We start from the raw sequence: 56,904 nt of genomic DNA, 5'->3' as shown, positions 1-56,904 counted from the left end.
CACCCGTAGCAGCAAGTTCACCCTCATGATCAGCGACCTCGACCAGGCGCAGTTGCGCGACTTGTTGCCGAGCGGCGTCAACTTTGGCCGCTTGCGCGCACTGATCGACTTCCTTCTGCGAGACGGCCTGGCCTACGACCTGGAGCTGCGCCTGAAGCACAACGCGCTCTCGCCCTTCTGTCTGCACCGCAGCCAAGGCGCCCACCTGGGCTGGACCAGCTTCATCGACGACAGGCATGGCACCAAAAGCCCCGTCGTCCGTATCCGAGGGCGCTCATGAGCACATTGACCCTGAGCATCGGCAACCTCGAACAGCTGGAGCACGGCGTCACCGCCCGTCATCGGTTCGACTGCAACGGCGGCACCATCGGCAGCCAAGGTGCCGACTGGCTGCTCTGGGACCGTGCCCGAGGCATCCAGCCGATCCACTGTGAAATTCGCTGGATCGAGGGCAGCTTCTGCGTCATCGACCATTGCAACCAGACCTTTCTCAATGACAGCCCGCTGAGCCTGGGACAACGCCCGCCTGTGCGCCTGCCGGAAGGGAGCTGCCTACGGATCGGGGCCTACCGGGTGCAGGTTCACCTGCAACACGACCCGGACAGCCGACGCTCCCTGGAGGCGTTGTTCACCCCTGGGCAGCAGGTGCTCGACGCCTTGCTGGCCGATGCGGCCAGTACCTGGCATGACGAACCCGACCTGGCGGGCTCACCTGTAGCCGATATCCGCGAGGCGTTCGAGCCAGGCATCGGACACGACCCTTTAGCGGCACTGGATGCGCTGCATCGAACAGCGACCGCCGACGAGAACGCCGTGCAACGCCTCATCACCGGAGAGCCGTCATGAAGCGTCGGCCATTGATGACCGTCGCACTGTCGCTTGCACTCGTTGGCGCTTCTGGCTGCACGGCCTTGGGCAAGGTGGGCAAGGTGCTCATGGACCCTTCCGTGCCTGTCGGAGCCCCGAACGATCAGCCAACCGAAGTCGCCTTCAGCATGAACGCCAGCCCTACGCTCAACGGCAACCCCAACAGCCTCGATACCACGGTTGAAAAAGCCGGCACCCTGGAGCCCAGCCCCTACGCGGTGAGTCTCGCCGCAGGCGATCCCTACGCGCTGACCGAGAAGGTCGGGACCTTGCTCGAATACCTGCAAGCGCAGTTTCCGGCCATGTCTCCCCTGCAGGACCTGCCGGAGGACGAGGATGCAGCGCAGGCCTTGGCTCGCTCGCCCATGGAGGAACGCGCGCCCGGTAGCTACGACGACCCCACGGTCATACTCGACCTGCCGAATCCTGCCCCGGTAGCGGCAGAGCAGATCGCCACGCCCATCGCCATCAAGATTTTGCAGCTGCGCGATGACTCCCTGCTGCGCAACAGCGTGTATCAACTGCTCGCGCAAGACCCGGCCAAGACACTGCGCAGCACCTATATCCGCGACGACGACTACCTGCTGTTCCCTGGCCAGTTCAAGTTCGTGCCCTTCGAGCCTCTCCACGCCGACACCCGTTTCATCGCGGTGATCGGCGACTACGCAAGCCAGGAGAACGCCACCTGGCAGCAGGTGCTGCGCATCGCACCGCGCGGCCGCCAGATCGTCCTCTCGGTGCTGGTCAACGACACGCAGATCGTACTCAAGGAGCAAGACTGATGCGCTCTCCTTGCACCCGCCCCTCCCCCCTTTCCTCTGCAAACCCGGAGCGCCCATGAGTTCACGCAACCCCGTCATCTGGCCTGAAGGCCTGTTCGTCAAGCCGCAGCATTTCCAACAAGCGGCGCGGGCCAGCGAAGCGGCGTTCCACCAGCGCCTGAGCAGCCTCAATGCCGCCTTCTACGGCTTCAGCGAACTGCAGTTGAACGACGAGTACCTGAGCCTGGGCAGGATCGCGATCACACGGGCACGGGGCATCATGCCGGATGGCACGGTGTTCGACATTCCTGGTGATCTGCCACCACCTGCGCCGCTGGAAATCGACGACGACGCGACACAGGACAGCGAGGTGTACCTGTGCCTGCCGTTGCGTACCGAAGGTGGCCGCGAGGTGAGCTGGCCAGACAATGCCGCCAACTTTCGCTATGTCGCCCAGGCGCAGGAAATCAAGGACACCCACACCGCCGACGGTGACTTGGTACACGTGGACCTGGCCGTGCCCAACCTGCAACTCAAGCGCAAGGCCGAGGACAGCAGCGCCTATACCCGCCTGGCCCTGGCTCGTATCCGGGAAAAGCGCCCAGACGGCAGCCTGCAACTGGACGAAGCCTTCTACCCCACCAGTGTTTCGCTCCAGGCGGTGCCGGCACTCAAGCGCTTTCTCGACGAGATCACCCACACCCTGCGCGAACGCGCCCGCAACCTCGCGGCGCGCATGGGAGCGTCAGGCCAGTCCGGTGTCGCCGACATTCGCGACTTCAATCTGCTGCAAGCCATGAATCGCTGGTGGCCGTGCTTTCAACACCTGGCACGCCAGCCCCATACCCACCCCGAGCAGCTCTACCTCAGCCTGAGCCAGGCCTGCGGCGAACTGGTGACCTTCACCGATGAAAACCGGCTGCCGCAGGACTATCCGGCGTACCACCACAGCGCCCTGCACACCTCTTTCAAACCGTTGGAGCAGACCCTGCGCCGCGCCCTGAGCACGGTGTTGCAGCCTCGCGCGATCTCACTGGCGCTGGAGTCACTCGAGTTCGGCGTCATGACCAGCACATTGGAAGACCGGCGCTTGATCGATGAAGCGGACTTCATCCTCGCCGTGCGCGCCAGCCTGCCACCGGACACCTTGCGCCAGCAGTTCGTGCAAAAGGCCAAGGTCACCTCGCTGCAAGCGCTGAACGACCTCGTGCCGCTGCAACTGCCTGGTATCCCGCTGCTGCCATTGCCGGTGGCACCACGGGAGCTGCCCTTCCATGCCGGCTTCAGCTACTTCGAGCTGGACCGGCGCAACCCCGCCTGGCAGGCCATGCAGGGCAGCAACGGGTTTGGCTTCCATATTGCCGGCGACTTCCCAGGCCTTGAACTGCAGTTCTGGGCGATCAGGAGCGAATGAAATGGAAAACACGCGGAACACTATCGAGGGCGCGACCGAGGGTCCCTTGCTGACGCGACTTCAAGGGACGCAGGGCAGCGAACAGCCTTCCACGGATCAAGCAGAGCCCAAAATCGATCCCCTGTTCAAAAAAGGCTACCCCGCCGACCCGGAGTTCCGATTGCGCGGCGGCTATGCCAACCCGATGGTCGATGCCGCGATGCCGCTGTTCGGCTTGGTGATGCGCCTGCGCACGCTCGATGCGCTGCCCAATATCGATGACGTGCACAAGCAAGTGCGCAACCAGATCACCAACATCCTGGAAGAAATGCGCCAGCACGCCTATGAGCCCGCGCATCTGCTGGCCTATTCCTATGCCCTGTGCCTGTACCTGGACGAAGCGGTGATGCACCGCCCCTGGGGCAAGAACTCCTGTTGGAGCCATGAACCGCTGCTCAGTATCTTCCATCACGAGACCTGGGGTGGAGAGAAGTTCTTCACGGTGCTCTCGCGATTGATGCAGGAGCCACAGCGTTACCAGGACGTTCTGGAGTTCATGTACTTGTGCCTTTGCCTTGGCCTGAAAGGCAAGTACGCCATCGCGCCCAAGGGCGACGAAGCGCTGCAGGCCCTTATCAACAAACTGTATGGGGTCATCCGCGAACTTCGCGGCCCGGTGCCGGAGCAGCTCTGCGACCCACTCAGCAATGTCGCCCCACGCAACTACCGCATGCACCGGCAATGGCCGTGGTGGAGCCCATTGGTGATTTCCGCGGTGGTCATGGCGGTGATCTACGGGGTGTACAGCTATCGCCTGCACCTGATCACCACCGAGGTGCTGGAGTCGCTGAACGGCATTTTGCAGCAGTAGCGCGCACGTGGCCTGACATCACTGAACCCAAAGAATCCGCGAGGTTCACGCCTCGCCAGAAAGCCCATCGTTTCCGATGGCCGCGCCGCCGATGGTGTGCGTGTTTAACCACCTGGACGCAGGAGTATCTGCCATGCCAACACCCGCTTATATCGTAATAGAGGGCACGACTCAGGGGCTCATTACCGCAGGCGCCTTTACGCCTGATTCGGTCGGCAATGTTTATGTCGAAGGCCATGAGAACGAGATCCTCGCACAGGAAATCAAGCATCAGGTGACCGTGCCTACCGACCCGCAAAGCGGTCAGCCCGCCGGGCAACGCGTGCATAAGCCCTTCATCTTCACCTGTGCCCTGAACAAGGCCATCCCACTCATGTATCAAGCCTTGGTCACGGGGGAGGTTTTACCTATGACAACCATCAGGTGGTACAGGACCTCGGCGGAGGGCAAGCAGGAACACTTCTTCACCACAGAGCTCGTGGACGCAATCATCGTCAACATCAATACCGTATTGCCGCACGCCCAAGACAAGGAAAACGAGCACTTCACGCAACTGGTCGAAGTATCGATGAGTTACCGCGCGATCAGTTGGGAACACAAGGCATCTGGAACCGCCGCCAGCGACGATTGGCGCAAGCCCATAGCGGCGTCTGCAGCATGATCTAGCCGCGCTGTCACCGGGCAGGACTTTCTGCCCGGTCTTCCCACACTCCCAGACGGCGGACAAGGACTTCCCATGCCTAGCCAATCCGATCTGCGTTACAGCTTCCAACCCCTTGTTGGCAACGCCTTGTTCGAGGTGGTGTCGTTCAAGCTCCACGAAGCCCTCAGCACACCCTTCACGTTGCACCTGGAGCTGGTCAGCTTCGACGACGATGTCGCCTTCGGCGAACTGCTCGACAAACCCGTCCTGTTCACCCTCTGGCGCGGTGAACGCCCGTTGCGCTACGTGCACGGCCTGGTCAGCAGCTTCAGCCAGGGCGAGAGCGGTTTCCACCGCACCCACTACCACGCCCTCGTCGAACCCCAGCTGGCCCGCGCCAGCCTGCGCTCGAACTGGCGCATCTTCCAGCACAAGAGCGTCCCACAGATCCTCGAACTGATGCTCAAGCGCCAGGGCATCACCCAGTTCGAGCTGGGCACCAGCTTCGAGCACCAGGTTCGCGAGTTCTGCGTCCAGGCCGGCGAGACCGACCTCGAGTTCATCACCCGCCTGGCCGCCGAGGAAGGCTTCGTCTACCGCTTCGAGCACAGTGCCAAGCAGCACAAGCTGCTCATCACCGACCGGCTGCTGTCGCTGGGGCTGATCAGCCGAGGGGCCCGCGAGCACGACGACGAGGATGACGGCTTCTTCGAGGACGATGAGCCCACCGCTCCCCACACCGTGCTGTACCTGGCCAACAGCGGCGGCGACCAACCCAGGCCCTGCCTGCGACGCCTGCGCTACAGCGAACAGGTGCGCAGCACACGCCAGGTGCAGCGCGACTATACCTTCACCAACCCTGGCTACCGCCAGGAACATGCCGCGAACGCCCCTGAGGTCGTTCACCCGGCGCTGGCGTATGAACGCTTCGACTATCCCGGCCGCTACAAACGCGATGCGGTCGGCAAGCCCTTCACCGAAACCCGCCTCACGGCCCTGCGCCATGACGCCCGTATCGCCGACGTCAAAGGCGACGACGCGCGCCTGCAACCGGGCCTGAGCTTCAACCTCGTCGGCCACCCGCGCGAAGACCTCAACGCGCACTGGCGGGTGATCCGCGTCACCCATGAGGGTTCCCAACTCACCAGCCTCGAGGAAGAAGCGGCCGGTGCCCATCAGGGCACACGCTACGAGCAGAGCGCGGTGCTGGTTCCCGGCATGGCCGAGTGGCGCCCCGAGCCCCAGCCCAAGCCGCGCATCGACGGCCCGCACATGGCCACCGTGGTCGGCCCGCCCGGTGAAGAGATCTATTGCGATGAGTGGGGCCGGGTCAAGGTCAGCTTCCCCTGGGACCGGGAAAGCAAGGACAACGAGTTCAGCTCCTGCTGGGTGCGGGTGTCGCAAGCCTGGGCCGGGGGTAGCTGGGGCTCGATGGCCATCCCGCGCATCGGGCAAGAGGTGATCGTCCAGTACGTCAACGCCGACCCCGACCAACCGATGATCATCGGGCGCACCTATTGCGGCAACCAGCTACCGCCCTACGAACTGCCCAAGCACAAGACGCGCATGACGATCAAGAGCCAGACCCACAAGGGCAAGGGGTTCAATGAACTGCGCTTCGAGGATGAGCTGGGGCAGGAGGAAGTGTTCATCCATGCGCAGAAGGACCAGAACAATGTGGTCAAGCATGATGAGACCACGCAGATCGGCCATGACCGCAACGAACAGGTCGATCACGACGAGACGATCAGCATTGGGCATGACCGTAGAGAGACCGTGGGTAATGACGAGCGAATCCGAATTGGCCAGGACGCATTCTTCGATGTTGGTCGCAACCAGACAATCACCGTTGGCAAAGATCAGACGTTGGAGGTAGGCAACAATCGTTTTGACAAAACAGCTGTGAATCACACCATCGAGATAGGTGGGCATCTGGAGCAAGTGGTTGAGGGGCACGCCCACCTGACCACAGGGGAAGAAATACACCAGCGTGCCAGGAAATTCATCCTGCAGGTTCAGGACGAGATTGTCCTGGAGGGTGTGGGCGGCACCCTTCTGATCGATGCCAATGGGATAACACTCAAAGGCGTCGGAGTACATATCCAGGCCCCGGTGTATGCCGAGCCGACGGGCGCAGGAAACAACCATGCGTTGTCCGGTACGCCCGCCCAAGGAAGCGGCCTGGACCGTGTGTGCGGCATGCGAAGCGACGGGCGCTGCACACGCTCTCCCTGCCCGTGCAGCAAGGAGAGCGCCTGATGAACGACCCGTATGTCGATGCAGGTTGGCCTCGTCAAAACGTCTCTACGGTACCTCAACCTGCCTGGCCACTGACCGATGCCGAGCCAGCTTGGCTTTTGATCAATGGCGATCTCGAGCCACGTTTGCCAGAAGACATCCGTAGCCTGTCGGGTCCCTGTGGCTATCACTGGGTGTGGCGTGGCACAGCAGCGGAATATGCCCCTCCTGGATATCAGACGGGCCCGCTGCTGACACGTCTCAATGAGCCATTACTGGAAAGGTTCATCCACGATTGGGGGCCGCGCCAAGCGGGCCTGATGCTGTTCGGCCCTGCTCAAATTTCTCCCCTGCTTCAGCAACTCAGAAGCATCACCCACCTCAGCTCTGCGGACGACAACTCGCTAGCCTTCCACTGGAGCCGCCCGCGCACGCTAGAGGAACTCTGCGAAGCGCTGCCATCACACTACCTGAGCAGGCTATTCAGCCCCATCCGGAGCATGCTCTGGCATAGCGGTCTGGAGCCGGATTCGTGGCTACGAGCCGATATACCCGCCAACCCATCCTCCTCCACGCTCGAAAGCCCGCCCCTGACATTGACGGTCAACGATGAGGCCGCTTTGAACAGGGCCTCCCACGCCTGGTTCATGCGCCGGACCTGTCATTTGATGAGCCAGGCACTTTCGATGCTCGGCGAGCAGCTCGCCCCCCTGAATCTCCGTCGCCAGCTCGCCAAATTCGATAAAGAGAGCGACCTCTGCGGCTTCCACCTGGAACGTGACCGTCGCTACTACATGGAGCTACGCCTGCTCTTTCCAGAGCATCCATTCGTAAATGACCAGCCTCTCTTCGACCTGCTGGTCCAATCGGAAATCCAGGGCCTGCAACGCCTGCACGAGATCAACGATCGACTCAACCAGATCTCTGCGCCGATACGACCGAGGAACACCCCATGACCATCACCTACAAACGCGCGTTGCAACCTGACCATCCCAGTGCCAAACGAGTCGGCGAGGCCATCTCGCCACCGCCATGCGAGCGCGGCATCCCTGTCTACCCCATGCGCTATGGCATCGCCGATCACCCCCTGGACCGCGACGCCTTCCCAACCCTGAGCGTGGACCACTACCCCGCCCTGCAAGGTAGCAAGTCCTATGGACTGAGGCTGCTGCGCCCAGGCAGCTACCTTTACCTGTTCTATTTTCAGCACGGGCGGATGAAGACCCGCCATTACCTGGTCACCGAAGACATCCGCTTCGCCCATCTGTGGTGGACACCAACGGACTACAGCAGCCAGGCCCCCGGCAGCCATGCTCGCCCGGACATGGCGCGCGCTACCCACTATGTGCTGGCACCGGACCCCAGCGTTGCCGATACCCTGTACCTGATGGTCAGCGAGACCCTGCTCAGCCATGCCACCTTGTGGCAGATCGAGCAGGACGAAGGTGGTCTGCGCAGCCAGCTCGCGACCACTCTCCTGCCCTCGCAGGCCCCGACGCACCCCCATGTGTTCGATTCCGCCCACGTGATCAGCGCCATGGCCGAACTCAAGATCTCCAGCCTCACCGGTGTATTCCCCACTTTCCCCGGGGCATCACAGCGGCCTGAGTTCATGCCGGTATACCGCCAGGCACTGAGCAACCTGGCCCGGCACCTGGGCCCCGGTACACGGCCCCTGGCCGTCGCGCTCCATGACCCACTCGGGGTGGTCAGTGAACTTCATCACCTGCTTACCCTGTCGGTCGAGAAGAAGACCCGTTATACCGGCCAGCATGCCCATCGGCTGCAGAGTGCCAACTTCATCGCGGGCTATTTCAATACCGCCAGCAAGGAAGCGCCACCAGGCTCCGACACGGCCAGCAGCCTCGACCGGCAACGCAAGCTGGTGGACTACCAAGGCGCCATGGACTTCCCTGGCCTCTATGCCAAGGAGGTGGCCAGGCTGGATGCAACCATTGAGGTATTGGTCCAAGACATCATCGCCTGGACCCGACTCATCGGGTCAGACCACTTGCTGGGCAAGGCGCTCGGTTGCTTTGACCTTGAGGTGACGGCAATCGCCAATGCCTACGAAGACGCAGTGTTCGACTGCATCGGCGGGTTGGTGCATTCGAAGGCGGGCCAGCAGCAGCTGGAGCAGGTGGTCATGTTGCCGCCCGGGCAGAGCCCATTCTGGCGGGCGCTGAGCAATGGCAACAAAACCCTGGCCACGCGGCTGAAAGACGCGACCGGCGATATAGCCAAGAACCTGTTCTCGGTCGTGGACAACTACCTCGAAGAGCATGTCGCGACACCTGCGACCAATGCACTGATCGGCCTGCTGCAGGCCCTGCCAGCCACTCACCAAGCCGACGTATTGGTACGCAGGCTACGCCATGTGATGGAAATCCGCTTCAACGCCACCATCGTCATGTACGACATCAGCCTGGCAGACCTGATGCGTTATTCACGGGAGTTCCAAGGGCATCAAGCGCCTAGGGGCGAGTACCTCAAGACCTGGAAGCTGCCTGAGCCCAAAGTCAGCCACATGCAATTGACTACACGGGTGCGGATCTATGATTGGGTCAAGATTGGGGAAACGACTTACCAGAAGATGGACGGTGCATCAACTGGGCAGTCCTCATTGCCGCCGAGTCGTTCTATTCAGGTAGAGGGTAACCTCTTCATCAAAATGCTAAATAAGTTGCGCTCCGCAGGAGGCTATTTATTCACCGGAGTTGGAGGATACTTAGCTATCAGCGGATTTACTAATGCGCTTCGACAGTTCCAGCGGCAGGATGAAAAGATGTTTCATCTGGGTTACCTTGCTGGAGCAACACTTTCACTTGCCAGTGCAATCATTGAAACAGGAGCGCTAGGAACTACAGCCTTCGCCACATTGCATAATAACGCAAACCTTAAAATCACTGCAAAAATACTCTCCGCAAAATTTGGAATGGCAAGATTGGCAACTGCAGGAGCAGGAGTAATTAGCTTTCTGGATGCTCTACGGGCTGCCGACTCACTTTATAATAAAAATCCCACTCAAGCGGCGATGTACTTAGGCGCAGCATTTTCTAGCGGGTTAATGGCTCTTGCCTCTTGGGGTGGGGGAACAGCGTTAGCTATAGGCCTGACCAGCGCTGCAGTTCCTGTAACAGTGCTAGGTCTCACCCCAGTGGCATGGGCAATAGTAGCTCTTGCCGCTTTTGGCCTTGGCATTGCTTTTATGGTAGGTGTAGACACAACAAAGCATGGCGCTATAGATATCTGGTTAAAACACAGCGCATGGGGAATACATCATCGCCAGTATACAAACTTACAAGAACTGGAAGCAGTTCATAGCCTATATTACCGCCCACGACTGTCAGCACAATGGAACCAAACGTTCGGATCTACAATAGGAACACTACACATTCAATGCCACCTCCCTGAAACTCAAGGAACTTTACAGGATCAATTTCAAATTCGACTCAAAGTAAAACTAGACAGTAGAAACCTCAGACAAATTAATGGCCCCATCGCCTATGCGCCAGAGGTTAGATTCATAGATTATCGATTCGAATGTATAGTCTCTAGCATCGTTCACTCTGAAAGCTTACGAAGCTGGTCGATCCAAATGCATCAAGATAGCCAGGTATCCCTTGAGTTTATGTTTATGCCGAACATAGATCAGCCTGATCTATTAATATTTCAACACGACGCCCCTACACCACTAACATTCACGTCATCCGGTTTGCTATCAGAAATCATTGACCCGGCACGCTTAGAACCAGTGAGGCCGCCCAAATGAGAGCTAAACGACTTCCTAACAAATTGAGATTGGGCGGAACGCCGCTAAGCCGACATCGAACTGACACCATCGCACCAGAGCCCGACGGTGTCAGACGTATCAACAACAAATGTATTGAACTTGAAACCTATTCAAACTTCATCTTGGGCAACAGTGCAGGATTCATCGGAATCACAATAGTGATAACGGCGTTGACAATGATTTTAGCAGCCAGCGTAAGCGACTTAAACGACCCGCAAATTATCTTAGCCATACTGGTCATAAGTCCAATAGCGCCGTGCATAGCTTGCATTCTATATTTTGCCAATGGCGCCCACCGTTGCCGTGGCACATACATCCGCATCCATCGTGGCACTCGCAAACTCTATTTCATCCCCCCCAACGATCGAAAGCGTCTTCATATAATCGACTGGGACCAGATTGAAGCAGTGGCAGGCTACATCCCTATCGTTTCGACGAGCGGCTCCGCCTCACGCCATCCGCTCTATTTGTTCGGTATTGATTACACCATGAACCCACCGATAGAAATATGCGCAGCCTGCGGCAATCTTGGTTTATACGATGGTGACCGCTCGGCTCGCTCGCTTTGGGCATACCTTCAAGCCTTCATGGCCCACGGGCCGGAAGGCTTGCCCACTCCACCTCCACTCCCTCCCCGCCTTTCCCGACGCGACGCCACTCTTCAGCCCTACCGTGACTGGTATGCGAGCCTGTGCCGCCAACTTCATAAACCTTATGGTTGGTTATGGGCCCCTATCACCATCCCCGCGTGGATCATCTGGCTGCTTATCAATGCTTACCCCGACAGCGTCGAAGCCTGGCTGCAATACAACGTTCCCTACGCCACCTTTCCTGCTGAAATCGACGTGCTATGCGGCTTCGCAGAAAAGCGCAAACCAGTGATCCGGGTGAATGGCAAACGAATTGAGCCGTGAACGAGCTCAAACTTCACGTCCGTCTCGCTGCCACTCTTACACGGCTCTTAAAATATTAATCAATCCAGCTCTCCTTGAACCTGCGAGGTCACCAGAGTGACTGAACATATTAAGCGCCTTCCTCATCGCCTAAGATTTGGAAGCACACAACTACACCACGGCCAGATTGACTCCCTCCCACAACCCGACGGTGTACGACGTATCAGCAAAAACTGTGTAGAGCTCGAAACATACACAAATTTCGGTCAAAGCGGTGCCGCTGGGTTCATTGGAATATCATTTCTAATCAGCATCATCGCAATTATCTTTGCAGCGTACATTATTGGTCCTAAAAACCTACAAGCCGAATCAATTTTTAAACTAATATTGTGGCTACCCGCACTACCGACAATAGCTTGCGTCTTTTATTTAGCAAGTGGCGCTCACCGCTGCCGTGGAGCATTTATTCGTATCCATCGCGGCATCCGTAAGCTCTATTTCATTTATCCTAACGACCGAAAACGCTTACACATCCTCGATTGGGACCGGATTGAAGCGGTCGCAGGCTACATCCCCATTGTCTCGACGGGTGTCTACACCTCACGCCATCCGCTCTATCTGTTCGGCATCGATTACGCAATGAACCCACCGACAGAAATATGCGCGGCTTGCGGTAATCTTGGCCTGCACGATGGCGATCGCTCGGCTCGCTCGCTTTGGGCATACCTTCAAGCCTTCATGGCCCACGGGCCGGAAGGCTTGCCCACCCCACCTCCACTCCCTCCCCGCCTTTCCCGACGCGACGCCACTCTTCAGCCCTACCGCGACTGGTATGCGAGCCTGCGCCGCCAACTTCATAAACCTTATGGTTGGTTATGGGCCCCTATCACCATCCCCGCGTGGATCATCTGGCTGCTTATCAATGCTTACCCCGACAGCGTCGAAGCCTGGCTGCAATACAACGTTCCCTACGCCACCTTTCCCGCTGAAATCGACATGCTCTGCGGCTTCGCCGAAAAGCGCAAACCAGTGATCCGGGTGAATGGTGAGCGTATCGAGCCGTAAATGAGTTCAAGTCTTGGAGCCGCTGGATACAACGATGCTCTGGTCTAACGTCATTGCGCTTAAAAACCTACAACATCTTGCAGAGAAGCGATGCGTCGGAATGCACGTCGGGGCTTGCCGCGCCGACCTTCGGTGTTACAGCCTTTAATCTAAAAAATTAAAAATAGTTACAAAAGCCGGGAAATCACTCGCCCCCTAACCCAGACCGGCATAACAATCTCGAACCGGAACACAATTAAAACCAGGAAGACAAACCATGTCAGTGATCTGGCTATTCGCCCCTAACCCGGATTTCTCATGAGGCCGGCAGGCGTGGCCGGTGAAGCCTCGGCGTATCAACAACCTGCCTTCCACCGCTAAAAATTGATCGTTTTTTATTCAATTCCCGCGTATGGGGCGCACTGCCCCCTTTCCCCCATTGAGCCGGGCCGGGGGCGCCCGCCTGTTCAGGTCGGCTTGAGGCGGGCAACCAGCCCCGCAAAGAGTTCCTGATGCGGATAGGCCTCGCTGATCAGCACGCGGATGCGCCGGCTGTTGCGAATGATCACCGCACCGATCTTGAGCAGTTTCAAGCGCAGGTTATGGATGCTCATGCGCGCCAATGCGGTGCCCTGGAGATGATCGCGTAGCCGTTCGAACAGCACATAGGCAAAGGCCGACAGCATCAGCCGCCACTGGTTGGTCCACCAGCGTGGGCTGGAGGTGCGGTCGGCGAACAGATCCAACTGTTGGTCCTTGATCCGATTCTCCATGTCGCCACGGCCGCAGTAGTCTTCGTAGTACTGCTGGGCAGCATCCTCGGCAAAGCGGGACACGACGATGAAGCGTGGATTGGCACCCTGCTCGCCATGTTCCAGGCGCGACACGACCAGGCGGCGCCTACGCCAACTACCGGCCTGATAGAGGAAGCGATACACGCCGGACATCTTCTGCCCGGTTTCTTGGTAGGCCTCGGCGACCGCTTGCATGGCCGGCGCCGCCATCCGCTGCAGGCGGGTGTTGCGGGCCAGACCCACCACATAATCCACCTGCTTGCGGTCACACCAGTCGAGCATGCGATGTCGGCAAAAACCGCCGTCACCGCGGAACACGATGCGGGTCTCTGGCCAGAAGCGGCGAATGAACTTGACCAGCAGTGCCAGGATGGCCCAACTGTGTCGGGCGCCATCGATGTTGCTCGGGCGCAAATAGCTCACCAGCAGATGGCGACCACAGAACACATAGAGCGGCAGGAAGCAGTAATGGTCGTAATAGCCATGGAAGAAGCGCCCTTCCTGATCTCCATGCACCGGCACATCGGTCGCATCGAAGTCGAGCACGATCTCAGCCGGCGCCTGGTCATGCTGGGCGATGAAGTGCTCCCACAGCAGGCGATGGGCTTGCACCACCGTTTCGCGATCGGCTTGCTGTTCCAGGCGCCCCAGAGTGGATTTGCCGGCCAGCGGTTGCAGGCGGTTGACCGCAGTCTGCAGCGCGTAGTCATGGCGCAGGCCGTCATGATCGTTGAGATCCTCGTAGCCGGCGGCCAGTGCATAGATACGCTGGGCGAGCAGTGTCTGCAGTCCATGCTGGACACGCCCAGGATCACGCCGATCGGGAACGATTTTGGCCAGGCGGCGGGTCAAGCCATGTTGCCGGTCGACCTCGCGCAGCAGCAACAAGCCCGCATCCGAGGTGATGTGACCACCGGTGAAAGAGGCCTCGACGAGGCGGCGAGAGAGGGGTGAAAAGTGGAGTTTTTCTGGTAGCATTTTGTGCGCGGCTGAAGACTTATGGGGCTTTGTTTGGCGACAAGAATCATAAGGCTTTCAGCCGTTTTTGTTTATGCGGTCATGAGAAATCCGGGCTAAATGCAAAACAGAAACCAAACCTAGAATCTCTAGCCAAATATCCAGCACAACCAACGAAACATTAACCTTGCGCAACCCATGGGTAACCGACTCTGTATTCATGGGAAAGCTCTACACCGCAATGACAGTAGGATTAGCCCGGATTTCTCATGACCGCATAAACAAAAACGGCTGAAAGCCTTATGATTCTTGTCGCCAAACAAAGCCCCATAAGTCTTCAGCCGCGCACAAAATGCTACCAGAAAAACTCCACTTTTCACCCCTCTCTCGCCGCCTCGTCGAGGCCTCTTTCACCGGTGGTCACATCACCTCGGATGCGGGCTTGTTGCTGCTGCGCGAGGTCGACCGGCAACATGGCTTGACCCGCCGCCTGGCCAAAATCGTTCCCGATCGGCGTGATCCTGGGCGTGTCCAGCATGGACTGCAGACACTGCTCGCCCAGCGTATCTATGCACTGGCCGCCGGCTACGAGGATCTCAACGATCATGACGGCCTGCGCCATGACTACGCGCTGCAGACTGCGGTCAACCGCCTGCAACCGCTGGCCGGCAAATCCACTCTGGGGCGCCTGGAACAGCAAGCCGATCGCGAAACGGTGGTGCAAGCCCATCGCCTGCTGTGGGAGCACTTCATCGCCCAGCATGACCAGGCGCCGGCTGAGATCGTGCTCGACTTCGATGCGACCGATGTGCCGGTGCATGGAGATCAGGAAGGGCGCTTCTTCCATGGCTATTACGACCATTACTGCTTCCTGCCGCTCTATGTGTTCTGTGGTCGCCATCTGCTGGTGAGCTATTTGCGCCCGAGCAACATCGATGGCGCCCGACACAGTTGGGCCATCCTGGCACTGCTGGTCAAGTTCATTCGCCGCTTCTGGCCAGAGACCCGCATCGTGTTCCGCGGTGACGGCGGTTTTTGCCGACATCGCATGCTCGACTGGTGTGACCGCAAGCAGGTGGATTATGTGGTGGGTCTGGCCCGCAACACCCGCCTGCAGCGGATGGCGGCGCCGGCCATGCAAGCGGTCGCCGAGGCCTACCAAGAAACCGGGCAGAAGATGTCCGGCGTGTATCGCTTCCTCTATCAGGCCGGTAGTTGGCGTAGGCGCCGCCTGGTCGTGTCGCGCCTGGAACATGGCGAGCAGGGTGCCAATCCACGCTTCATCGTCGTGTCCCGCTTTGCCGAGGATGCTGCCCAGCAGTACTACGAAGACTACTGCGGCCGTGGCGACATGGAGAATCGGATCAAGGACCAACAGTTGGATCTGTTCGCCGACCGCACCTCCAGCCCACGCTGGTGGACCAACCAGTGGCGGCTGATGCTGTCGGCCTTTGCCTATGTGCTGTTCGAACGGCTACGCGATCATCTCCAGGGCACCGCATTGGCGCGCATGAGCATCCATAACCTGCGCTTGAAACTGCTCAAGATCGGTGCGGTGATCATTCGCAACAGCCGGCGCATCCGCGTGCTGATCAGCGAGGCCTATCCGCATCAGGAACTCTTTGCGGGGCTGGTTGCCCGCCTCAAGCCGACCTGAACAGGCGGGCGCCCCCGGCCCGGCTCAATGGGGGAAAGGGGGCAGTGCGCCCCATACGCGGGAATTGAATAAAAAACGATCAATTTTTAGCGGTGGAAGGCAGGTTGTTGATACGCCGAGGCTTCACCGGCCACGCCTGCCGGCCTCATGAGAAATCCGGGCTAGTCATACCAACTAACGCGTGCTTGCTGGCGGTGTATACAGAACCACCTGTCACACTGGCATTCAACCCCGCTAGCGAGGCGACATCGTGGGGCTGCTGCACAGCCCCGAACAGCAGTTGAGCGGCCTTGCCTGACCCGCATTGGAGAACACCTGCTACAAGTGCAACGCACGGATCGACATCTATGTCTATGCTTGAAGCAGCACTGTCACTTGGGCTGCCTCCCAAACCGACAGGCCGTTCTGGCCCTGGCCACTACCTCTTCTATATATGCTCTCTGCTGGCCAACGGAAGCTCAATCGATAAAGCATTGATCCAGAGCGGTGCAGGTGACGCGCGCAACTGCTAGAACGAGAGCCTTTCGCATTTGCAATGCAGCGAGGACGCGCAGTGAACTTTGCAAGATTCGGCCCTCTTAGAATGTCGAACGCCAAGTTAAATGAAATTAATTATCATTACGATGATGCCCAGTCATTACGCCACGCAAGAAACATAATTAACAAAAGCATGCGCAATGCCCGAAACTCAAGGCTTTCAGCCATTTACGAAAGATTTTTGTTCTTAATCCTACGAATAAATTTGCCACAGAAATTTTACTTGCTGTGGGTTTACCCATAAAATCAGCGCGATTGATTCAGCTGCGACATTTGGTCACTGCATCCGCGACACCGAGTCGCCGCTCTACTTATTTCAGACTGCAGAGCTGGGTCTCTGTATAAGGATTTCCAACATGTCCGATTCGGCAGGACTCATCGCCCACAACTGGGGCTTTGCCATCTTCCTCCTGGGTGTCGTCGGCCTGTGCGCCTTCATGCTCGGCCTCTCCAGCCTGCTCGGCAGCAAGGCTTGGGGTCGCGCCAAGAACGAACCCTTCGAATCGGGCATGCTGCCCGTCGGCAGCGCCCGCCTGCGCCTGTCCGCCAAATTCTATCTGGTCGCGATGCTGTTCGTGATCTTCGATATCGAAGCCCTCTTTCTCTTTGCATGGTCCGTGTCGGTGCGCGAAAGCGGCTGGACCGGATTCGTCGAAGCACTCGTTTTCATAGCAATTCTGTTGGCAGGTCTTGTCTACCTTTGGCGGGTCGGGGCGCTCGATTGGGCGCCCGAGGGTCGCCGCAAGCGGCAAGCGAAGCTGAAACAATGAGGCTTTGGCATGCAATACAATCTCACCAGAATCGATCCGGATGCGCCCAACGAGCAGTATCCTGTCGGTGATCGGGAAACCGTCACCGATCAGCTGCTAGAGGACCAGGTCCACAAGAACATCTTCATGGGCAAGCTCGAAGATGTGCTGCGTGGCGCGGTCAACTGGGGTCGCAAGAACTCCCTCTGGCCGTACAACTTCGGCCTGTCCTGCTGCTACGTGGAAATGACCACGGCCTTCACGGCGCCCCACGACATCGCCCGCTTCGGCGCCGAAGTCATCCGGGCCTCGCCGCGCCAGGCCGACTTCATGGTCATCGCCGGTACCTGCTTCATCAAGATGGCGCCGATCATCCAGCGCCTGTACGAGCAGATGCTCGAGCCGAAGTGGGTGATTTCCATGGGCTCGTGTGCCAACTCCGGTGGCATGTACGACATTTACTCGGTCGTTCAGGGGGTCGACAAGTTCCTCCCCGTGGATGTCTACGTGCCTGGCTGCCCGCCTCGCCCCGAAGCTTTCCTGCAAGGCCTGATGCTGCTGCAGGAGTCGATCGGCCAGGAGCGACGCCCGCTTTCCTGGGTCGTCGGCGATCAAGGCATTTATCGTGCCGAGATGCCCGCCCAGAAAGACCTGCGTCGTGAACAGCGCATCCAGGTCACCAACCTGCGCAGCCCCGACGAAGTCTGATCCAGCGACATGCCGCCCGCTCCCGAAGGAGCCGGCGGCCTGGCTTCATTCTCTACGTTGACTCAAAGCGACCGAGACCATGACAGCGGACACCGCTATTTATATTCCGCCTTACAAGGCTGACGACCAGGATGTGGTCGTCGAACTGCACAATCGTTTTGGCGCCGAGGCATTCGTCGCCCAGGAAACCCGCACCGGCATGCCGGTCCTGTGGGTGAACCGCGCCCAGCTCAAAGACGTCCTCAGCTTCCTGCGCAACGTCGCCAAGCCGTACAGCATGCTGTACGACCTGCATGGCGTCGACGAACGCCTGCGCACCCAGCGCCGTGGCCTGCCGGCCGCCGACTTCAGCGTGTTCTACCACCTGCTGTCGGTCGAGCGTAACAGCGACGTGATGATCAAGGTTTCGCTCAGCGAGGGCGACCTGAACCTGCCGTCGGTCACCAGCATCTGGCCCAACGCCAACTGGTACGAGCGCGAAGTCTGGGACATGTTCGGCATCGACTTCGCCGGCCACCCGCACCTGTCGCGCATCCTCATGCCGCCGACCTGGGAAGGCCACCCGCTGCGCAAGGACTTCCCGGCGCGCGCCACCGAGTTCGACCCGTACAGCCTGAACCTGGCCAAGCAGCAGCTCGAAGAGGAATCGGCACGCTTCAACCCCGAAGCCTGGGGCATGAAGCGCCACGGTACCCACGAGGACTACATGTTCCTCAACCTCGGCCCCAACCACCCATCCGCCCACGGTGCCTTCCGTATCGTCCTGCAGCTGGACGGCGAAGAGATCGTCGACTGCGTCCCGGACATCGGCTACCACCACCGTGGCGCCGAGAAGATGGCCGAACGCCAGTCCTGGCACAGCTTCATCCCCTACACCGACCGTATCGACTACCTCGGCGGGGTGATGAACAACCTGCCGTACGTACTGGCCGTCGAGAAGCTGGCCGGCATCAAGGTGCCGGAGAAGGTCGACACCATCCGCGTGATGCTGGCCGAGTTCTTCCGGATCACCAGCCACCTGCTGTTCCTGGGTACCTACATCCAGGACGTCGGCGCCATGACCCCGGTGTTCTTCACCTTCACCGACCGCCAGCGCGCCTACACCGTGATCGAGGCGATCACCGGTTTCCGCCTGCACCCGGCCTGGTACCGCATCGGCGGTGTCGCCCACGACCTGCCACGCGGCTGGGACAAGCTGGTCAAGGACTTCGTCGACTGGCTGCCCAAGCGCCTGGACGAATACGAAAAGGCCGCCCTGCAGAACAGCATCCTGCGCGGCCGGACCATCGGCGTTGCCGCCTACAACACCAAGGAAGCCCTGGAGTGGGGCACCACCGGCGCCGGCCTGCGGTCCACCGGTTGCGACTTCGACCTGCGCAAGGCGCGCCCCTACTCCGGCTACGAGAATTTCGAGTTCGAAGTCCCGCTGGCCCACAACGGCGATGCCTACGATCGCTGCATGGTCCGCGTCGAGGAGATGCGCCAGAGCATCCGCATCATCGACCAGTGCCTGCGCAACATGCCGGAAGGCCCGTACAAGGCGGATCACCCGCTGACCACGCCGCCACCGAAAGAGCGCACCCTGCAGCACATCGAGACCCTGATCACGCACTTCCTGCAAGTCTCGTGGGGCCCGGTCATGCCGGCCAACGAGTCGTTCCAGATGATCGAGGCGACCAAGGGCATCAACAGTTACTACCTGACGAGCGATGGCGGCACCATGAGCTACCGCACCCGGATCCGTACCCCGAGCTACGCGCACCTGCAGCAGATCCCTTCGGTGATCCGCGGCAGCATGGTCGCCGACCTCATCGCGTACCTGGGCAGTATCGACTTCGTTATGGCTGACGTGGACCGCTAAGCATGAACAGCACGCTTATCCAAACCGACCGTTTCGTCCTGAGCGAAACCGAGCGCTCGGCCATCGAGCACGAGATGCACCACTACGAGGACCCGCGCGCGGCGTCCATCGAAGCCCTGAAGATCGTCCAGAAGGAACGCGGCTGGGTGCCGGACGGCGCCATCTACGCCATCGGCGAAGTCCTCGGCATCCCCGCCAGCGACGTCGAGGGCGTGGCCACCTTCTACAGCCAGATCTTCCGCCAGCCGGTCGGCCGTCACATCATCCGCGTCTGCGACAGCATGGTCTGCTACATCGGCGGCCATGAGTCGGTGGTCAGCCAGATCCAGAGCGAACTGGGCATCGGCCTCGGCCAGACCACCCCGGACGGCCGCTTCACCCTGCTGCCGGTCTGCTGCCTGGGCAACTGCGACAAGGCCCCGGCCCTGATGATCGACGACGACACCTTTGGCGACGTGCAACCTGCCGGCGTTGCCAAGCTGCTGGAGGGCTACGCATGACCATCACTTCCTTCGGCCCGGCCAACCGCATCGCGCGTTCGGCCGAAACCCATCCGCTGACCTGGCGCCTGCGCGACGACGGCGAGCCGGTGTGGCTCGACGAGTACCAGGCCAAGAACGGCTATGCCGCCGCCCGCAAGGCGTTGGCCGAAATGTCCCAGGACGACATCGTCCAGACCGTCAAGGATTCCGGCCTCAAGGGCCGTGGCGGCGCGGGCTTCCCCACCGGCGTGAAGTGGGGCCTGATGCCCAAGGACGAGTCCTTGAACATCCGCTACCTGCTGTGCAACGCGGACGAGATGGAGCCCAACACCTGGAAGGACCGCATGCTGATGGAGCAACAGCCCCATCTGCTGGTCGAAGGCATGCTGATCAGCGCCCGCGCCCTGAAGGCCTACCGCGGCTACATCTTCCTGCGCGGCGAGTACACCACCGCGGCGAAGCACCTCAACCGCGCCATCGACGAAGCCAAGGCCGCGGGCCTCTTGGGCAAGAACATCCTCGGTTCGGGCTTCGACTTCGAGCTGTTCGTGCACACCGGTGCCGGGCGCTACATCTGCGGTGAAGAGACCGCACTGATCAACTCCCTGGAAGGCCGCCGCGCCAACCCGCGCTCCAAGCCGCCCTTCCCTGCCGCCGTCGGCGTGTGGGGCAAGCCGACCTGCGTCAACAACGTCGAGACCCTGTGCAACGTGCCAGCCATCGTTGGCAACGGCGTCGACTGGTACAAGTCGCTGGCCCGCGAAGGCAGCGAGGACCACGGCACCAAGCTGATGGGCTTCTCCGGCAAGGTGAAGAACCCGGGCCTGTGGGAGCTGCCGTTCGGCGTCACCGCCCGCGAGCTGTTCGAGGACTATGCCGGTGGCATGCGCGACGGCTACAAGCTCAAGTGCTGGCAGCCAGGCGGCGCCGGTACCGGCTTCCTGCTGCCCGAACACCTGGATGCGCAAATGTACGCCGGCGGCATCGCCAAGGTCGGTACGCGCATGGGCACAGGCCTGGCCATGGCGGTGGACGACAGCATCAACATGGTGTCGCTGCTGCGCAACATGGAGGAGTTCTTCGCCCGCGAGTCCTGCGGCTGGTGCACCCCGTGCCGCGACGGCCTGCCCTGGAGCGTGAAGATGCTCCGCGCCCTGGAGAAGGGCCAAGGCAAACCGGAAGACATCGAGACCCTGCTGGGCCTGGTCAACTTCCTCGGCCCCGGCCGCACCTTCTGCGCCCACGCCCCGGGCGCCGTCGAGCCGCTGGGCAGTGCCATCAAGTATTTCCGGTCGGAGTTCGAGGCCGGCGTCGCCGCCCACACGGGCAGCGAGGCCCTGCGCCCGAACCTGGCCAAGCCGATCGTGGTCGGCGCATAACAAGATGAAGCGCGGGTGGTCCGTGCCACCCGCCGGCCTCGCAGGCTCGCCCGGCCCTCACCGCGCGAGCCGCAGGCACACCGATTTCCATTAGCCACGCCTGCTCACGCGGGCCAACGAAGAACTTTGAACCATGGCCACTATCCACGTAGACGGCAAAGCGCTCGAAGTCAACGGTGCGGACAACCTGTTACAGGCCTGTCTGTCACTCGGCCTCGACATCCCCTATTTCTGCTGGCACCCGGCGCTCGGTAGCGTCGGTGCCTGCCGGCAGTGCGCGGTCAAGCAGTACACCGACGAGAACGACACCCGTGGTCGTATCGTCATGTCCTGCATGACCCCTGCCTCCGACGGCACCTGGATCTCCATCGACGATGAAGAGTCCAAGGCGTTTCGCGCCAGCGTCGTCGAATGGCTGATGACCAACCACCCGCACGACTGCCCGGTGTGCGAGGAAGGCGGTCACTGCCACCTGCAGGACATGACGGTAATGACCGGCCACAACGAGCGCCGCTACCGTTTCACCAAGCGTACTCACCAGAACCAGGACCTCGGCCCGTTCATCGCCCATGAGATGAACCGCTGCATCGCCTGTTACCGCTGCGTGCGCTACTACAAGGACTATGCCGGCGGCACCGACCTGGGTGTCTACGGCGCCCACGACAACGTGTACTTCGGTCGCGTCGAGGACGGCGTGCTGGAGAGCGAGTTCTCCGGCAACCTGACCGAGGTCTGCCCGACCGGTGTGTTCACCGACAAGACCCACTCCGAGCGCTACAACCGCAAGTGGGACATGCAGTTCGCCCCGAGCATCTGCCACGGCTGCTCCAGCGGCTGCAACATCAGCCCCGGCGAGCGCTACGGCGAACTGCGCCGTATCGAGAACCGCTTCAACGGCTCGGTCAACCAGTACTTCCTGTGCGACCGTGGCCGCTTCGGCTATGGCTACGTCAACCGCAAGGACCGTCCGCGCCAGCCGATGCTCGCCGACGGTACCAAGCTGGGCCTGGACGCCGCCCTGGACAAGGCTGCCGACCTGCTGCGCGGCCGCACCATCGTCGGCATCGGCTCGCCGCGCGCGAGCCTGGAGAGCAACTACGGCCTGCGCGAGCTGGTCGGTGCCGAGTACTTCTACTCGGGCATGGAGGCCGGTGAGCTGGCCCGCGTGCGCCTGGCCCTGAACGTGCTGAACGACAGCCCGCTGCCCGTGCCGACCCTGCGCGAGATCGAGGACCACGATGCCGTGTTCGTCCTCGGCGAGGACCTGACCCAGACCGCCGCCCGTGTCGCCCTGGCCGTGCGCCAGGCCACCAAGGGCAAGGCCGAGGCCATGGCCGACGCCATGAAGGTCCAGCCGTGGCTCGACGCCGCGGTGAAGAACATCGGCCAGCACGCCCTGTACCCGCTGTTCATCGCCAGCCTGGCCGAGACCAAGCTCGACGACGTCGCCGAGGAATGCGTCCACGCAGCCCCGGCCGACCTCGCCCGCCTGGGCTTCGCCGTGGCCCACGCCATCGACCCGAGCGCTCCGGCCGTCGAGGGCCTGGACAGCGAAGCCAAGGCCCTGGCCCAGCGTATCGCCGATGCCCTGGTCGCCGCCCAGCGTCCGCTGGTCGTGGCCGGTACGTCGCTGGCCGACCCGGCGCTGATCGAGGCCGCCGCCAACATCGCCAAGGCCCTGAAGCTGCGCGAGAAGAACGGTTCGCTGAGCCTCGTGGTGCCCGAAGCCAACAGCCTGGGCATGGCCATGATGGGCGGCGAGTCCGTGGACGCCGCGCTGGACGCGGTGATCAGCGGCAAGGCCGACGCCATCGTGGTACTGGAGAACGACCTGTACGCCCGGGTGCCGGCCGCCAAGGTCGATGCGGCCCTGGCCGCGGCCAAGGTGGTGATCGTCGCCGACCACTCCAAGACTGCCACCACCGCTCGCGCCCACCTAGTGCTGCCAGCTGCCTCCTTCGCCGAAGGCGACGGCACCCTGGTCAGCCAGGAAGGCCGTGCCCAGCGCTTCTTCCAGGTATTCGACCCGCAGTACCTGGACAGCAGCATCCTGATCCACGAAGGCTGGCGCTGGATGCACGCCCTGCGTGCCACCCTGCTGAACAAGCCGGTCGACTGGACCCAGCTGGACCACGTCACCAGCGCCTGCGCCGAAGCCGCACCGCAACTGGCCGGCATCGTCAATGCCGCGCCGAGCGCCGCGTTCCGCATCAAGGGCCTGAAGCTGGCGCGCGAGCCGTTGCGCTACTCCGGCCGTACCGCCATGCGCGCCAACATCAGCGTGCATGAGCCACGCACCCCGCAAGACAAGGACAGCGCCTTCGCCTTCTCCATGGAAGGCTACTCGGGCAGCGCCGAGCCGCGCCAGCAGGTGCCGTTCGCCTGGTCGCCGGGCTGGAACTCGCCGCAGGCCTGGAACAAGTTCCAGGACGAGGTCGGTGGTCACCTGCGCGCGGGCGACCCAGGTATCCGCCTGATCGAGTCTCAAGGCGATCGCCTGAACTGGTTCACCGCCATCCCGGGCGCCTTCAACCCGGCCCGTGGCACCTGGCAGGCCGTGCCCTTCTACCACCTGTTCGGCAGCGAGGAGAACTCGTCGCGTGCCGCCCCGGTGCAGGAGCGCATTCCGGCCGCCTACGTGGCCCTGGCCAAGTCCGAGGCCGACCGCCTGGGCGTCAACGACGGCGCCCTGCTCAGCCTGAACGTGGCGGGCCAGTCGCTGCGCCTGCCGCTGCGTGTCAATGAACAGCTGGGCGCAGGCCTGGTCGCCCTGCCGAAAGGCCTGGCCGGTATTCCGCCAGCGATCTTCGGCGCAACCGTCGAAGGCCTGCAGGAGGCAGCACAATGAGCTGGTTCACCCCCGAAGTGATCGAAGTGATCCTCTCCGTCGTCAGGGCCATCGTGGTCCTGCTGGCGGTGGTGGTCTGCGGCGCGCTGCTCAGCTTCGTCGAGCGCCGCCTGCTGGGCTGGTGGCAGGACCGCTACGGTCCGAACCGCGTCGGCCCGTTCGGCATGTTCCAGATCGCCGCCGACATGCTGAAGATGTTCTTCAAGGAAGACTGGAACCCGCCCTTCGTCGATCGCATGATCTTCACCCTGGCGCCCGTGGTGGCCATGAGCGCCCTGCTGATCGCCTTCGTGATCATCCCGATCACCCCGACCTGGGGCGTTGCCGACCTGAACATCGGCTTGCTGTTCTTCTTCGCCATGGCCGGCCTTTCGGTCTATGCGGTGCTGTTCGCCGGCTGGTCGTCGAACAACAAGTACGCCCTGCTCGGCAGCCTGCGGGCCTCGGCGCAGACCGTGTCGTACGAAGTGTTCCTGGGCCTGGCGCTGATGGGCGTGGTGGTTCAGGCCGGTTCGTTCAACATGCGCGACATCGTCGACTACCAGGCGCAGAACCTGTGGTTCATCATTCCGCAGTTCTTCGGCTTCTGCACCTTCTTCATCGCTGGCGTCGCCGTGACCCACCGTCACCCGTTCGACCAGCCGGAAGCGGAACAGGAACTGGCCGACGGCTACCACATCGAGTATGCCGGCATGAAGTGGGGCATGTTCTTCGTCGGCGAGTACATCGGCATCATCCTGATCTCGGCGCTGCTGGTGACCCTGTTCTTCGGCGGCTGGCACGGCCCGTTCGGCCTGCTGCCACAGGTACCGTTCCTGTGGTTCGCGCTCAAGACCGCGTTCTTCATCATGCTGTTCATCCTGCTGCGCGCCTCGATCCCGCGCCCACGCTATGACCAGGTGATGGACTTCAGCTGGAAGTTCTGCCTGCCGCTGACCCTGATCAATTTGCTGGTGACCGCTGCGATCGTGCTCTACAACACGCCAGCCGTCGCGGCCCAGTGAGGATTTGACCCATGTTCAAATATATCGGCGATATCGTTAAGGGCACCGGCACCCAGCTGCGCAGCCTGGCGATGATATTTTCCCACGGGTTCCGCAAGCGCGACACCCTGCAGTACCCCGAAGAACCTGTGTACCTGCCGCCGCGCTACCGTGGCCGCATCGTCCTGACCCGCGACCCCGACGGCGAGGAGCGCTGCGTGGCGTGCAACCTCTGCGCGGTGGCCTGCCCGGTCGGCTGCATCTCGCTGCAGAAGGCCGAGACCGAGGACGGCCGCTGGTATCCGGAGTTCTTCCGCATCAACTTCTCGCGCTGCATCTTCTGCGGCCTGTGCGAGGAAGCGTGCCCGACCACCGCGATCCAGCTGACCCCGGATTTCGAAATGGCCGAGTTCAAGCGTCAGGACCTGGTGTACGAGAAGGAAGACCTCCTGATCTCCGGCCCCGGCAAGAACCCTGACTACAACTTCTACCGTGTTGCGGGCATGGCCATCGCCGGCAAGCCGAAAGGCGCCGCGCAGAACGAAGCCGAGCCGATCAACGTGAAGAGCTTGCTCCCATAAGGACAGAAAGATGGAATTCGCTTTCTACTTCGCATCCGGGATCGCCGTGGTCTCCACCCTTCGGGTGGTGACCGGCACCAACCCCGTGCACGCCCTGCTCTACCTGATCATTTCCCTGATCTCCGTGGCGATGATCTTCTTCTCCCTGGGTGCACCGTTCGCCGGCGCCCTGGAAGTGATCGCCTACGCTGGCGCCATCATGGTGCTGTTCGTCTTCGTGGTGATGATGCTCAACCTCGGGCCGGCCTCGGTCGCCCAGGAACGCGGCTGGCTCAAGCCAGGCATCTGGGCCGGGCCGGTATTCCTGGCCGCCCTGCTGCTGCTGGAGCTGCTCTACGTGCTGTTCGCCGAGCCGAGCGGCGCGGCCATCAGCGGTACCACCGTGGACGCCAAGACCGTCGGCATCAGCCTGTTCGGTCCTTACCTGCTGGTGGTCGAACTGGCCTCGATGCTGCTGCTCGCCGCAGCCGTCACGGCCTTCCACCTGGGCCGCAACGAGGCGAAGGAGTAAATCATGCCTGCTATCCCTCTCGAGCACGGTCTGGCAGTCGCCGGCATCCTGTTCTGCCTCGGTCTGGTCGGCCTGATGGTCCGGCGCAACATTCTCTTCGTACTCATGAGCCTGGAAGTCATGATGAACGCCTCTGCCCTGGCGTTCATCGTCGCCGGCAGCCGCTGGGTGCAACCGGATGGACAGGTGATGTTCATCCTGGTGATCAGCCTGGCGGCGGCCGAGGCCAGCATTGGCCTGGCGATCCTGCTGCAGCTGTATCGCCGCTTCCACACTCTCGACATCGATGCTGCCAGTGAGATGCGCGGATGAACCTTCTCTTCCTGACTTTCGTCTTTCCCCTGATCGGCTTCCTGCTGCTGTCGTTCTCCCGCGGTCGGTTCTCGGAGAACCTGTCCGCGCTGATCGGCGTCGGTTCCGTCGGCCTCTCGGCCGCGGTGGCCGCCTACGTGATCTGGCAGTTCAACGTCGCGCCACCTGAAGGTGGCGCGTACAGCCAGCTGCTGTGGCAGTGGATGTCGGTGGACGGCTTCGCGCCGAACTTCACCCTGTACCTGGACGGCCTGTCGGTCACCATGCTCGGCGTGGTCACCGGCGTCGGCTTCCTGATCCACCTGTTCGCCTCCTGGTACATGCGCGGTGAAGCCGGCTATTCGCGGTTCTTCGCCTACACCAACCTGTTCATCGCCAGCATGCTGTTCCTGGTGCTGGGCGACAACCTGCTGTTCATCTACTTCGGTTGGGAAGGCGTGGGCCTGTGCTCGTACCTGTTGATCGGTTTCTACTACAGCAACCGCAACAACGGCAACGCAGCCCTGAAGGCCTTCATCGTCACCCGTGTCGGCGACGTGTTCATGGCCATCGGCCTGTTTATCCTGTTCGTCCAGCTGGGTACCCTGGACGTCCAGGAGCTGCTGGTGCTGGCACCGCAGAAGTTCCAGGCTGGCGACACCTGGATGGTCCTGGCGACCCTGATGCTGCTCGGCGGTGCGGTCGGCAAGTCGGCCCAGCTGCCGCTGCAGACCTGGCTCGCCGACGCGATGGCCGGCCCGACCCCGGTCTCGGCGCTGATCCACGCCGCGACCATGGTGACCGCGGGCGTCTACCTGATCGCCCGTACCCACGGCCTGTTCGCCCTGGCGCCGGACATCCTGCACCTGGTCGGCATCGTCGGTGGCGTGACCCTGGTCCTGGCCGGCTTCGCCGCCCTGGTACAAACCGACATCAAGCGTATCCTCGCCTACTCGACCATGAGCCAGATCGGCTACATGTTCCTGGCGCTCGGCGTGGGTGCCTGGGACGCGGCGATCTTCCACCTGATGACCCACGCATTCTTCAAGGCCCTGCTGTTCCTTGCCTCCGGTGCGGTGATCAATGCCTGCCACCACGAGCAGAACATCTTCAAGATGGGCGGCCTGTGGAAGAAACTGCCGCTGGCCTACGCCAGCTTCGTGGTCGGTGGCGCCGCCCTGGCGGCCCTGCCGATCCTGACCGTCGGCTTCTACTCCAAGGACGAGATCCTCTGGGAAGCCTTCGCCAGCGGCCACACCGGCCTGTTGTACGCCGGCCTGGTCGGTGCATTCATGACCTCGCTGTACACCTTCCGGCTGATCTTCATCGCCTTCCACGGCGAAGCCAAGACCGAAGCCCACGCTGGCCACGGCATCGCCCACTGGCTGCCGCTGGGCGTGCTGATCGTGCTGTCGACCTTCATCGGTGCCTGGATCCATCCGCCGCTGGCCGGCGTGCTGCCTGAGAGCGTCGGCCATGCCGGCGGCGAAGCCAAGCACAGCCTGGAGATCGCCTCGGGCGCCATCGCCATCGCCGGTATCCTGCTGGCGGCGGTGCTGTTCCTGGGCAAGCGTCGCCTGGTCACCGCCATCGCCAGCAGCGGCATCGGTCGTGTCCTGTCGGCCTGGTGGTTCGCTGCCTGGGGCTTCGACTGGATCTACGACAAGCTGTTCGTCAAACCCTACCTGCTGATCAGCCACATCCTGCGCAAGGATCCGGTTGACCGCAGCATCGGCCTGATTCCTCGGATGGCACGCGGCGGTCACGTCGCCATGAGCAAGACCGAGACCGGCCAGCTGCGCTGGTACACCGCCTCGATCGCCGTGGGTGCCGTGCTCGTGCTCGGTGCCGTGCTGATGGCTGCGGTATGACTATGAACCTTGCGACTTTGCGAAAGGAAACGAACCCGTCATGATTCTGCCTTGGCTGATCCTGATCCCCTTCATCGGCGGCCTCCTGTGCTGGCTGGGTGAGCGCTTCGGCACCACCCTGCCTCGCTGGATCGCGCTGCTGACCATGTCCCTGTTGCTCGGTATCGGCCTGTGGCTGTGGGGCAACGGCGACTACACCCTGGCCCCGGCTCCGGGCGCGGAACCGGCCTGGACCCTGGAATACAAGCTCCAGTGGATCCAGCGCTTCGGCATCAGCATCCACCTGGCCCTCGATGGCCTGTCGCTGCTGATGATCCTGCTGACCGGCCTGCTCGGCGTACTGTCGGTGCTGTGCTCCTGGAAAGAGATCCAGCGCCATGTCGGCTTCTTCCACCTCAACCTGATGTGGATCCTCGGTGGCGTGGTCGGTGTGTTCCTGGCCCTGGACCTGTTCCTGTTCTTCTTCTTCTGGGAAATGATGCTGGTGCCGATGTACTTCCTCATCGCGCTCTGGGGTCACAGCTCCGCGGACGGCAAGAAGACCCGGATCTACGCCGCGACCAAGTTCTTCATCTTCACCCAGGCCAGCGGCCTGATCATGCTGGTGGCGATCCTCGGCCTGGTGCTGGTCAACTACAACGCCACCGGCGTCATCACCTTCAACTACAGCGACCTGCTCAAGGCGCAGATGCCGGCCGGCACCGAGTTCCTGCTGATGCTGGGCTTCTTCATCGCCTTCGCGGTGAAGCTGCCGGTGGTGCCGTTCCACTCCTGGCTGCCTGACGCCCACGCCCAGGCGCCGACCGCAGGCTCCGTGGACCTGGCGGGCATCCTGCTGAAGACCGCGGCCTATGGCCTGCTGCGCTTCGCCCTGCCGCTGTTCCCGAATGCCTCGGCGGAGTTCGCGCCGGTGGCCATGGCCCTGGGCCTGATCGGTATCTTCTACGGTGCCTTCCTGGCCTTCGCGCAAACCGACATCAAGCGCCTGGTCGCCTTCTCCAGCGTCTCGCACATGGGCTTCGTGCTGATCGGCATCTACTCCGGCAGCCAGCAGGCCCTGCAGGGCGCGGTGATCCAGATGCTGGCCCACGGCCTGTCGGCCGCCGCGCTGTTCATCCTCGCCGGCCAGCTGTACGAACGCCTGCACACCCGCGACATGCGCCAGATGGGTGGCCTGTGGCACCGCATCGCCTACCTGCCGGCGATCAGCCTGTTCTTCGCCGCCGCCTCGCTGGGCCTGCCGGGCACCGGTAACTTCGTCGGCGAATTCCTGATCCTGATCGGCAGCTTCGCCAGCGTGCCATGGATTGCCGTGATCGCCACCACTGGCTTGGTCTTCGGCTCCGTGTACTCGCTGATCATGATCCACCGAGCCTACTTCGGCCCGACCAAGACCGACGCCGTGCTGGCCGGCATGGATGGCCGCGAACTGGTCATGGTCCTGGGCCTGGCGGTGCTGCTGGTCCTGCTGGGCGTGTACCCGCAGCCGTTCCTGGATACCTCTGCCGCCACCATGAGCGGTGTGCAGCAGTGGCTCGGTTCCGCTTTCACTCAACTCGCTTCGGCCCGGTAAGAGCGCTATGGAATTCACCACTCAACACTTCATCGCATTGGCGCCGATACTGATCACCACCATCACCACGGTGGTGGTGATGCTGGCCATCGCCTGGCGCCGTAACCACTCGCAGACCTTCCTGCTGTCCACCGTGGGCCTGAACCTGGCCCTGCTGTCGATCCTCCCGGCGTTGAAGGTCGCGCCGCTGGCGGTCACCTCGCTGGTCACCTTCGACAAGTTCGCCTGCCTGTACATGGCGCTGGTCCTGGTGGCCACGCTGGCCTGCGTCACCCTCGCCCACGCCTACCTGGGCGAGGGCTCAAAGGGCTACCCAGGCAACCGCGAAGAGCTGTACCTGCTGCTGCTGATGTCTGCCCTGGGTGGCCTGGTGCTGGTCAGCGCCAACCACCTGGCTGGCCTGTTCATCGGCCTCGAGCTGCTGTCGGTCCCGGTCTACGGCCTGGTGGCGTATGCCTTCTTCAACAAGCGCTCGCTGGAAGCCGGCATCAAGTACATGGTGCTCTCTGCGGCGGGTTCGGCCTTCCTGCTGTTCGGCATGGCCCTGCTGTACGCCGACGCCGGCAGCCTGACCTTCGACGGCATCGGCAAGGCCCTGGCCAGCACCGGCATGCCGAGCCTGCTGGCCCAACTGGGCCTGGGCATGATGCTGGTCGGCCTGGCATTCAAGCTGTCGCTGGTGCCCTTCCACCTGTGGACCCCGGACGTCTACGAAGGCGCCCCGGCACCGGTCGCCGCGTTCCTGGCCACGGCCAGCAAGGTCGCGGTGTTCGCCGTGGTGGTACGCCTGTTCATGCTCTCCCCTGCTGCCAGCAGCGGCGTGCTGAGCACCGTCCTGGCAGTGATCGCGGTCGCCTCGATCCTGATCGGCAACCTGCTGGCGCTGACCCAGAGCAACCTCAAGCGTCTGCTCGGTTACTCGTCCATCGCCCACTTCGGCTACCTGGTGATCGCCCTGGTGGCGAGCAAGGGCCTGGCCACCGAAGCCATCGGCGTGTACCTGGTCACCTACGTGATCACCAGCCTGGGCGCCTTCGGCGTGATCACCCTGATGTCCTCGCCTTACGGCGGCCGTGACGCCGACGCCCTGTACGAGTACCGTGGCCTGTTCTGGCGCCGTCCGTACCTGACCGCGGTGCTCACCGTGATGATGCTGTCGCTGGCCGGTATCCCGCTGACCGCGGGCTTCATCGGCAAGTTCTACATCATCGCTACCGGCGTCGAGTCGCACCTGTGGTGGCTGGTCGGCGCCCTGGTGATCGGTAGCGCCATCGGCGTGTACTACTACCTGCGCGTCATGGTCACCCTGTACCTGGTCGAGCCGAACCTGCGTCGCCACGACGCCCCGCTGAAGTGGGAACAGCGCACCGGCGGCGTCATGCTGCTGGCCATCGCCATCCTCGCCTTCGTCCTCGGCGTGTATCCGCAGCCACTGCTGGAACTGGTGCAACAAGCCGGCTTGCAACTGGTCGGCTGATCGCCTGGCAGAAACAAGACACCCCGCTCATGCGGGGTGTTTTTTTATGGGCTGGCCACAAAGGCATGTCATACCGTGCCAGGTGTCTCGGCACTCTCACGGCTCGGCTTGCCTGCCCTGCCTGGATTACGGGCGGCACGTCGCAGTTCGCCATAGGCGCTGGGCAGGTGCACATCGGGGTTCGGCATGCCGCTGGGGGATAGCTCATGGGTCATCTCGAACTGGGCACGTACCGACCAGCCACAGGCTTCGTTGATGCATTGCAGGTAGGCGACCCTGAGAAAGACGTGCCGCCCTTCGCTGGTTCGAATGCGCATTCGGCTGTTGCAATGAGGGCAGACCAGCTTGTAGCTACTCACATCGACCTCCTGCCGGACATCCGGGACGCCATGAGGCTGCCTGGTGATGTCGAGCAGTCCCGCTCCCGTACGTCCATTACCCAGGCCGACTCTTGTAGGCCAATTCTGCAATTCTCGTAGGCATGCGCCCATGCAAATGTGGGATTTTTCGTCGCTATCATATTGCGTACCATTCGAAGCTGAGTGGGATCCTGCCAATATATTCAAATCGAGTATTCATTTCCTACGCATCTTATCAGAGCTCGCTACGGATATTCATAATGAGTAATAAATGCCTTCCTGCAATCCTGGGCCGCTTGAAGCTCATGACGGGGTCCAGCACCGACGCAGAGCTTGCCAAGGCCCTCGACGTGAGCCCGCAGACATTGAGCAGTTGGAAAGTACGCGAGCGCATTCCCTATGCGTTATGCATAGACCTGGCGCTGGCACACGGGCTTTCCCTCGACTGGCTGTTGCTGGGCGAAGGTGCCCAGGCCCGCACGCCAGCCGCCCCCTCGGATGCCACCACAGCGCCAGGCTGGGAGCCGGACCTGATGAGGCAGTTGCAGGGCCTGTCGCCCGGCGACCTGCAGGCCATCCGCGCCAACGTCGAGGACAAGTTGCGCCTCTACCAATTGGAGCAACGTGTGGACGAGCTGAGCAACCGCCTGGCCGGACGATAGGGCTACCCTCCCCGTCGCCAGCGCTGGACGATGTCCTTGAGATCGGCCGCATCCAGCCAGAACATGACCTTGATGCTGATCGGGATCACCACCACCGCCGCGACGAAGGCCGCGACGCCGCTGGATAAAAAAGGCACCAGCGACAGCATCAGCGGCGTGAAGAGATAGCCCACGCCCGCAGACAAGAGCAGCGTCACCATCCGCTGCCATACCTTCAATGGCCTGCGCGAGCCGATCACGACCCAGGCCTTGAGCCTGCGCCGTGAGCTGCTGACCAGCCAGGCGCCAAGCAGTGCGCCGAACACGGCCTGGCTGTCGAACCCCAGTGCCTCGCCACTGACCTGGCTCTGCCGCCAAGCCAACGCGGCAGCCTCCACGACCTCATGCATACGGCACCTCACACTGCCTGCTGTTGATCGCCGGCATGGCATGGCGGACCAGTGCACGTCGGGTAGCGGCTTCCACCAGGCGCAGGTAGCAGATCGACAGTGCCCGGCCATGGGCATGCCCCGAGACGTCGGCAAGGCGCCGGTAGCCGCGCTCGCGCAAGCAGCGCCGCCAGGTGGCGAACTCCCGGGCAGCGATATCGACCCCCTCCCACGCGGCGAGCTCCAGTTGCGTATCGCTGACATGCCCTGGCAGTTGCAGCCGTTGGCGCAGCGCCTGCAACTCGATACGTGGCCAGAAAGGGTCGTGGCACGCCAGGTAGCGCCGCCCGGGCAGCGTCGGCTCATCGTGCATCGGGGAGTGTGAAACACAGTTCATCAGGACGGCCCCCATCACTGGTCCTGCAACATGCCGTAGCGGATCGCCTTGATCACCGCGGCGATGCGCGTATTCACCGCGAACTTGCGCAGCACGTTGCCGATATGGAAGTTCACGGTCGACTCCTTGCAGCCGAGGATCTGGCCGATTTCCCAGGATGTCTTGCCATAGGCACACCAGAGCAGTACCTGGCTTTCCCGGCGGGTAAGCGGGACGGGTGGCTCGTGATCGGGGTCAGGTTTGCAGGGGATTGTGGAATGCATGGGAACGCTCTCTTTGCACAGTCGAAACGGGCCCGCAGGGCCGTTCACAGTTGATGTGCATGCACCTTACGAAGCCGCTGCGGCCCCGCTCCAGCAGCGCACCTTGTAAAGCGGCGCGCTACAAAAACGTCATACCTGCGGCCCCCGGATCTTCACCCGGCTGCCGGACGTGCTCTGAGCGGCCTTTCGCGCGTCTGACCTCCATTGCCTGCCGCCCCTTCTACCTGGAGTCGTACGATGCGCCCCGTTTCACCTGTCACTTGTGCTTTCGGCCTGTTGGTCAGCAGCGCCGCCACACCGACAATGGCTGCGGCGCCGGTGGAACTCGGCCAGGTACTGATCGAAGACCAGCGACAGGGCGAGCTGGAGGCCGCGGCGCAACGCCTGCACGAGGTGCCGGGGGCGAGCAATCTGGTCGACATGCAGCAGGTAGGCCAGGGCCGCGTCGCCAGCAACCAGGACGTGCTGGCCTACCAGCCCGGGGTGTTCGCCCAGTCGGCAGGCAACGACGGCATCAAGCTGTCGATCCGCGGCTCGGGCATCAATCGCGCTCCCGGCGCCCACGGCTCCGGGGTCTACACGATGTTCGACGGCCTGCCCCTGACCGGTCCTGGTGGCACGCCCTACGAGCTGTTCGAGCCGCTGTGGCTCAGCCGTGCCGAAGTGCTGCGCGGCGCCAATGGTTTCGACCAGGGCGCCCTGGCCCTGGGTGGCGCGATCAACTACGTGACCCATACCGGCTACGATGCCGCGCCGCTGCAACTGCGCTATGAAGTCGGCAGCCGGGGCTACCAGCACCGGCACATCAGCTCCGGCCAGGTGCTGGGCGACCTCGACTACTACGTGGCCCTGACCGACGCGGAATACGACGGCTACCAAGAGCACAGCAGCGGCAGCGCCAAAGGCATCGCCGCCAACGTCGGCTACCGGTTCAATCCGAACCTCGAGACGCGCTTCTACCTGCGCTACCGGGAAACCGAGAACGAACTGGCCGGGCGCCTGACCAAGCAGCAGATCAAACATCACCCCCGCGATGCCAACCCAGCCTACCTGGCCCGCGACGACAGCCGCCCGCAACCGGGCAGCACCTGGGTGGGCAACAAGACCACCTTCTACCTGGACGACGATGCTCGCCTGGAAACCGGGCTGGTCTATCACGACTACCCGATGGACCTGCGCGAAGGCCCGATGCGGCTGAAGGTCGCCTATACCGATGTCAGTGGGACACTGAACTATTTGCGCCGCGACACCTTGTGGGGCCACGAGAGCAAGACCACCGTCGGTTGGCGCACCACCAAGCACCTGCCCAACAGCGGTGCCTCGCAGTTCGCGCGCAATCGTGACGTCATCGGTGAGCGCACCCGCGACTTCAGCTACCAAGGCTCGGACACGGTGCTGCACGTGGGCAATGACCTGGAGCTGGTTCCCAACCTGTGGCTGACCACAGGCCTGGCGATGATCTATACCCGCCGTGAAAGCGATGTCACCTACCCTACCGCAGGCGGCAAGGTCAGCCAGCATGACTGGGACTACGCACCGCGCCTGGGGCTACGCTACGACGTCACCCCGAACGTGCAGGTCTATGGCAACCTGAGCCGTTCGGTGGAGCCGCCACATCCGTGGTCGCTGATCTGGAGTGCGCCCGCCGTGAGCGGTGGGCAGATCCAGCCCATCGAAATGCAGAACCAGACCGCCACCACGCTGGAGCTGGGCGGCCGGGGCGATGCCGCCTTCGGCCGCTGGGAGCTGGCCTGGTACTACTCGCAAGTGCGCCATGAACTGCTGGCGGTGGAGATCGTGCCCGGCACCCCAGCGGCCGAGTTCAACGCCAGCGCCACCGTGCACCAGGGTGTCGAGGCCAGCCTGGACAGCACGCTCTGGGAACGCCCCGGCACGGGAAGGCTGGCCTTGCGCCAGGCCTACACCTTCAGCGATTTCCACTACCGCGACGACGACACGTTCGGCGACAACCGCCTGCCCGGCATTCCCATGCACTACTACCAGGCCGAGCTGCGCTACGACTGGCCGAGTGGTTTCTACGCCGGGCTCAATACCCAGATGGCCTCGAAGGTCCAGGTCGACTATGCCAACAGCTACCCTGCCGACGCCTATGCCCTGCTCGGTGCGCGCCTGGGCTGGAACTCGCCGAAGCAGGACTGGCAGACCTGGCTGGACCTGCGCAACCTGACCAACAAGCGGTATGCAGCGACGGTGACGCCGGGGTACGACGATGGCGGACGGGACATTGCTCGCTCGACGCCGGGGGAAGGGTTCGGGGTGTATGCAGGGGTCTCGTACAGCTTCCGCTAGGCCGATCCTGGGGTCGCTTCGCAGCGCTCAAGAAGGCAACTGCACCTGCGGCTTCGTATCGGCGAAGATCGCCCAGCTGGAGATGAACAACGCGGCGATCAGCGGACCGATGACGAAGCCGTTGAGCCCGAACACCGCCAGGCCGCCGAGGGTGGAGACCAGGATCAGGTAGTCGGGCATCCGGGTGTCCTTGCCCACCAGGATCGGCCGCAGCAGATTGTCCACCAGGCCGATCACCAGCACGCCGAAGGCGGTCAGCACCACGCCCTGCCAGATCGCTCCGGTGAGCAGGAAGTACAGCGCCACCGGCGCCCAGACGATCCCCGCCCCCACCGCCGGCAGCAATGACAGGAACGCCATCAGCACGGCCCAGACCAGCGCGCTGGGGATGCCCAGCACCCAGAAGATGAAGCCGCCCAAGGCGCCCTGGGTGATGGCCACCAGCAGGTTGCCCTTCACCGTGGCGCGCACCACCCGGTTGAATTTCAGTTGCAGGCGGCGCTTCTGCTGCTCCGGCAGGGGGACGGCCAGACGGACCCTGCGCGCCAGGTCCGCGCCTTCGCGCAGGAAGAAGAACAGTAGGTAGAGCATGATGCCGAAGCTCACCAGGAAGTCGAAGGTCCCCTGGCCGAAGCTGAAGGCCTGGCTGGCGAGGAACTGGCTGCCCTGGGTCGCCCACTTGCTGATCTTGTCGCGCAGGCCGTCCAGGTTGCCCAGGCCCATGTGGTCCAGGCCGTTCTGGGCGAAGGCCGGGAGCATGTCCTTGCCCCGTTCGAGGTAGCCGGCGATGTCCAGTTGCCCGCTTTCGATGCGTTGGTAGAGCGCGGCGCCTTCCTGCACCAGCAAGGTGCTGATGACGATCACCGGCAGGATGGCGATCAGCAAGCAGATCAGCAGGCTGATGGCGGCGGCCAGGTTGCGTCGCCGGCCGACACGCACCAGCAGGCTACGTTGCAACGGCGCGAACAGGATGCCGAGGATCACCGCCCAGAAGATCGCCCCGTAGTACGGCAGCAGGATCCACGCGAAAGCGACGCTCACCAGCGTCAGGAGCACGGCCAGGGCCTTGTTCTGCAAAGCGGTAGGGTTCATGGAGGTTCCTCGACTGTCCTGGACATTAGTGCGCAGGGCATCGGCAAAAGTGCCATCGCCGGCCGCTTGATCCAGGTCAATGCCGCAACGCGGCGCTGGCCTTAGCATCCGCGCCTTTTGCCCCGGTGCGCACATGACCTCACTCGCCAAGCCCGAACTGCTGGCTCCCGCCGGCACCCTCAAGACCCTGCGCTACGCCTTCGCCTATGGGGCCGACGCGGTCTACGCCGGCCAGCCGCGCTACAGTCTGCGGGTGCGCAACAATGAGTTCGACCACGCCAACCTGGCCCTGGGCATCCAGGAGGCCCATACCCTGGGCAAGCGCTTCTACGTGGTGGTGAACATCGCCCCGCACAACGCCAAGCTCAAGACCTTCCTCAAGGACTTGACACCGGTGGTCGAGATGGCGCCGGACGCGCTGATCATGTCCGACCCCGGGCTGATCATGCTGGTGCGCGAGCACTTCCCGCAGATGCCCATCCACCTGTCGGTGCAGGCCAACACGGTGAACTGGGCCAGTGTCGAGTTCTGGAAGCGCCTGGACCTGGGCCGGGTGATCCTGTCGCGCGAGCTGTCGCTGGAGGAAATCGAAGAGATCCGCCAGCAGGTACCGGACATGGAACTGGAAGTGTTCGTCCATGGCGCCCTGTGCATGGCCTATTCCGGGCGCTGTCTGCTGTCTGGCTACCTGAACCGCCGCGACGCCAACCAGGGCACCTGCACCAATGCCTGCCGCTGGAAATACCAGGCCACCGAGGCCACGCAGGACATCACCGGGGACATCGTCCGCGAGGTCGAACCGACCCTGGGCATCGGTGCCCCGACCGACCAGGTGTTCCTGCTCCAGGAGGGCAACCGCCCTGGCGACGCGATGCCTGCCTTCGAGGACGAGCACGGCACCTACATCATGAACGCCAAGGACCTGCGCGCCATCCAGCATGTGGAGCGCCTGACCCACATGGGCGTGCACTCGTTGAAGATCGAAGGCCGGACCAAGTCGCACTTCTATTGCGCCCGTGCCGTGCAGGCCTACCGCCAGGCGATCGACGACGCCGTGGCGGGACGCCCGTTCGACCGTAGCCTGATGGACAACCTCGAGTCCCTGGCCCAGCGCGGCTACACCGAAGGCTTCCTGCGGCGCCACGTGCACGACGAGTACCAGAACTACCAGCGCGGCAACTCGGTGTCCGAGCGCCAGCAGTTCGTCGGCGAACTGACCGGCCGGCGGGTGGAAGGCCTGGCGGAAGTCCAGGTGAAGAACCGCTTCGCCGTGGGCGACCACCTGGAGCTGATGACCCCGCGGGGCAACTACCACTTCGACCTGCATCGCCTGCACGGTCGCCAGCAGCAGGCGATCCAGGTGGCACCTGGCGATGGTCATGTGGTCTACCTGCCGATCCCCGAGCAGGTGCCGCTGGACTACGGCCTGCTGATACGCGACCTGGAAGGCGACGACACGGCTGCCTGACAGACTTGTCATGTCCACGTCACCTGGCTGACAGGCGCTGACAGCGAGGATACAGTGGCCTGATCCGCCTGAGCGCCCGCTTTTCCAAAGGAGTTTCACCATCATGCTGCGCAAACACCTGGTCACCCTCGGCCTGCTGGCCTTTACCGGCCTGGCCCAGGCCGCCGAGACCATCGACGTCTACCGCGACCCCAACTGCGGTTGCTGCAAGCTGTGGATCAGCCACCTGCGCGACAACGGCTTCACCGTCAACGACCATGTCGAGCCGAACATGAGCGCGGTCAAGCAGCGCCTGGGCGTCGCGCCACGCCTGGCCTCCTGCCACACCGGCGTGATCGACGGCAAGTTCATCGAGGGCCACGTGCCGGCCGAACAGGTGCGCTTGCTGGCCCGCCGCGACGACCTCAAGGGCCTCGCCGTGCCGGGCATGCCCATGGGCTCGCCGGGCATGGAGATGGGTGACCACAAGGATCCCTACCAGGTCATCGGCCTGACCCACGACGGCAAGGACGAAGTGGTGGCCACCTATTGATGCTCAGCCTCTGGGCGCTGTTTCTCAGCGCCTTCGGCGCCGCCACCCTGCTGCCACTGCAATCCGAGGCGGTGCTGGTGGGGCTGTTGCTGCGCCAGCCCGAGGCCCTGGCCACCCTGCTGCTGGTCGCCACCTTGGGCAACGTGCTGGGCTCGATCGTCAACTGGATGCTGGGCAGGGCCATCGAGCACCTGCGTGACCGTCGTTGGTTCCCCTTCAGCGCCACTCAGCTGGAGCGTGCGCAGCAGCGTTACCAGCGCTGGGGCCAGTGGTCGCTGCTGTTGAGCTGGATGCCGGTGATCGGCGATCCGCTGACCCTGATCGCCGGGATCATGCGCGAACCCTTCTGGCGCTTCGTGCTGCTGGTCACCCTGGCCAAGGGTGGGCGTTACCTGGTACTGGCCATGGTCACCCTGGGCTGGCTGCAAGGCCAGTGACACCTTGGCTGTTTCTGGTAGTCAAGACTGCTACAGTCGCCTATTCCTACATGGCCCTACACGGAGTGCCCCCATGCTGCGCGCAACCGCCCTGGCCTTGGCCTGCCTCGTTGGCAGCACGGCCATCGCCGCCGAATCGCCCACCTATGGTAAGCAGCTCGAAGGCTTCGCCTACCCTCACCCGCTCGAGCATTTCAACTTCAGGTCCCAGGGCCAGCCCCTGCAGATGGGCTACATGGACGTGCCGGCCAAGGGCAAGGCCAATGGCCGCAGCGTGGTGCTGATGCACGGCAAGAACTTCTGCGCCGCCACCTGGGAAACCACCATCGATGCCCTGAGCCAGGCCGGCTACCGGGTCATCGCCGCGGACCAGGTGGGCTTCTGCAGCGCCAGCAAGCCTGCGCACTACCAGTACAGCTTCCAGCAGTTGGCGCACAATACCCATGCACTGCTCGAACACCTGGGGGTGAAGCAGGCCATCGTCCTCGGGCATTCCACCGGCGGCATGCTCGCCACCCGCTACGCCCTGATGTACCCGCAACAGGTCGAGCGCCTGGCCCTGGTCAACCCCATCGGCCTGGAGGACTGGAAGGCCCTGGGCGTGCCCTACCGCACTGTCGATCAGTGGTACGAACGCGAGTTGCAGCTCAATGCCGAAGGTGTCCGCAACTACGAGCGCAACACCTACTACGCCGGGCGCTGGAAGCCAGAGTACGAGCGCTGGGTGCAGATGCTGGTGGGCCTGAACAAGGGCCCGGGGCATGAAGCCGTGGCGTGGAACTCGGCACTGATCTACGACATGATCTTCACCCAGCCGGTGTACCACGAGTTCAAGGACCTGCAGATGCCGACCCTGCTGCTGATCGGCGACCAGGACACCACGGCCATCGGCAGCGACATCGCCCCGCCCGAGGTCAAGGCGCGCCTGGGCAGGTACAAGGAACTGGGGCCGCGGGTCGCCGGGCTGATTCCCCAAGGCCAGCTGGTGACCTTCGAAGGCCTGGGGCATGCACCGCAGATCGAGGAACCCGAGCGTTTCCACCAGGCGCTGATCGGCTGGTTGCAGCGGTAGGCGTGTGGTGCGGGAACATACAGGCGATGGGCTGCAACGCAGCCCCAATGTCGCATGACTGAGGGGCATTGGCCCCTCGCCATCACTTCCAGACCAGCGCCTCGCTCCAGCCCAGTTCGGCGAAATCATCCGCCCGCAGGTCGGCTTCCTCTTCCAGGAAGAACTCATCCAGCTGCGGCGGGCGGACCGACGTGTCGCTGAGCATCGCATGCACCTGCCCACGGTGGTGGATCTGGTGCTCGAACACGTGCGCCAGCACACGCAGGCGCGGCTCACGCTGCAGACGGTCCGGGCGCACGATGCTCACGTAGCGGTGCAACTGGTCATCGCGCAATTGCTGGCAATAGGCGATCAGCCGATGGTCGGCCTGGGCCTGCTCGGCATACAGGTCGGCGCAGGTGGCGAACGGCTGCTCGGGCTCGAAAAAGCGCTCACCATCCGGGTCCGGCGCCTCGCCGCGCTGCTCGCACTCCAGCGCGTGCAGGTAGAACCAGTCTACCGTCAGCAGGTGGTTGAGGGTGGCCTTGATCGAGGGAAAGAAGCTGCAACGCGGGGCGACGAACTCGTCCTGGGTCAGTTGCAGGCAAGCCTTGTACAGGCGGTGGTTGGCCCAGCCGTTGTTGTAGGCCTGGGTCAGCAGATGATGCGACAGCGGCTCCATGGTCGGCTCCTTCAGGCGAAGCGTTGCAGTTGCATCTCCCGTAGTCGGCTCAGGGTCCGTTGGTACGGGAACGCCAGATACCCTTGAGTGTAGAGCGCTTCGAGCGGGACTTCGGCCTCCAGGTACAGGGCGACCCGACGGTCGTAGCATTCGTCGACCAGGGCGATGAAGCGCCGCACGCTGTCATCCTTGGGCGCCAGCGTCGGCAGCTCGCGGTCGCCCGCCTCGACTCGCCGGGCACCATCCTCGGTGCCCCGGGCGATGCGCCCGGCCCGCTGCGTGCCGCCCAGGGCCGGGATACCGTCCACCAGGATCGCCGCGAAGCGGTCGCACAAGGCCATGAACTCCATGGCCGCCAGAGGTTGTTCGCACAAGTCGGCGAAGCGGCACCAGATCGCCTGCGCGCTGCGTCGCACCACACGGACTTGCCGGGAGCCGACCTGCAAGGGCTGGTCGGTCCCCGCATCGGTCGGACTGAGTTGCTGGAACACCGCCTGCAGGGCACCGGGCTGGCCGGGCTCAGCGACCCAGTAGCGTTGGCGGACCGCACCGGGGTGCAAACGGTGGTCCTGCTCGCCGGCCACGGCCAGCACGCGCATGTGCCGCTCGATGGCGGCGATCGCCGGGAGAAAGCGCTCGCGGTTGAAGCCGTCGCGGTACAGCTGGTGTGGGGGTTGGTTGGAGGTGGCGACGATCACCACGCCCTGGTCGAACAGCACCTGGAACAGACGCCCCAGGATGATCGCATCGCCGATATCGCTGACGAACAGCTCGTCGAAGCACAGCACGCGGATCTGCCCGGCCAGTTCCCGGGCCAGCGCCTGCAACGGGTCGGCGGTGCCGTTGAGCTGGAACAGCCGCTGGTGGACCCAGGCCATGAAATGGTGGAAGTGCTGGCGCCGCGCCGCGACTTGCAGGCAGCGGTGAAACTGGTCCATGAGCCAGGTCTTGCCACGCCCGACCGGGCCCCAGAGGTAGACTCCCTGGGTGGATTCACCCCGGGTCAACGCCTCGAAGCAGGCCTGGAGCGCGTCCACTGCCAAGGCCTGGGCGGCATCGGGGACGAAACCCTGCGCATCGAGAGCCTGCTGGTAGAGGGTTCGGGGGTCGAGTGGCATGCCGTTGCACCCTGGGCAAAAGCGCCATGGTACGACATCCCGCCGGGTTCTGGCTGACAGGTGCCCCGGCCATTGCGTTGGCCAGGATGATCGCCGAGGGCCCAGCAATGACGAATCAGCCCTCCCTCAACCCCACCTTGAGCAGCGCCCCATCCGTGGCATCGGTCAGCACGTACAAGTAACCATCCGGCCCCACCCGCACGTCGCGGATACGCGCCTTGAGCTCGCCCAGCAAGCGTTCTTCATGAACGATCTTGTCGCCATCGAGCTGCAACCGGATCAGTTCCTGGCTCACCAGCGCGCCAATGAACAGGTTGTGGTCCCAGGCCCTGAAGGTCGGGCGGTCGTAGAACGCCATGCCACTGATGCCCGGCGACTTCTCCCAGACATGGTGCGGGTCCGTCATGCCCTCCACGTGCTTGCCCTTGGCCTCGGGGATCGGCAGCAGCGAATAGTTGATGCCGTGGGTGGCGATCGGCCAGCCATAGTTCTTGCCCGCATGCGGAATGTTGATCTCGTCGCCGCCCCGCGGACCATGCTCATGGGTCCAGAGCTCGCCCGTCCAGGGGTTGAGCGCTGCGCCCTGCTGGTTGCGGTGGCCGTACGACCAGATCTCGGAGCGTACGTTGGCCTGGCCGGCGAAGGGATTGTCCTTGGGTACTTCGCCGTCGGGCAGGATGCGTACGACCTTGCCCTGCAGCTTGTCCAGGTCCTGGGCGGTCGGGCGCTGGTTGTTTTCGCCCAGGGCGATGAACAGGTAGCCGTCGCGGTCGAACACCAGGCGCGAACCGAAATGATTGCCGTCGGACAGCTTGGGCTGCTGGCGGAAGATCACCGTGAAGTTCTCCAGACGCGCCAGGTCCTGGGACAACTGGCCGCGGCCAACTGCGGTGCCAGCCTTGCCATCGGCGCCTTCCTCGGCGTAGGACAGGTAGACGGTGCGGTCCTGGGCGAATTCCGGCGACAGCACCACGTCGAGCAAGCCACCCTGCCCTACGGCCCAGACCTTGGGCACACCCGCGAGGGGCGGGCCGACCTTGCCCTCGCGGCTGACGACCCGCAGGTTGCCCTGGCGTTCGGTGACCAGCATGTGCTGGCCATCGGGGAGAAAGGCCAGTGCCCAGGGGTTGCGCAGGCCGTCGGCGACTGTGCTGACGGTCAACTGCCCCTCCTCGCTGGGAAACTGCTGTTCGGCAGTGGCCTGGGCCAGCAGGGGCATCAGGGCGGCGACGGCCAGGGTGGTCAACCAGGTGCGTGGCGTCATGCGGGGGCTCCTTCCGGTGGGGCTTACGGCGCGCGTTGGCTGTCGCGCGGTGGCCGGGTGGGTTCCAGGTTGGGGGTCTGCTGTTCGCGGCGCAGGTTCTCGCCATTGCCGATGCCGCGGTTGTCCAGGGTCGGCGGGCGGGGGTTGGGCTGGGTCGATGGCCCACGCACCGGTGGCGTGGCCGGTACGCTGCCCTGGCGGCTGTTGGGGTTGGCGCGCTGGATCGGGCTGTTGTACGGGTTGTTCCTGTCAGCGGCGAGGAACAGCGGTTGCGGGAGTGGCGCAGCCGGCAGCGGCAGGCTCAGCAACAGGCCGATGGCCAGGCACGGTAATGTGGGATTCATGCTTCACCCCCTGTACGAAAAAGCGCGCTCAAGCGTTGGATAGCCTAAGGCGCTACAGGTTCGCGGCAAAAGTGCGAATGCGGATAGAGATGATTCGTGATGTTTCAGTATGGGCCCGAGAGGTCGCTTCACGCTCCATTCGCGACACAAGGCCGCCCCCACAGAAATAGCGCCGAACTTGAGGCTGTGGGAACGGGCTTGCCCGCGATTAGGCCCTGGGGGCTCACTCGTCGCTATCTACCTTGTGCCGAGCCGCATACAGGCACAGCATCTCCATGGCCAGCGTCGCCCCGGCCAGGGCGGTGATGTCGGCGTGGTCGTAGGCCGGCGCCACTTCCACCAGGTCCATGCCCACCAGGTTGATGCCCCGCAGGCCCCCCAGGATCTCCAGCGCCTGCACGGTGCTCAGGCCACCGCAGACCGGCGTGCCGGTGCCTGGCGCATAGGCTGGGTCCAGGCAGTCGATATCGAAGGTCAGGTACACCGGCCGCTCGCCAACCCGCTGGCGAATCGCCGCGACCACCGCCTCGGTACCCTGACGATGGACCTGGCGAGCGTCGAGGATGGCAAAACCCTGGCTGTCGTCGTTGGTGGTACGCAGGCCGATCTGCACCGAACTGGCCGGGTCCACCAGCCCCTCGCGGGCAGCGTGCCAGAACATGGTGCCGTGGTCGATGCGCTTGCCCTCCTCGTCCGGCCAGGTGTCACTGTGCGCATCGAAGTGGATCAGCGCCAGCGGCCCGTGGCGCCTGGCATGGGCCTTGAGCAGCGGGTAGCTGATGAAGTGGTCGCCACCGAGGGTGAGCATGGCGCAACCGGCCTCCAGGATACGCGAGGCATGCGCCTCGATGCTGTCGGGTACCGACTCGGGCCTGCCACTGTCGAAGGCGCAGTCGCCATAATCGATCACCGCCAGGTGGTCGAACGGGTCGAACGCCCAGGGCCAGTGCCGCTCCCAGGCCTGCTGTACCGAGGCGGCACGGATCGCCCGCGGCCCGAAACGCGCCCCGGGGCGGTTGCTGGTGGCGGTGTCGAAGGGGACACCGCTCACCACCACATCGACCCCGCGCAGGTCGCGGCTGTAGCGGCGCCGGGAAAAACTGGTGATACCGGCGTAGGTGCTTTCCGCGACGGTGCCGTAGAGGCTGTCACGGGTCATGGCCTGGTCGTTGTTCTGGGCGTGTTCCACGGTTGGGCTCCTGGTTGTCGTCATTGTTCACTGGCGGCTGCGAAACGCCGTCCACAGGCGATTGCGCTGGCGCAGGTCGGACAGCGCCATGCTGCGATCGCCATACAGGCGCTGGCGTACCTCGCTGGGCGGATAGATGTCCGGGTCGTTGCGTACGGCATCGTCCACCAGGGGCGTGGCGGCCTGGTTGGCGTTGGCGAAGAACAGCGTGTTGGTCAGCTCGGCCACCGATTCGGGGCGCAGCATGAAGGCGATGAGCGCGCGGGCAGCCTCCGGGTGCGGGGCATCCTTGGGAATGGCCAGGTTGTCCTGCCAGACCAGGGTGCCCTCCCGGGGGATCCGGTAGATCAGTTCGAACCCCTTGCCGGCACGACGCGCCTGGTCGGCCGCCATGGCGGCATCGCCATTGTAGGTGAGCGCCAGGCATACGCTGCCGTTGGCCAGGTCATTGATCTGCCGGCCGTTGGCCACGTAGCTGACCGAGGGTTGCAACTGGCGAAGCAGCGCCTGGGCCGCGTCGAGGTCCGCCTTTTCCTGGCTATAGGGGTCCTTGCCCAAGTAATGGAGGGCCAGGCCGATCACCTCCTGGGGCGAATCGGGCATGGCGATGCCACAGTCCTTGAGCCGGCTGGCGTTTTCGGGCTTGAACAGCAGGTCGAGGCTGTCCAGCGGCACCTCGTCGCCCAGGCGCTGGCGCACGGCCTCGACATTCACCCCCAGGCCGAGGGTGCCCCAGGTGTAGGGCAGCGCATAGAGGTTGCCGGGGTCGACCTCGGCCAGCTTGGCCAGCAGGTCCGGGTCGAGGTTGGCGTAGCCCGGCATGGCCTGTGCCTGCAGCGGCTGCAAGGCGTTGGCCTGGAGCGCCCGGGCCAGCACGGTGGACGACGGCACCACCACGTCATAGCCACTGCCGCCGGTCAGCAGCTTGGTTTCCAGCACCTCGGTGGTGTCGAAGGTGTCGTAGCGCACCTTGTAGCCACTCTCCTGCTCGAAGCGCTGGAGGGTCTGCGGGGCCACGTAGTCAGCCCAGCTGTACAGGTTGACGACCTTCTCTTCGGCCTGCAGCGGCAGGGCCAGAACCAGGGACAACAGGCATAACGAACGGCGCATGGTGGACACCTCGGCAATGGGTGGATGCCGACAGCATGCCAGTCGCGCTACATTGCAAGAATCGCAAGTTTGCAAAGCTGACATTCATCAGGAGCAATGTGATGCTCGGACAATTGCAAGACCCGGACCTGCACCTGCTGCGGCTGTTCGTCACTGTAGTCGAGGCCGGTGGCTTCAGTGCCGCCCAAGGTGTGCTGGGCTTGAGCCAGCCGAGCATCAGCCAGCAGATGGCGCGCCTGGAGACGCGCCTGGGCTATCGCTTGTGCAGCCGTGGCAAGAGTGGCTTTCGCCTGACCGAGAAGGGCGAGCGTTTGCTCGAGGCGACCCGTGGGCTGCTGGTACAGATCGAGCAGTTCCGCCAGCAGGCCAATGGCGTGGCCGGGCGGCTGCTGGGCACGCTGCGTATCGGCATGGCGGAGAACCAGGACAAGGTCATCACCCTGCGCCTGGCCGAGGCCATCGGGCGTTTTCGTCAGCGCGAGGAGTCGGTGCAGTTGGAGCTGATCAGCGCGCCGCCGGCGGAGCTTGAGCGCCTGCTGCTGGAGCAGCGCCTGGATTACGCCATCAGCTACTTTTCCGGCAACCAGGCGGCCTTCGACTACCAGCCGCTGTTCGAGGAAACCCAGCGCCTGTACTGCGGCAGGCAGCATCCGCTGTTCACCCAGGGGCAGGTGGACCGCCAGGCCCTGCTCGAGGCCGACCAGGTGCGCCACTCCTACCGCCTTCTCAAGGGTGGCGAACCCTTCATGAGCCAGCGCAGTTCGGCGCAGGCCGAGCAAATCGACAGCGTGCTGACCTTCATCCTGTCTGGCCGGCACATCGGCTACCTGCCCTGCCACTGCGCCGGGCCTTGGGAGGCGCAGGGGGCGTTGCGGGCGCTGGATCCGTCCCTGGATTTCGTCGTGCCTTTTACCCTCGCCCGTCACCGTGGCCGGGTGCCGGGTGAAGCGCAACAGGCGTTTGCCGAGGATTTGCTGGCAGCGTTCGCCTGTACAGCGTAGTTGGGGCGGCTTTGCAGCCCATCGCCGGCAAGCCCCACAGAGACCGCGCTGCACTTGAGGTCAGCGCCGAACCTGTAGGAGCGAGCTGGCCCTAAGTACCTGCACTCAGTAGGCCAGGCTCCAGGTCAGGGTGTAGGTGCGCCCGCGCCCCTGGTAGTCATAGAGGTAGGCCGGCCCATAGGTCGGTGAGTAGAACAGGGTCGCACGCTGCCCCCAGACGGTGCTGTACTGCTTGTCCAGCAGGTTCTGGATGCCCGCGCTGAACGTGCCGAAGCCAGTGTCCTGGCTGGCCAGCAGGTCGAAGGTCGTGTAGCCGTCGATCTCGTGGTCGGCATCGTCCTCGAGGGTGAAGGCATGGTTGGCCTGCAGGCGCGCGCTACGCCCCTCGCCCTTCCAGCCGACGAAGGCGGTGGACTTGGACAGCGACGCATAGCGGGCATCGCGCTTGATCCAGTCGCCATCGGCATCCTCTTCCTCCGACCGCACCAGGTGCAGCGTGCCACCGGCCTCCCAGCCGCTCTGGAAGTGGCGGGTCAAGGCGCCTTCGAAACCGAAGTCGCGGCTCTTCTTGTCATCCACATCGATGGCCAGGGTCTGGGCATCGAAGTTGATGACCTTGTCCGACCAGATGTAGTACAGCGCCGCCTGGGCATCCCAGTCCAGGTCCCCATAGCGCCAACCCAGCTCGACCTGGCGGCTCTTGATGCCCGCCAGCGGGTTGTCGGCCACGCTCAAGCCCGGCTTGCCGTAGTACTTGGCTGGGTCAGGCAGGTCAAAGCCCTCGCCATAGTTGGCCCACACCTGGTGGCCGTTCTTGAAGTCATAGATGGCACCGAGGTTGTACAGGTTGACCTGGTAGTCGTTGCTGCCACCGGGCACGTTCTTGAAGTCGCTGACATCCACATCCATCTGTTGGCGGCGCGCACCGCCGGAAAGGGTCAGGTTGTCGGTGGCATGCCAGTCCAGCTGGGCGTAGAGCGAGACGCCGTCCACCCGGTAGCTGGGGTAGCGCGGCGCCTTGCTGGCCTTGTCCAGGTCGAGGCCACCGCTCTCGGACGACGTTTGCGCATCGAACGTGGTCTGCTCGGCGTTGAAGCGCTCGCGGTCCAGGTCGACGCCATAGGTCAGCTTGAGCGTGTCCCACTGCTTGGCGAACAATGCCTTCAGGCTGCTGACCTCGAAGTTCTGCTGCGAGGCGGCGAAGTACACGCCACGCGATCCTGCCGGCGTGCCGGGGTTGTAGTAAGGGAACGGGTAGAAGTTGTCGTCTTCCTTGCGATACGAGGCCTGCAGGTAGAAGTCCTGGCCCAGCACATCGGTGTGGTGGTAGTTGGCGTTGAGCAGCAGGCGCCGGGTGCGCGGCTCGAGGTCCGAGGAATAGCCGCTGCGCAGTTCGGCATCCTCCAGGTCCGACGGCGCGTTGTGGTTCAGGTGCGGGAAATAGATGCCCGTGCTGCCGTGGTTGCCGGAATCGTAGTACTGGGCCAACAGGTCCAGGCTCTGTTCCTCGGTGAAGGTCAGGCCCAGGGTGCCGAGCACGTCGATGGTGCGGTTGTACTGCAGGTCGGTCTGGGTGTTGTCGATGAAGATCTGGTCGCCGCCGCCATCGTAGAAGGCCTCGTTCTGCTCCCCGGAAATCCCCAGGCGGGCGTTGACTCGGTCGTTGCCACCACTGATGGACTGTGCGACGCGGGTGGCCAGGTCGTCACTGTTGTTGAAACCGCTGCTGGCACCGAGCTGGGTCTCGAAACGCAGCGGACCCGGTTCGCCCTTCTTGGTGACGATGTTGATGATGCCGCCGGTGGCGCCGCCGCCATAGATGGCGCTGGCGCCGGAGAGCACCTCGACGCGCTCGACGTTGAACGGCGAAATGCTGTCGAACTGGCGCGATAGGCCACGGGAGCTGTTCTGGCTGACCCCGTCGATCATCACCAGCACGTTGCGTCCGCGCATGTTCTGGCCATAGTTGGTGCGCCCTTCCGGTGCCAGGTCTAGGCCCGGCACCAGCTTGCCGATGGCCTCCTTGAGGCTCACGCCGCTGTCGATCTGCTCGCGCAGCTGCTGCTGGTCGACCACCCAGACGGTACCGGGGATCTCGCTGATCGCCGTGCTGGTGCGCGAGGCCACGCTGACTTCGATAGGCTTGAGGCTGACGCTCTGCGGAGCGGCCTCGGCCTTGCGCAGGGTTACCGTACGGGCGTCGCTGAACTGCCAGCTCATGCCACTGCCGGCGAGCAACTGCTGCAACGCCTGCTCGATGCTGTAGCTACCCCGCAGCGCCGGGCTGCGCAGGCCGGCCACGTCGCTGGTGGTGTACAGCAGGTGCAGGCCCGCCTGGTCGGCGAAGCGGGTGAGCGCCTGGTCCAGGGATTGCGCTGGCAGGTTCAACTGGACCTGGCGAGCCTGCACCTGGGCATCGGCGGGCGCCGTCGCGGCCAACGCCTGCATGGGCCCAGCCAGGATGGCCAGTGCGCTGCAGGACAACAGGACAGGGTTGAAGCGGCCGCCGCGGCGGTGCAGGAGCTTGAGCGTAGCCTTCACGAATGAGCTTCCAGACAAGTCGTAAATGAGAATGGGTTGCTGATCAGTCCCACTACGACGTTCCAGCGCTCACGAACTTGCAGTCCGAAAGGCAAAAAAACTCAAACTTTTTTTCGCTCAGTGAACCACTGCCAACCACGGCAGGTAGGTGACCTTCAGCGCATAGCGCTGCTCCAGGGTGCGCAGCAAGGCCTGCGGGTCGTCCAGGTCGAACACGCCGCTGACCTCGAGCGCTGCCAGTTGGGTGTCGGGCAGCAGGATCCGCCCGTGCTGGTAGCGCTCCAGTTCGGCAAGCACCTGCCCCAAGGGCTTGCCATTGAAGATCAGCTTGCCACGCTGCCAGGCGGTCTGGGCCTGGGCATCCGGCGACACCGGCAGCGTCCTGCCGCCTACCGTAGCCTCGCCCTGAGCGAGCACCACGCGGCTGCCGCTGGCCTCGCGCCGCACGCTGAACACCGCTTCGCCACCCTGTACGGGCGCACCTGCCGTCTCGACCACGAACGGGCGAGGGTCAGGCGCCGTTTCGAACAACGCCTCGCCCGCTTCCAGCAGCACCCGGCGTTCACGCTCGTTGAACGCCACGGACAGCGCGCTGGCGCTGTTGAGGGTCACTCGCGAACCATCGGCCAGGGTGATGCTCTGCCGCTGGCCAATGCCGGTATGGTAGTCGGCCAGCCACACCGGCGCCTGCTGCCACCCGGTGTAGCCGGCCAAGGCCAGCACCACCGAAGCGGCGATACCGGCAAGCCAGCGGCGCTTGCGTGGTGCCGGGGCGGCTTCGAAAACCTGCGCACTCACCGTGTGACCGATATCCAGCCACAGCGCCTCGGCCTCCCTGGCCGCTTCGGCATGGGCCGGGCTCAGTCGGCACCAGCGCTGGTAGCGCGAGCGGTCGGCGGCGCTGGCGTTGCCCGAATGCAGCAATACCTGCCAGTCGAGGGCATCGTCGGACAGGTCGCTGAGCGGTTGCGGCGTGGGCATGGTGAGGGCGTCAGTCATGGTTGTGTTTGAGCCAGTCGCGGCAATGGCGCAACGCCTGGCCGATGTATTTTGCCACCATGCTCTCGGAAACGCCCAGCCGTTGTGCGATCTGCGCCTGGGTCAGGCCCTCGACGCGATTGAGCAGCAAGGCCTGGCGGGCATTGCTGGACAACTGCAGCAGGGCTTCGTCGAGCATCTGCAGGCGCTCGCTGGCCAGCAGCACGGCCTCCGGTGCCGGTGCTGGGCACGGCACCTCACCTGCGTCGTCGCTGCCCTCATGATTGGCCGCCAGGCGCTGTTCGCGTCGCAGAGCATCGATCGCCAGGTTGCCGGCGACCCGGAAGATGAAGCTGCGCGCATGCAGCACGGGGACGGCCTGCGCCTCGATCTTCACCAGCTTGAGGTAGGTCTCCTGGGCCACGTCGGCGGCACGCTGCCGGTCGCTCATGCGCCGGGTGAGAAACTGCAACAGGTCGTCGTAGTGCTCCTGGAAACTCGCCAGCAGACCAGACGCGGGAGACGTCAGCATGGAAGATGGATGGGCCAGTAAGAGAGATTATCGGGCGTTAATGAGAAACAGTATCTTTCATAAGGCCCGGTACTTTCAACGCCGCCGTGCATTTGCCACACTGCCAACTCGCTTTCAACGCCAAGGCCCGCCTCCATGACTGCTCGCCCTGCCCGTTTCTGGCTGATCCTGCTGCTTGCCTGCGCCCTCAATGCCTGCGCCCTGTTCCAGCCCCGCGACCCGCTGAACATCAGCGTGATCGGCATCGAGCCGCTGCCGGGGCAGGAGCTGGAAATGCGCATGGCGGTGAAGATTCGCGTGCAGAACCCCAACGAAACGCCCGTCGACTTCAACGGCATCGCCCTCAACCTGGAGGTCAATGGCCAACCCCTGGCCGCTGGTGTCAGCGACCAGCAAGGGCACATCGGCCGCTACGACGAGGCCGTGATCGTGGTGCCGGTTAGCATCACCGCATTCGCCGTGCTGCGCCAGGCCTATGGCCTGAGCCGACTGGATTCGTTGCAGGGGCTACCTTACGTATTGCGCGGCAAGCTGGCCGGCGGCCCGCTGGGCACCGTGCGCTTCACCGACAAAGGCAAGCTCGACCTGCCGGAGGCTGGCTTGGCCAGGTAAGGCTACGGCGGGAAAGCGTTGCGGCGACCTTGCGTCCGCGCTCCTGCCCTGCCTATCGGCCGCTATCAACGATTGGCGCTGGCAGCCGCCATCATCTTGTTGACTTCGCTACGCACCATGTTGGCGTATTCGGGTGGCGACAGGGCGTCCAGTTCGGCGCGCACCCATTCGGCCCACTTGCCTTTGCGCCGGGGCTTCTCGGCGATCAAGCGGCCGGCCTCGCCCTTGGCCTTGCCGAGATTGTTTTGCCAGAGCTCGAACAGCCGAGCTTTCTCCGCCTCGATCTGCGCTCGTTCCTCGAAGCTTCTGTTGGCCAGATTGAAACTCATGGGATTACCTGCAACGTGAAAATGGACGCTATCTTACACCGTAGCGGCCGGTGGCCGGTACGCCGCTGCAACTTTCCCGAGGCACCGTTATCCATTGCTCTGACAACCCAGCGACGAGGACGTGTTATGGCCAGGAAAACCACTGCGCAAGCCGACAGCGAACAGATCAAGGACCAGGTGTTCAGCGAACTGCAGGCACTGATCGAGGAGTCCGAGCGGCTGCTCAACGACAGCGCCTCGCTGGTGGGCGAGGAAGCCGACACCCTGCGTGCCCAGATCAGCCTGAAGCTGCGCCAGGCCCAGCAGGCGACGAGCAAGCTGCGCGACAAGGCGCAACCGGTGGTGGAGGCCACCGAGGACTATATCGGCGGCCATCCGTGGCAGACCGTCGCGATCAGTGCCGGGCTCGGCCTGGTGGTGGGCCTGCTGCTGGGACGGCGTCACTGATGTCCTAGGGGTCAGGCTGCCTGCAGTGGAACACCGCTGTGAAAGCGGAACTCCTGGTCAGGGGAGCGGATCAGTTCGGCTTCCGCTTCACGCACCTGCTCCACGACACGGGCGATGTCTGCCGCGTCTCCATACTGGTGGGCGAGCTTCAGGTAGCCCTGGTAGTGACGGGCTTCGCTTTTCAACAGACCGTGGTAGAAGGTACCCAACTCCTCGTCCAGGTGCGGCACCAGGGCGGCGAAGCGCTCGCAACTGCGGGCCTCGATGAAGGCACCGACCACCAGGGTATCGATCAGCTTGACCGGTTCATGGGCGCGCACCAGACGCCGCAGGCCGGAAGCGTAGCGCCCCGCCGAGACCGGTCGTAGGGTGATGCCACGACGCTTCATCAGGCGCAGCACCTGCTCGTGGTGCACCAGTTCCTCACGGGCCAGGCGCGACATCATGTTGATCAGGTCAAGGTGGGTGTTGTACTTGGCGATCAGGCTCAAGGCCGTGCTGGCCGCCTTGAATTCGCAGTTCTTGTGATCGATCAACAGGGTTTCCTGGTCGGCGAGCGCTGCCTCGATCCAGGCATCAGGGGTACGGCAGCCCAGGAAGGCGTCGATTTCGGGAATCAGGGACATAAACTCACAGCTACACAGGCCAACGGCAGAACCGGCGATTATACCGGGGGCGGCGCCGATCGCCAGCAGCTATGCTTGATGCATGTCAAGCAGCACCGTGCGGGACGCCGACTATAGTCAGACATTGGCCGTCTTTTCCCAAGGGAGCCCTGCCCATGCAAGCCGTCCGCAGCATCCTCGTCGTTCTCGATCCCGAGCATGCCCATAGCCGGGCCCTGACCCGGGCCAAGCTCATTGCGGGTGTGACCGGTGCACGTCTGCACCTGCTGATGTGCGACAAGAAACAGGACCACAGTGCCCTGCTCAGCCTGCTCGCCAGCCAGTTGCATGACGACGGTTACGATAACGTCACCCAGGAACAGGCGTGGCATGACAGCCTGTACGAATCGATCATCGCCGTACAGCAGGCCGAAGGTTGCGAACTGGTGATCAAGGAGCATCGTCCGGACAATCCGTTGCGCAAGGCCCTGCTGACGCCCGGCGACTGGAAACTGCTGCGCTATTGCCCGTGTGCGGTGCTGATGGTCAAGAGCGAGCGCCCCTGGACCGGTGGCGTGATCCTGGCGGCAGTGGATGTGGGCAACAACGATGAAGACCACCGCCGCTTGCATGCCAGCATCATCGACCACGGTCATGCCATCGCCACCCTGGCCAAGGGTGAGCTGCACGTGGCCACTGCTCATCCTTCTCCCATGCTGTCGGCGTCAGACCCGACCTACCAACTCTCGGAAACCATCGAGCAGCGTTACCGCGAAGCCTGCACGGCCTTCCAGGCCGAATATGGCATTGACGATGAACACCTGCATATCGCCGAAGGGCCAGCGGACGTGCTGATTCCCTATAGCGAGAAGGCACTGGATGCGGTGGTGACCATCATCGGTACCGTGGGCCGGACAGGCATTTCCGGTGCCTTGATCGGCAATACGTCGGAGGTGGTGCTCGACTCTCTGGAAGGGGATGTACTGGTCCTCAAGAGTGAAGAGGCGAGCGCACACCTGGCGGAGCTGGCTCGGGGGTGAGTGCCCTTGATATGTCGCCAGTGGGGCCGCTTCGCGCCCCATCGCCGGCAAGCCGGCTCCCACAGGGATGGCGCTGGCTTGCAGGTCTGCGCTGTACCTGTGGGAGCTGGCTTGCCAGCGATGGGGCCACCGCCAATCCCCAGCCCAGCGCCAGAAAGACAAAACCCCTACCTGCTCGCGCAGATAGGGGTTTTGCGAAATGAATCTTGACGATGACCTACTCTCACATGGGGAAACCCCACACTACCATCGGCGATGCATCGTTTCACTGCTGAGTTCGGGATGGGATCAGGTGGTGCCAATGCTCTATGGTCGTCAAGAAATTCTGTTGCCAGAACATCCAGATGGACACTCCAGCCAATTCGGATACGTGATCTTTGTGGTTGCGAACTTTCGGCCTTGCGTCTTCACCACCGCAATCCGCTGCACGCAAATTGCTTGGGTGTTATATGGTCAAGCCTCACGGGCAATTAGTATCGGTTAGCTCAACGCCTCACAGCGCTTACACACCCGACCTATCAACGTCGTAGTCTTCGACGGCCCTTCAGGGGGTTCAAGACCCCAGTGAGATCTCATCTTGAGGCGAGTTTCCCGCTTAGATGCTTTCAGCGGTTATCTCTTCCGAACATAGCTACCCGGCAGTGCCACTGGCGTGACAACCGGAACACCAGAGGTTCGTCCACTCCGGTCCTCTCGTACTAGGAGCAGCCCCTCTCAAATCTCAAACGTCCACGGCAGATAGGGACCGAACTGTCTCACGACGTTCTAAACCCAGCTCGCGTACCACTTTAAATGGCGAACAGCCATACCCTTGGGACCGGCTTCAGCCCCAGGATGTGATGAGCCGACATCGAGGTGCCAAACACCGCCGTCGATATGAACTCTTGGGCGGTATCAGCCTGTTATCCCCGGAGTACCTTTTATCCGTTGAGCGATGGCCCTTCCATACAGAACCACCGGATCACTAAGACCTACTTTCGTACCTGCTCGACGTGTGGGTCTCGCAGTCAAGCGCGCTTTTGCCTTTATACTCTGCGACCGATTTCCGACCGGTCTGAGCGCACCTTCGTACTCCTCCGTTACTCTTTGGGAGGAGACCGCCCCAGTCAAACTACCCACCATACACTGTCCTCGATCCGGATCACGGACCTGAGTTAGAACCTCAAGGTTGCCAGGGTGGTATTTCAAGGATGGCTCCATGGGAACTGGCGTCCCCACTTCAAAGCCTCCCACCTATCCTACACAAGCAAGCTCAAAGTCCAGTGCAAAGCTATAGTAAAGGTTCACGGGGTCTTTCCGTCTAGCCGCGGATACACTGCATCTTCACAGCGATTTCAATTTCACTGAGTCTCGGGTGGAGACAGCGCCGCCATCGTTACGCCATTCGTGCAGGTCGGAACTTACCCGACAAGGAATTTCGCTACCTTAGGACCGTTATAGTTACGGCCGCCGTTTACCGGGGCTTCGATCAAGAGCTTCGCTTGCGCTAACCCCATCAATTAACCTTCCGGCACCGGGCAGGCGTCACACCCTATACGTCCACTTTCGTGTTTGCAGAGTGCTGTGTTTTTAATAAACAGTCGCAGCGGCCTGGTATCTTCGACCGACATGGGCTTACGGAGCAAGTCCTTCACCCTCGCCGGCGCACCTTCTCCCGAAGTTACGGTGCCATTTTGCCTAGTTCCTTCACCCGAGTTCTCTCAAGCGCCTTGGTATTCTCTACCCGACCACCTGTGTCGGTTTGGGGTACGGTTCCCGGTTATCTGAAGCTTAGGAGCTTTTCTTGGAAGCATGGCATCAACCACTTCGCGCTCTAAAGAGCACTCGTCATCAGCTCTCGGCCTTGAGATCCCGGATTTGCCTAAGATCTCGGCCTACCACCTTAAACTTGGACAACCAACGCCAAGCTGGCCTAGCCTTCTCCGTCCCTCCATCGCAATAACCGGAAGTACAGGAATATTAACCTGTTTTCCATCGACTACGCTTTTCAGCCTCGCCTTAGGGACCGACTAACCCTGCGTCGATTAACGTTGCGCAGGAAACCTTGGTCTTTCGGCGTGGATGTTTTTCACACCCATTGTCGTTACTCATGTCAGCATTCGCACTTCTGATACCTCCAGCAAGCTTCTCAACTCACCTTCACAGGCTTACAGAACGCTCCTCTACCGCGTCACCTAAGTGACACCCGTAGCTTCGGTGCATGGTTTGAGCCCCGTTACATCTTCCGCGCAGGCCGACTCGACTAGTGAGCTATTACGCTTTCTTTAAAGGATGGCTGCTTCTAAGCCAACCTCCTAGCTGTCTAAGCCTTCCCACATCGTTTCCCACTTAACCATGACTTTGGGACCTTAGCTGACGGTCTGGGTTGTTTCCCTTTTCACGACGGACGTTAGCACCCGCCGTGTGTCTCC

Annotated in this window: 51 protein-coding genes, 2 rRNA genes and 1 pseudogene (2 of these 54 cut by a window edge); 35 read left to right on the top strand and 19 right to left on the bottom strand. The window is 62.9% G+C overall.

Translation table 11 applies throughout. The features are described from left to right. The 11 genes from tssG to ACDI39_RS27275 form a co-directional block, all read left to right on the top strand. Positions 1-280, top strand: the final stretch of a protein-coding gene (tssG, locus tag ACDI39_RS27325; RefSeq protein WP_225789122.1) for a type VI secretion system baseplate subunit TssG. Its footprint begins 737 nt before the window's first position; the window shows 280 of its 1,017 coding nt (coding positions 738-1,017); its start codon lies beyond the left edge, outside the window; it ends in the stop codon at positions 278-280. Continuing rightward, positions 277-846 (top strand): FHA domain-containing protein, encoded by a 570-nt coding sequence (locus ACDI39_RS27320; protein ID WP_253091027.1) that lies wholly within the window; start codon positions 277-279, stop codon positions 844-846. The genes tssG and ACDI39_RS27320 overlap by 4 nt, the downstream gene beginning before the upstream one ends. After that, entirely contained in the window at positions 843-1,649 is an 807-nt protein-coding gene (gene tssJ, locus ACDI39_RS27315) for a type VI secretion system lipoprotein TssJ (RefSeq protein ID WP_225789120.1), read from the top strand. Before ACDI39_RS27320 ends, tssJ begins: the two co-directional genes overlap by 4 nt. 55 nt (positions 1,650-1,704) lie before the next feature. Then, entirely contained in the window at positions 1,705-3,042 is a 1,338-nt protein-coding gene (gene tssK / locus ACDI39_RS27310) for a type VI secretion system baseplate subunit TssK (protein ID WP_253081432.1), read from the top strand. Position 3,043: 1 nt separating this feature from the next. Further along, the gene (icmH, locus tag ACDI39_RS27305; RefSeq protein ID WP_253101602.1) at positions 3,044-3,892 is read left to right on the top strand and encodes a type IVB secretion system protein IcmH/DotU; all 849 of its coding nucleotides are present in this window, start codon (positions 3,044-3,046) and stop codon (positions 3,890-3,892) included. A 133-nt stretch (positions 3,893-4,025) separates the two neighbouring features. Next, positions 4,026-4,553, top strand: coding sequence for an Hcp family type VI secretion system effector (locus tag ACDI39_RS27300; RefSeq protein ID WP_253101605.1), 528 nt, complete (start codon positions 4,026-4,028; stop codon positions 4,551-4,553). Positions 4,554-4,628: 75 nt separating this feature from the next. Then, positions 4,629-6,794: a type VI secretion system Vgr family protein gene (locus ACDI39_RS27295; protein WP_486537189.1), complete on the top strand. Its 2,166-nt coding sequence runs from the start codon at positions 4,629-4,631 to the stop codon at positions 6,792-6,794. Beyond that, on the top strand, positions 6,794-7,729 hold the full coding sequence (locus tag ACDI39_RS27290) for a DUF4123 domain-containing protein (protein WP_486537188.1): 936 nt from the start codon (positions 6,794-6,796) through the stop codon (positions 7,727-7,729). The genes ACDI39_RS27295 and ACDI39_RS27290 overlap by 1 nt, the downstream gene beginning before the upstream one ends. Next, the gene (locus ACDI39_RS27285; RefSeq protein ID WP_486537187.1) at positions 7,726-10,545 is read left to right on the top strand and encodes a toxin VasX; all 2,820 of its coding nucleotides are present in this window, start codon (positions 7,726-7,728) and stop codon (positions 10,543-10,545) included. The genes ACDI39_RS27290 and ACDI39_RS27285 overlap by 4 nt, the downstream gene beginning before the upstream one ends. Further along, positions 10,542-11,480 (top strand): DUF6708 domain-containing protein, encoded by a 939-nt coding sequence (locus ACDI39_RS27280; protein ID WP_253091364.1) that lies wholly within the window; start codon positions 10,542-10,544, stop codon positions 11,478-11,480. Before ACDI39_RS27285 ends, ACDI39_RS27280 begins: the two co-directional genes overlap by 4 nt. 96 nt (positions 11,481-11,576) lie before the next feature. Then, positions 11,577-12,524, top strand: a complete 948-nt coding sequence (locus ACDI39_RS27275) for a DUF6708 domain-containing protein (protein ID WP_253103307.1) — start codon at positions 11,577-11,579, stop codon at positions 12,522-12,524. Positions 12,525-12,970: 446 nt separating this feature from the next. Here ACDI39_RS27275 and ACDI39_RS27270 read toward each other — a convergent pair whose 3' ends face one another. Continuing rightward, on the bottom strand, positions 12,971-14,275 hold the full coding sequence (locus ACDI39_RS27270) for an IS1380-like element ISPa33 family transposase (protein ID WP_010793081.1): 1,305 nt from the start codon (positions 14,273-14,275) through the stop codon (positions 12,971-12,973). A gap of 331 nt (positions 14,276-14,606) precedes the next feature. Between ACDI39_RS27270 and ACDI39_RS27265 the strand changes: the two genes are divergently transcribed. From ACDI39_RS27265 to nuoN, 14 genes are all read left to right on the top strand, one after another. Then, a complete protein-coding gene (locus tag ACDI39_RS27265) occupies positions 14,607-15,911 on the top strand; it encodes an IS1380-like element ISPa33 family transposase (protein ID WP_010793081.1) in 1,305 nt (434 codons plus the stop codon). A gap of 893 nt (positions 15,912-16,804) precedes the next feature. Next, positions 16,805-17,218, top strand: coding sequence for an NADH-quinone oxidoreductase subunit A (locus ACDI39_RS27260; RefSeq protein WP_003251427.1), 414 nt, complete (start codon positions 16,805-16,807; stop codon positions 17,216-17,218). Between the two features lie 9 nt (positions 17,219-17,227). Further along, positions 17,228-17,905, top strand: coding sequence for a NuoB/complex I 20 kDa subunit family protein (locus tag ACDI39_RS27255; protein ID WP_225788448.1), 678 nt, complete (start codon positions 17,228-17,230; stop codon positions 17,903-17,905). Positions 17,906-17,984: 79 nt separating this feature from the next. Then, complete coding sequence (nuoC, locus tag ACDI39_RS27250) at positions 17,985-19,766, top strand: NADH-quinone oxidoreductase subunit C/D (RefSeq protein WP_225788449.1); 1,782 nt, start codon at positions 17,985-17,987, stop codon at positions 19,764-19,766. Between the two features lie 2 nt (positions 19,767-19,768). Beyond that, entirely contained in the window at positions 19,769-20,266 is a 498-nt protein-coding gene (gene nuoE / locus ACDI39_RS27245; protein ID WP_225788450.1) for an NADH-quinone oxidoreductase subunit NuoE, read from the top strand. After that, positions 20,263-21,627 (top strand): NADH-quinone oxidoreductase subunit NuoF, encoded by a 1,365-nt coding sequence (gene nuoF / locus ACDI39_RS27240; RefSeq protein WP_253081362.1) that lies wholly within the window; start codon positions 20,263-20,265, stop codon positions 21,625-21,627. The genes nuoE and nuoF overlap by 4 nt, the downstream gene beginning before the upstream one ends. A gap of 133 nt (positions 21,628-21,760) precedes the next feature. After that, entirely contained in the window at positions 21,761-24,475 is a 2,715-nt protein-coding gene (gene nuoG, locus ACDI39_RS27235; protein ID WP_225788452.1) for an NADH-quinone oxidoreductase subunit NuoG, read from the top strand. Continuing rightward, positions 24,472-25,479 (top strand): NADH-quinone oxidoreductase subunit NuoH, encoded by a 1,008-nt coding sequence (gene nuoH, locus ACDI39_RS27230; RefSeq protein WP_225788453.1) that lies wholly within the window; start codon positions 24,472-24,474, stop codon positions 25,477-25,479. The genes nuoG and nuoH overlap by 4 nt, the downstream gene beginning before the upstream one ends. Positions 25,480-25,490: 11 nt before the next feature. Further along, a complete protein-coding gene (gene nuoI / locus ACDI39_RS27225; RefSeq protein ID WP_225788454.1) occupies positions 25,491-26,039 on the top strand; it encodes an NADH-quinone oxidoreductase subunit NuoI in 549 nt (182 codons plus the stop codon). 10 nt (positions 26,040-26,049) lie between these two features. After that, positions 26,050-26,550: an NADH-quinone oxidoreductase subunit J gene (gene nuoJ, locus ACDI39_RS27220; protein ID WP_070571836.1), complete on the top strand. Its 501-nt coding sequence runs from the start codon at positions 26,050-26,052 to the stop codon at positions 26,548-26,550. A gap of 3 nt (positions 26,551-26,553) precedes the next feature. Then, a complete protein-coding gene (nuoK, locus tag ACDI39_RS27215) occupies positions 26,554-26,862 on the top strand; it encodes an NADH-quinone oxidoreductase subunit NuoK (protein WP_225788455.1) in 309 nt (102 codons plus the stop codon). Beyond that, positions 26,859-28,712: an NADH-quinone oxidoreductase subunit L gene (nuoL, locus tag ACDI39_RS27210; protein WP_486537186.1), complete on the top strand. Its 1,854-nt coding sequence runs from the start codon at positions 26,859-26,861 to the stop codon at positions 28,710-28,712. The genes nuoK and nuoL overlap by 4 nt, the downstream gene beginning before the upstream one ends. A gap of 40 nt (positions 28,713-28,752) precedes the next feature. Continuing rightward, a complete protein-coding gene (nuoM, locus tag ACDI39_RS27205; RefSeq protein WP_410045525.1) occupies positions 28,753-30,285 on the top strand; it encodes an NADH-quinone oxidoreductase subunit M in 1,533 nt (510 codons plus the stop codon). A 7-nt stretch (positions 30,286-30,292) separates the two neighbouring features. Further along, positions 30,293-31,762, top strand: a complete 1,470-nt coding sequence (nuoN, locus tag ACDI39_RS27200) for an NADH-quinone oxidoreductase subunit NuoN (protein ID WP_225788458.1) — start codon at positions 30,293-30,295, stop codon at positions 31,760-31,762. Positions 31,763-31,830: 68 nt separating this feature from the next. Here nuoN and ACDI39_RS27195 read toward each other — a convergent pair whose 3' ends face one another. Continuing rightward, positions 31,831-32,121, bottom strand: a complete 291-nt coding sequence (locus ACDI39_RS27195; RefSeq protein ID WP_225788459.1) for an Ogr/Delta-like zinc finger protein — start codon at positions 32,119-32,121, stop codon at positions 31,831-31,833. Positions 32,122-32,381: 260 nt separating this feature from the next. On the opposite strand from ACDI39_RS27195, the gene ACDI39_RS27190 reads away from it, so the two are divergent. Further along, positions 32,382-32,783 (top strand): helix-turn-helix domain-containing protein, encoded by a 402-nt coding sequence (locus ACDI39_RS27190; protein ID WP_225788460.1) that lies wholly within the window; start codon positions 32,382-32,384, stop codon positions 32,781-32,783. A 2-nt stretch (positions 32,784-32,785) separates the two neighbouring features. Here ACDI39_RS27190 and ACDI39_RS27185 read toward each other — a convergent pair whose 3' ends face one another. From ACDI39_RS27185 to ACDI39_RS27175, 3 genes are read right to left on the bottom strand one after another with little or no spacing between them, the layout of a single operon-like run. Next, positions 32,786-33,172 carry a hypothetical protein gene (locus ACDI39_RS27185; RefSeq protein ID WP_225788461.1) on the bottom strand — a complete coding sequence of 129 codons (387 nt, stop codon included), beginning with the start codon at positions 33,170-33,172 and terminating at the stop codon, positions 32,786-32,788. Further along, positions 33,165-33,524 (bottom strand): head completion/stabilization protein, encoded by a 360-nt coding sequence (locus tag ACDI39_RS27180; protein ID WP_225788485.1) that lies wholly within the window; start codon positions 33,522-33,524, stop codon positions 33,165-33,167. Before ACDI39_RS27180 ends, ACDI39_RS27185 begins: the two co-directional genes overlap by 8 nt. Before the next feature lie 38 nt (positions 33,525-33,562). Further along, a complete protein-coding gene (locus tag ACDI39_RS27175) occupies positions 33,563-33,811 on the bottom strand; it encodes a helix-turn-helix domain-containing protein (RefSeq protein ID WP_225788462.1) in 249 nt (82 codons plus the stop codon). A 237-nt stretch (positions 33,812-34,048) separates the two neighbouring features. Between ACDI39_RS27175 and ACDI39_RS27170 the strand changes: the two genes are divergently transcribed. Next, a complete protein-coding gene (locus ACDI39_RS27170; protein ID WP_225788463.1) occupies positions 34,049-36,121 on the top strand; it encodes a TonB-dependent receptor family protein in 2,073 nt (690 codons plus the stop codon). Between the two features lie 27 nt (positions 36,122-36,148). Here ACDI39_RS27170 and ACDI39_RS27165 read toward each other — a convergent pair whose 3' ends face one another. Next, positions 36,149-37,213, bottom strand: coding sequence for an AI-2E family transporter (locus ACDI39_RS27165; RefSeq protein ID WP_225788464.1), 1,065 nt, complete (start codon positions 37,211-37,213; stop codon positions 36,149-36,151). Positions 37,214-37,346: 133 nt separating this feature from the next. Here ACDI39_RS27165 and trhP point away from each other — a divergent pair, with 133 nt between their 5' ends. The 4 genes from trhP to ACDI39_RS27145 all read left to right on the top strand — a co-directional run bounded on the left by trhP (position 37,347) and on the right by ACDI39_RS27145 (position 40,722). Further along, the gene (gene trhP, locus ACDI39_RS27160) at positions 37,347-38,681 is read left to right on the top strand and encodes a prephenate-dependent tRNA uridine(34) hydroxylase TrhP (RefSeq protein WP_253102362.1); all 1,335 of its coding nucleotides are present in this window, start codon (positions 37,347-37,349) and stop codon (positions 38,679-38,681) included. Positions 38,682-38,784: 103 nt separating this feature from the next. Beyond that, positions 38,785-39,213 (top strand): DUF411 domain-containing protein, encoded by a 429-nt coding sequence (locus tag ACDI39_RS27155; protein WP_225788466.1) that lies wholly within the window; start codon positions 38,785-38,787, stop codon positions 39,211-39,213. Further along, complete coding sequence (locus ACDI39_RS27150; RefSeq protein WP_225788467.1) at positions 39,213-39,650, top strand: YqaA family protein; 438 nt, start codon at positions 39,213-39,215, stop codon at positions 39,648-39,650. Before ACDI39_RS27155 ends, ACDI39_RS27150 begins: the two co-directional genes overlap by 1 nt. Positions 39,651-39,723: 73 nt before the next feature. Continuing rightward, positions 39,724-40,722 carry an alpha/beta fold hydrolase gene (locus ACDI39_RS27145; RefSeq protein ID WP_253102360.1) on the top strand — a complete coding sequence of 333 codons (999 nt, stop codon included), beginning with the start codon at positions 39,724-39,726 and terminating at the stop codon, positions 40,720-40,722. A gap of 82 nt (positions 40,723-40,804) precedes the next feature. Here ACDI39_RS27145 and ACDI39_RS27140 read toward each other — a convergent pair whose 3' ends face one another. From ACDI39_RS27140 to ACDI39_RS27115, 6 genes are all read right to left on the bottom strand, one after another. Then, complete coding sequence (locus tag ACDI39_RS27140; protein WP_225788469.1) at positions 40,805-41,383, bottom strand: DinB family protein; 579 nt, start codon at positions 41,381-41,383, stop codon at positions 40,805-40,807. A gap of 11 nt (positions 41,384-41,394) precedes the next feature. Continuing rightward, the gene (gene zapE, locus ACDI39_RS27135) at positions 41,395-42,501 is read right to left on the bottom strand and encodes a cell division protein ZapE (RefSeq protein ID WP_225788470.1); all 1,107 of its coding nucleotides are present in this window, start codon (positions 42,499-42,501) and stop codon (positions 41,395-41,397) included. Between the two features lie 115 nt (positions 42,502-42,616). Then, complete coding sequence (locus ACDI39_RS27130) at positions 42,617-43,765, bottom strand: PQQ-dependent sugar dehydrogenase (protein ID WP_253102359.1); 1,149 nt, start codon at positions 43,763-43,765, stop codon at positions 42,617-42,619. Positions 43,766-43,788: 23 nt separating this feature from the next. Further along, on the bottom strand, positions 43,789-44,109 hold the full coding sequence (locus tag ACDI39_RS27125) for a hypothetical protein (RefSeq protein WP_225788472.1): 321 nt from the start codon (positions 44,107-44,109) through the stop codon (positions 43,789-43,791). A 223-nt stretch (positions 44,110-44,332) separates the two neighbouring features. Further along, positions 44,333-45,322 carry an agmatinase gene (gene speB / locus ACDI39_RS27120; RefSeq protein ID WP_262924596.1) on the bottom strand — a complete coding sequence of 330 codons (990 nt, stop codon included), beginning with the start codon at positions 45,320-45,322 and terminating at the stop codon, positions 44,333-44,335. Between the two features lie 3 nt (positions 45,323-45,325). Beyond that, entirely contained in the window at positions 45,326-46,408 is a 1,083-nt protein-coding gene (locus tag ACDI39_RS27115) for an extracellular solute-binding protein (RefSeq protein WP_368815316.1), read from the bottom strand. A 101-nt stretch (positions 46,409-46,509) separates the two neighbouring features. Here ACDI39_RS27115 and ACDI39_RS27110 point away from each other — a divergent pair, with 101 nt between their 5' ends. Next, positions 46,510-47,409, top strand: a complete 900-nt coding sequence (locus tag ACDI39_RS27110; protein ID WP_253167942.1) for a LysR family transcriptional regulator — start codon at positions 46,510-46,512, stop codon at positions 47,407-47,409. Between the two features lie 105 nt (positions 47,410-47,514). On the opposite strand, the gene ACDI39_RS27105 is transcribed toward ACDI39_RS27110, so the two are convergent. The 3 genes and pseudogenes from ACDI39_RS27105 to ACDI39_RS27095 form a co-directional block, all read right to left on the bottom strand. Next, positions 47,515-49,857: a TonB-dependent receptor gene (locus ACDI39_RS27105; RefSeq protein ID WP_262924599.1), complete on the bottom strand. Its 2,343-nt coding sequence runs from the start codon at positions 49,855-49,857 to the stop codon at positions 47,515-47,517. A gap of 210 nt (positions 49,858-50,067) precedes the next feature. After that, positions 50,068-50,949: a FecR family protein gene (locus tag ACDI39_RS27100; protein WP_225788477.1), complete on the bottom strand. Its 882-nt coding sequence runs from the start codon at positions 50,947-50,949 to the stop codon at positions 50,068-50,070. A 4-nt stretch (positions 50,950-50,953) separates the two neighbouring features. Continuing rightward, positions 50,954-51,460, bottom strand: a pseudogene (locus tag ACDI39_RS27095) (RNA polymerase sigma factor); the annotation flags it as partial. 135 nt (positions 51,461-51,595) lie between these two features. Here ACDI39_RS27095 and ACDI39_RS27090 point away from each other — a divergent pair. Further along, complete coding sequence (locus ACDI39_RS27090) at positions 51,596-52,072, top strand: LEA/WHy family protein (RefSeq protein ID WP_225788478.1); 477 nt, start codon at positions 51,596-51,598, stop codon at positions 52,070-52,072. Between the two features lie 65 nt (positions 52,073-52,137). Here ACDI39_RS27090 and ACDI39_RS27085 read toward each other — a convergent pair whose 3' ends face one another. Then, on the bottom strand, positions 52,138-52,401 hold the full coding sequence (locus ACDI39_RS27085) for a hypothetical protein (protein WP_225788479.1): 264 nt from the start codon (positions 52,399-52,401) through the stop codon (positions 52,138-52,140). A gap of 126 nt (positions 52,402-52,527) precedes the next feature. Here ACDI39_RS27085 and ACDI39_RS27080 point away from each other — a divergent pair, with 126 nt between their 5' ends. Continuing rightward, the gene (locus ACDI39_RS27080; RefSeq protein WP_225788480.1) at positions 52,528-52,848 is read left to right on the top strand and encodes an ElaB/YgaM/YqjD family protein; all 321 of its coding nucleotides are present in this window, start codon (positions 52,528-52,530) and stop codon (positions 52,846-52,848) included. 11 nt (positions 52,849-52,859) lie between these two features. Here ACDI39_RS27080 and ACDI39_RS27075 read toward each other — a convergent pair whose 3' ends face one another. Continuing rightward, positions 52,860-53,474 (bottom strand): MiaE family protein, encoded by a 615-nt coding sequence (locus ACDI39_RS27075; protein WP_225788481.1) that lies wholly within the window; start codon positions 53,472-53,474, stop codon positions 52,860-52,862. 155 nt (positions 53,475-53,629) lie between these two features. Between ACDI39_RS27075 and ACDI39_RS27070 the strand changes: the two genes are divergently transcribed. Continuing rightward, positions 53,630-54,493, top strand: coding sequence for a universal stress protein (locus ACDI39_RS27070; RefSeq protein ID WP_225788482.1), 864 nt, complete (start codon positions 53,630-53,632; stop codon positions 54,491-54,493). 204 nt (positions 54,494-54,697) lie between these two features. Here ACDI39_RS27070 and rrf read toward each other — a convergent pair. Both rrf and ACDI39_RS27060 read right to left on the bottom strand, forming a co-directional pair. After that, positions 54,698-54,813 (bottom strand): 5S ribosomal RNA (gene rrf / locus ACDI39_RS27065). A gap of 129 nt (positions 54,814-54,942) precedes the next feature. Beyond that, positions 54,943-56,904 (bottom strand): 23S ribosomal RNA (locus tag ACDI39_RS27060) (it continues 929 nt past the right edge of the window).

It is taken from the genome of Pseudomonas sp. Tun-23181, from assembly GCF_057415455.1.
Note: the sequence above shows the minus strand (reverse complement) of the source record. Positions and strands in the feature narration are given on the sequence as shown.

Coding starts and splice junctions, on each gene's coding strand:
- ACDI39_RS27080 (WP_225788480.1), top strand. CDS start 52,528: ATGGCCAGGAAAACCACTGCGCAAGCCGACAGCGAACAGATCAAGGAC.
- ACDI39_RS27085 (WP_225788479.1), bottom strand. CDS start 52,401: ATGAGTTTCAATCTGGCCAACAGAAGCTTCGAGGAACGAGCGCAGATC.
- ACDI39_RS27175 (WP_225788462.1), bottom strand. CDS start 33,811: ATGCATTCCACAATCCCCTGCAAACCTGACCCCGATCACGAGCCACCC.
- zapE (WP_225788470.1), bottom strand. CDS start 42,501: ATGCCACTCGACCCCCGAACCCTCTACCAGCAGGCTCTCGATGCGCAG.
- ACDI39_RS27140 (WP_225788469.1), bottom strand. CDS start 41,383: ATGGAGCCGCTGTCGCATCATCTGCTGACCCAGGCCTACAACAACGGC.
- ACDI39_RS27130 (WP_253102359.1), bottom strand. CDS start 43,765: ATGACGCCACGCACCTGGTTGACCACCCTGGCCGTCGCCGCCCTGATG.
- ACDI39_RS27150 (WP_225788467.1), top strand. CDS start 39,213: ATGCTCAGCCTCTGGGCGCTGTTTCTCAGCGCCTTCGGCGCCGCCACC.
- nuoJ (WP_070571836.1), top strand. CDS start 26,050: ATGGAATTCGCTTTCTACTTCGCATCCGGGATCGCCGTGGTCTCCACC.
- ACDI39_RS27270 (WP_010793081.1), bottom strand. CDS start 14,275: ATGCTACCAGAAAAACTCCACTTTTCACCCCTCTCTCGCCGCCTCGTC.
- ACDI39_RS27075 (WP_225788481.1), bottom strand. CDS start 53,474: ATGTCCCTGATTCCCGAAATCGACGCCTTCCTGGGCTGCCGTACCCCT.
- nuoE (WP_225788450.1), top strand. CDS start 19,769: ATGAACAGCACGCTTATCCAAACCGACCGTTTCGTCCTGAGCGAAACC.
- ACDI39_RS27100 (WP_225788477.1), bottom strand. CDS start 50,949: ATGACTGACGCCCTCACCATGCCCACGCCGCAACCGCTCAGCGACCTG.
- ACDI39_RS27300 (WP_253101605.1), top strand. CDS start 4,026: ATGCCAACACCCGCTTATATCGTAATAGAGGGCACGACTCAGGGGCTC.
- ACDI39_RS27155 (WP_225788466.1), top strand. CDS start 38,785: ATGCTGCGCAAACACCTGGTCACCCTCGGCCTGCTGGCCTTTACCGGC.
- ACDI39_RS27190 (WP_225788460.1), top strand. CDS start 32,382: ATGAGTAATAAATGCCTTCCTGCAATCCTGGGCCGCTTGAAGCTCATG.
- nuoL (WP_486537186.1), top strand. CDS start 26,859: ATGAACCTTCTCTTCCTGACTTTCGTCTTTCCCCTGATCGGCTTCCTG.
- trhP (WP_253102362.1), top strand. CDS start 37,347: ATGACCTCACTCGCCAAGCCCGAACTGCTGGCTCCCGCCGGCACCCTC.
- ACDI39_RS27165 (WP_225788464.1), bottom strand. CDS start 37,213: ATGAACCCTACCGCTTTGCAGAACAAGGCCCTGGCCGTGCTCCTGACG.
- nuoF (WP_253081362.1), top strand. CDS start 20,263: ATGACCATCACTTCCTTCGGCCCGGCCAACCGCATCGCGCGTTCGGCC.
- ACDI39_RS27260 (WP_003251427.1), top strand. CDS start 16,805: ATGTCCGATTCGGCAGGACTCATCGCCCACAACTGGGGCTTTGCCATC.
- ACDI39_RS27185 (WP_225788461.1), bottom strand. CDS start 33,172: ATGCATGAGGTCGTGGAGGCTGCCGCGTTGGCTTGGCGGCAGAGCCAG.
- nuoC (WP_225788449.1), top strand. CDS start 17,985: ATGACAGCGGACACCGCTATTTATATTCCGCCTTACAAGGCTGACGAC.
- icmH (WP_253101602.1), top strand. CDS start 3,044: ATGGAAAACACGCGGAACACTATCGAGGGCGCGACCGAGGGTCCCTTG.
- ACDI39_RS27280 (WP_253091364.1), top strand. CDS start 10,542: ATGAGAGCTAAACGACTTCCTAACAAATTGAGATTGGGCGGAACGCCG.
- ACDI39_RS27090 (WP_225788478.1), top strand. CDS start 51,596: ATGACTGCTCGCCCTGCCCGTTTCTGGCTGATCCTGCTGCTTGCCTGC.
- ACDI39_RS27265 (WP_010793081.1), top strand. CDS start 14,607: ATGCTACCAGAAAAACTCCACTTTTCACCCCTCTCTCGCCGCCTCGTC.
- ACDI39_RS27295 (WP_486537189.1), top strand. CDS start 4,629: ATGCCTAGCCAATCCGATCTGCGTTACAGCTTCCAACCCCTTGTTGGC.
- ACDI39_RS27170 (WP_225788463.1), top strand. CDS start 34,049: ATGCGCCCCGTTTCACCTGTCACTTGTGCTTTCGGCCTGTTGGTCAGC.
- ACDI39_RS27255 (WP_225788448.1), top strand. CDS start 17,228: ATGCAATACAATCTCACCAGAATCGATCCGGATGCGCCCAACGAGCAG.
- ACDI39_RS27145 (WP_253102360.1), top strand. CDS start 39,724: ATGCTGCGCGCAACCGCCCTGGCCTTGGCCTGCCTCGTTGGCAGCACG.
- ACDI39_RS27180 (WP_225788485.1), bottom strand. CDS start 33,524: ATGCACGATGAGCCGACGCTGCCCGGGCGGCGCTACCTGGCGTGCCAC.
- nuoM (WP_410045525.1), top strand. CDS start 28,753: ATGATTCTGCCTTGGCTGATCCTGATCCCCTTCATCGGCGGCCTCCTG.
- ACDI39_RS27115 (WP_368815316.1), bottom strand. CDS start 46,408: ATGCGCCGTTCGTTATGCCTGTTGTCCCTGGTTCTGGCCCTGCCGCTG.
- ACDI39_RS27110 (WP_253167942.1), top strand. CDS start 46,510: ATGCTCGGACAATTGCAAGACCCGGACCTGCACCTGCTGCGGCTGTTC.
- ACDI39_RS27105 (WP_262924599.1), bottom strand. CDS start 49,857: ATGCAGGCGTTGGCCGCGACGGCGCCCGCCGATGCCCAGGTGCAGGCT.
- nuoH (WP_225788453.1), top strand. CDS start 24,472: ATGAGCTGGTTCACCCCCGAAGTGATCGAAGTGATCCTCTCCGTCGTC.
- ACDI39_RS27285 (WP_486537187.1), top strand. CDS start 7,726: ATGACCATCACCTACAAACGCGCGTTGCAACCTGACCATCCCAGTGCC.
- nuoN (WP_225788458.1), top strand. CDS start 30,293: ATGGAATTCACCACTCAACACTTCATCGCATTGGCGCCGATACTGATC.
- ACDI39_RS27125 (WP_225788472.1), bottom strand. CDS start 44,109: ATGAATCCCACATTACCGTGCCTGGCCATCGGCCTGTTGCTGAGCCTG.
- ACDI39_RS27290 (WP_486537188.1), top strand. CDS start 6,794: ATGAACGACCCGTATGTCGATGCAGGTTGGCCTCGTCAAAACGTCTCT.
- nuoI (WP_225788454.1), top strand. CDS start 25,491: ATGTTCAAATATATCGGCGATATCGTTAAGGGCACCGGCACCCAGCTG.
- ACDI39_RS27320 (WP_253091027.1), top strand. CDS start 277: ATGAGCACATTGACCCTGAGCATCGGCAACCTCGAACAGCTGGAGCAC.
- speB (WP_262924596.1), bottom strand. CDS start 45,322: ATGACGACAACCAGGAGCCCAACCGTGGAACACGCCCAGAACAACGAC.
- nuoK (WP_225788455.1), top strand. CDS start 26,554: ATGCCTGCTATCCCTCTCGAGCACGGTCTGGCAGTCGCCGGCATCCTG.
- tssK (WP_253081432.1), top strand. CDS start 1,705: ATGAGTTCACGCAACCCCGTCATCTGGCCTGAAGGCCTGTTCGTCAAG.
- tssJ (WP_225789120.1), top strand. CDS start 843: ATGAAGCGTCGGCCATTGATGACCGTCGCACTGTCGCTTGCACTCGTT.
- ACDI39_RS27070 (WP_225788482.1), top strand. CDS start 53,630: ATGCAAGCCGTCCGCAGCATCCTCGTCGTTCTCGATCCCGAGCATGCC.
- nuoG (WP_225788452.1), top strand. CDS start 21,761: ATGGCCACTATCCACGTAGACGGCAAAGCGCTCGAAGTCAACGGTGCG.